48 protein-coding genes, 1 tRNA gene and 3 pseudogenes (1 of these 52 only partly in view) are annotated in these 57,671 nt (G+C 59.3%); 37 read left to right on the top strand and 15 right to left on the bottom strand.

The window, feature by feature from the left end:
* Nucleotides 1-35 precede the first annotated feature (35 nt).
* The 10 genes from AB4Z52_RS15890 to AB4Z52_RS15845 all read left to right on the top strand — a co-directional run bounded on the left by AB4Z52_RS15890 (nt 36) and on the right by AB4Z52_RS15845 (nt 6,113).
* Nucleotides 36-257, top strand: a complete 222-nt coding sequence (locus tag AB4Z52_RS15890; protein WP_442218906.1) for a hypothetical protein — start codon at nt 36-38, stop codon at nt 255-257.
* A gap of 117 nt (nt 258-374) precedes the next feature.
* Nucleotides 375-1,667 (top strand): UDP-N-acetylglucosamine 1-carboxyvinyltransferase, encoded by a 1,293-nt coding sequence (gene murA, locus AB4Z52_RS15885; RefSeq protein ID WP_442218886.1) that lies wholly within the window; start codon nt 375-377, stop codon nt 1,665-1,667.
* A gap of 114 nt (nt 1,668-1,781) precedes the next feature.
* Nucleotides 1,782-2,222: a DUF2948 family protein gene (locus AB4Z52_RS15880; protein WP_442218885.1), complete on the top strand. Its 441-nt coding sequence runs from the start codon at nt 1,782-1,784 to the stop codon at nt 2,220-2,222.
* A gap of 114 nt (nt 2,223-2,336) precedes the next feature.
* Nucleotides 2,337-3,635 carry a histidinol dehydrogenase gene (gene hisD / locus AB4Z52_RS15875; protein ID WP_442218884.1) on the top strand — a complete coding sequence of 433 codons (1,299 nt, stop codon included), beginning with the start codon at nt 2,337-2,339 and terminating at the stop codon, nt 3,633-3,635.
* Between the two features lie 3 nt (nt 3,636-3,638).
* A complete protein-coding gene (locus tag AB4Z52_RS15870) occupies nt 3,639-4,112 on the top strand; it encodes a UPF0262 family protein (protein WP_442218883.1) in 474 nt (157 codons plus the stop codon).
* A 5-nt stretch (nt 4,113-4,117) separates the two neighbouring features.
* On the top strand, nt 4,118-4,597 hold the full coding sequence (locus AB4Z52_RS15865; protein ID WP_442218882.1) for an arsenate-mycothiol transferase ArsC: 480 nt from the start codon (nt 4,118-4,120) through the stop codon (nt 4,595-4,597).
* Between the two features lie 119 nt (nt 4,598-4,716).
* Nucleotides 4,717-4,935 carry a translation initiation factor IF-1 gene (gene infA / locus AB4Z52_RS15860; protein ID WP_004117876.1) on the top strand — a complete coding sequence of 73 codons (219 nt, stop codon included), beginning with the start codon at nt 4,717-4,719 and terminating at the stop codon, nt 4,933-4,935.
* Nucleotides 4,936-5,004: 69 nt separating this feature from the next.
* Nucleotides 5,005-5,625: a Maf-like protein gene (locus AB4Z52_RS15855; RefSeq protein ID WP_442218881.1), complete on the top strand. Its 621-nt coding sequence runs from the start codon at nt 5,005-5,007 to the stop codon at nt 5,623-5,625.
* A 5-nt stretch (nt 5,626-5,630) separates the two neighbouring features.
* Entirely contained in the window at nt 5,631-5,843 is a 213-nt protein-coding gene (gene yacG / locus AB4Z52_RS15850) for a DNA gyrase inhibitor YacG (RefSeq protein ID WP_442218880.1), read from the top strand.
* 194 nt (nt 5,844-6,037) lie between these two features.
* Nucleotides 6,038-6,113: transfer RNA gene (locus AB4Z52_RS15845), tRNA-Phe, on the top strand.
* A 117-nt stretch (nt 6,114-6,230) separates the two neighbouring features.
* On the opposite strand, the pseudogene AB4Z52_RS15840 reads toward AB4Z52_RS15845, so the two are convergent.
* Nucleotides 6,231-6,530, bottom strand: a pseudogene (locus AB4Z52_RS15840) (DDE-type integrase/transposase/recombinase); the annotation flags it as partial.
* Between AB4Z52_RS15840 and AB4Z52_RS15835 the strand changes: the two are divergent.
* The 7 genes and pseudogenes from AB4Z52_RS15835 to AB4Z52_RS15805 form a co-directional block, all read left to right on the top strand.
* Nucleotides 6,530-6,850, top strand: coding sequence for a hypothetical protein (locus AB4Z52_RS15835; protein ID WP_442218879.1), 321 nt, complete (start codon nt 6,530-6,532; stop codon nt 6,848-6,850). The pseudogene AB4Z52_RS15840 and the gene AB4Z52_RS15835 sit on opposite strands and share 1 nt — an antisense overlap.
* A gap of 329 nt (nt 6,851-7,179) precedes the next feature.
* Nucleotides 7,180-9,054 carry a flagellin N-terminal helical domain-containing protein gene (locus tag AB4Z52_RS15830; protein WP_442218878.1) on the top strand — a complete coding sequence of 625 codons (1,875 nt, stop codon included), beginning with the start codon at nt 7,180-7,182 and terminating at the stop codon, nt 9,052-9,054.
* 192 nt (nt 9,055-9,246) lie between these two features.
* Nucleotides 9,247-10,350 carry a helix-turn-helix transcriptional regulator gene (locus tag AB4Z52_RS15825; RefSeq protein WP_442218877.1) on the top strand — a complete coding sequence of 368 codons (1,104 nt, stop codon included), beginning with the start codon at nt 9,247-9,249 and terminating at the stop codon, nt 10,348-10,350.
* Between the two features lie 94 nt (nt 10,351-10,444).
* Entirely contained in the window at nt 10,445-16,684 is a 6,240-nt protein-coding gene (locus tag AB4Z52_RS15820) for an Ig-like domain-containing protein (RefSeq protein ID WP_442218876.1), read from the top strand.
* Between the two features lie 90 nt (nt 16,685-16,774).
* Entirely contained in the window at nt 16,775-18,541 is a 1,767-nt protein-coding gene (locus AB4Z52_RS15815) for a type I secretion system permease/ATPase (protein WP_442218875.1), read from the top strand.
* The gene (locus AB4Z52_RS15810; protein ID WP_442218874.1) at nt 18,534-19,850 is read left to right on the top strand and encodes an HlyD family type I secretion periplasmic adaptor subunit; all 1,317 of its coding nucleotides are present in this window, start codon (nt 18,534-18,536) and stop codon (nt 19,848-19,850) included. The genes AB4Z52_RS15815 and AB4Z52_RS15810 overlap by 8 nt, the downstream gene beginning before the upstream one ends.
* Nucleotides 19,851-20,200: 350 nt before the next feature.
* Nucleotides 20,201-20,503, top strand: a pseudogene (locus AB4Z52_RS15805) (transposase); the annotation flags it as partial.
* Nucleotides 20,504-20,606: 103 nt separating this feature from the next.
* On the opposite strand, the gene AB4Z52_RS15800 reads toward AB4Z52_RS15805, so the two are convergent.
* Nucleotides 20,607-20,909: a hypothetical protein gene (locus AB4Z52_RS15800; protein ID WP_442218873.1), complete on the bottom strand. Its 303-nt coding sequence runs from the start codon at nt 20,907-20,909 to the stop codon at nt 20,607-20,609.
* 576 nt (nt 20,910-21,485) lie between these two features.
* On the opposite strand from AB4Z52_RS15800, the gene AB4Z52_RS15795 reads away from it, so the two are divergent.
* From AB4Z52_RS15795 to AB4Z52_RS15740, 12 genes are all read left to right on the top strand, one after another.
* The gene (locus AB4Z52_RS15795) at nt 21,486-21,686 is read left to right on the top strand and encodes a hypothetical protein (RefSeq protein ID WP_442218872.1); all 201 of its coding nucleotides are present in this window, start codon (nt 21,486-21,488) and stop codon (nt 21,684-21,686) included.
* Between the two features lie 458 nt (nt 21,687-22,144).
* On the top strand, nt 22,145-22,873 hold the full coding sequence (locus AB4Z52_RS15790) for a helix-turn-helix transcriptional regulator (protein WP_442218871.1): 729 nt from the start codon (nt 22,145-22,147) through the stop codon (nt 22,871-22,873).
* Nucleotides 22,874-23,464: 591 nt separating this feature from the next.
* The gene (locus AB4Z52_RS15785; RefSeq protein WP_442218870.1) at nt 23,465-23,890 is read left to right on the top strand and encodes a hypothetical protein; all 426 of its coding nucleotides are present in this window, start codon (nt 23,465-23,467) and stop codon (nt 23,888-23,890) included.
* Complete coding sequence (locus tag AB4Z52_RS15780; RefSeq protein WP_442218869.1) at nt 23,887-29,289, top strand: beta strand repeat-containing protein; 5,403 nt, start codon at nt 23,887-23,889, stop codon at nt 29,287-29,289. Before AB4Z52_RS15785 ends, AB4Z52_RS15780 begins: the two co-directional genes overlap by 4 nt.
* A gap of 7 nt (nt 29,290-29,296) precedes the next feature.
* Nucleotides 29,297-29,875, top strand: a complete 579-nt coding sequence (locus AB4Z52_RS15775; protein ID WP_442218868.1) for an invasion associated locus B family protein — start codon at nt 29,297-29,299, stop codon at nt 29,873-29,875.
* A 14-nt stretch (nt 29,876-29,889) separates the two neighbouring features.
* Nucleotides 29,890-30,585, top strand: a complete 696-nt coding sequence (locus AB4Z52_RS15770) for a hypothetical protein (RefSeq protein WP_442218867.1) — start codon at nt 29,890-29,892, stop codon at nt 30,583-30,585.
* Complete coding sequence (locus AB4Z52_RS15765) at nt 30,582-31,058, top strand: DUF4189 domain-containing protein (protein WP_442218866.1); 477 nt, start codon at nt 30,582-30,584, stop codon at nt 31,056-31,058. The genes AB4Z52_RS15770 and AB4Z52_RS15765 overlap by 4 nt, the downstream gene beginning before the upstream one ends.
* A gap of 295 nt (nt 31,059-31,353) precedes the next feature.
* Complete coding sequence (locus AB4Z52_RS15760; protein ID WP_442218905.1) at nt 31,354-31,842, top strand: invasion associated locus B family protein; 489 nt, start codon at nt 31,354-31,356, stop codon at nt 31,840-31,842.
* 253 nt (nt 31,843-32,095) lie between these two features.
* Nucleotides 32,096-32,830, top strand: a complete 735-nt coding sequence (locus AB4Z52_RS15755) for a Tll0287-like domain-containing protein (RefSeq protein ID WP_442218865.1) — start codon at nt 32,096-32,098, stop codon at nt 32,828-32,830.
* A gap of 101 nt (nt 32,831-32,931) precedes the next feature.
* Nucleotides 32,932-35,541 (top strand): response regulator, encoded by a 2,610-nt coding sequence (locus AB4Z52_RS15750; protein WP_442218864.1) that lies wholly within the window; start codon nt 32,932-32,934, stop codon nt 35,539-35,541.
* Between the two features lie 15 nt (nt 35,542-35,556).
* Complete coding sequence (locus AB4Z52_RS15745; protein ID WP_442218863.1) at nt 35,557-35,922, top strand: response regulator; 366 nt, start codon at nt 35,557-35,559, stop codon at nt 35,920-35,922.
* Between the two features lie 5 nt (nt 35,923-35,927).
* The gene (locus AB4Z52_RS15740; RefSeq protein ID WP_442218862.1) at nt 35,928-37,481 is read left to right on the top strand and encodes an adenylate/guanylate cyclase domain-containing protein; all 1,554 of its coding nucleotides are present in this window, start codon (nt 35,928-35,930) and stop codon (nt 37,479-37,481) included.
* Between the two features lie 204 nt (nt 37,482-37,685).
* Here AB4Z52_RS15740 and AB4Z52_RS15735 read toward each other — a convergent pair whose 3' ends face one another.
* Together AB4Z52_RS15735 and AB4Z52_RS15730 are read right to left on the bottom strand one after the other, a co-directional pair.
* Nucleotides 37,686-38,255: a type II toxin-antitoxin system VapC family toxin gene (locus AB4Z52_RS15735; protein WP_442218861.1), complete on the bottom strand. Its 570-nt coding sequence runs from the start codon at nt 38,253-38,255 to the stop codon at nt 37,686-37,688.
* Nucleotide 38,256: 1 nt separating this feature from the next.
* Complete coding sequence (locus tag AB4Z52_RS15730) at nt 38,257-38,598, bottom strand: hypothetical protein (RefSeq protein ID WP_442218860.1); 342 nt, start codon at nt 38,596-38,598, stop codon at nt 38,257-38,259.
* A 249-nt stretch (nt 38,599-38,847) separates the two neighbouring features.
* Between AB4Z52_RS15730 and AB4Z52_RS15725 the strand changes: the two genes are divergently transcribed.
* Nucleotides 38,848-39,099, top strand: a complete 252-nt coding sequence (locus AB4Z52_RS15725) for an AbrB/MazE/SpoVT family DNA-binding domain-containing protein (RefSeq protein ID WP_442218859.1) — start codon at nt 38,848-38,850, stop codon at nt 39,097-39,099.
* Nucleotides 39,096-39,495, top strand: a pseudogene (locus AB4Z52_RS15720) (type II toxin-antitoxin system VapC family toxin). The gene AB4Z52_RS15725 and the pseudogene AB4Z52_RS15720 overlap by 4 nt, the downstream one beginning before the upstream one ends.
* 10 nt (nt 39,496-39,505) lie before the next feature.
* Here the strand turns inward: AB4Z52_RS15720 and AB4Z52_RS15715 are convergent.
* Nucleotides 39,506-39,664, bottom strand: coding sequence for a hypothetical protein (locus AB4Z52_RS15715; RefSeq protein ID WP_442218858.1), 159 nt, complete (start codon nt 39,662-39,664; stop codon nt 39,506-39,508).
* Between the two features lie 750 nt (nt 39,665-40,414).
* Between AB4Z52_RS15715 and AB4Z52_RS15710 the strand changes: the two genes are divergently transcribed.
* The 3 genes from AB4Z52_RS15710 to AB4Z52_RS15700 are packed head-to-tail and all read left to right on the top strand — an operon-like array spanning nt 40,415 to nt 45,193.
* Nucleotides 40,415-42,361, top strand: coding sequence for a PrkA family serine protein kinase (locus AB4Z52_RS15710; RefSeq protein ID WP_442218857.1), 1,947 nt, complete (start codon nt 40,415-40,417; stop codon nt 42,359-42,361).
* Nucleotides 42,362-42,380: 19 nt separating this feature from the next.
* The gene (locus tag AB4Z52_RS15705) at nt 42,381-43,652 is read left to right on the top strand and encodes a YeaH/YhbH family protein (protein WP_442218856.1); all 1,272 of its coding nucleotides are present in this window, start codon (nt 42,381-42,383) and stop codon (nt 43,650-43,652) included.
* On the top strand, nt 43,652-45,193 hold the full coding sequence (locus tag AB4Z52_RS15700) for a SpoVR family protein (RefSeq protein ID WP_442218855.1): 1,542 nt from the start codon (nt 43,652-43,654) through the stop codon (nt 45,191-45,193). The genes AB4Z52_RS15705 and AB4Z52_RS15700 overlap by 1 nt, the downstream gene beginning before the upstream one ends.
* An 18-nt stretch (nt 45,194-45,211) precedes the next feature.
* Here AB4Z52_RS15700 and AB4Z52_RS15695 read toward each other — a convergent pair whose 3' ends face one another.
* The 10 genes from AB4Z52_RS15695 to AB4Z52_RS15650 form a co-directional block, all read right to left on the bottom strand.
* Entirely contained in the window at nt 45,212-46,438 is a 1,227-nt protein-coding gene (locus tag AB4Z52_RS15695; protein ID WP_442218854.1) for an MFS transporter, read from the bottom strand.
* A 445-nt stretch (nt 46,439-46,883) separates the two neighbouring features.
* Nucleotides 46,884-47,234: a hypothetical protein gene (locus AB4Z52_RS15690; protein ID WP_442218853.1), complete on the bottom strand. Its 351-nt coding sequence runs from the start codon at nt 47,232-47,234 to the stop codon at nt 46,884-46,886.
* Nucleotides 47,185-47,526, bottom strand: coding sequence for a helix-turn-helix transcriptional regulator (locus AB4Z52_RS15685; RefSeq protein ID WP_442218852.1), 342 nt, complete (start codon nt 47,524-47,526; stop codon nt 47,185-47,187). Before AB4Z52_RS15685 ends, AB4Z52_RS15690 begins: the two co-directional genes overlap by 50 nt.
* A 206-nt stretch (nt 47,527-47,732) precedes the next feature.
* Nucleotides 47,733-48,521, bottom strand: coding sequence for a DUF6030 family protein (locus tag AB4Z52_RS15680; protein WP_442218851.1), 789 nt, complete (start codon nt 48,519-48,521; stop codon nt 47,733-47,735).
* Between the two features lie 109 nt (nt 48,522-48,630).
* Complete coding sequence (locus tag AB4Z52_RS15675; protein WP_442218850.1) at nt 48,631-49,341, bottom strand: copper homeostasis protein CutC; 711 nt, start codon at nt 49,339-49,341, stop codon at nt 48,631-48,633.
* Nucleotides 49,331-50,257, bottom strand: a complete 927-nt coding sequence (locus AB4Z52_RS15670; protein WP_442218849.1) for an ROK family protein — start codon at nt 50,255-50,257, stop codon at nt 49,331-49,333. Before AB4Z52_RS15670 ends, AB4Z52_RS15675 begins: the two co-directional genes overlap by 11 nt.
* A gap of 90 nt (nt 50,258-50,347) precedes the next feature.
* Nucleotides 50,348-51,706: a sensor histidine kinase gene (locus tag AB4Z52_RS15665; RefSeq protein WP_442218848.1), complete on the bottom strand. Its 1,359-nt coding sequence runs from the start codon at nt 51,704-51,706 to the stop codon at nt 50,348-50,350.
* A complete protein-coding gene (locus AB4Z52_RS15660) occupies nt 51,703-52,362 on the bottom strand; it encodes a response regulator (protein ID WP_442218847.1) in 660 nt (219 codons plus the stop codon). Before AB4Z52_RS15660 ends, AB4Z52_RS15665 begins: the two co-directional genes overlap by 4 nt.
* Before the next feature lie 364 nt (nt 52,363-52,726).
* Nucleotides 52,727-53,821 (bottom strand): nucleotidyltransferase family protein, encoded by a 1,095-nt coding sequence (locus AB4Z52_RS15655; RefSeq protein WP_442218846.1) that lies wholly within the window; start codon nt 53,819-53,821, stop codon nt 52,727-52,729.
* 204 nt (nt 53,822-54,025) lie between these two features.
* Nucleotides 54,026-54,433 (bottom strand): hypothetical protein, encoded by a 408-nt coding sequence (locus AB4Z52_RS15650; protein ID WP_442218845.1) that lies wholly within the window; start codon nt 54,431-54,433, stop codon nt 54,026-54,028.
* A 364-nt stretch (nt 54,434-54,797) separates the two neighbouring features.
* Here AB4Z52_RS15650 and AB4Z52_RS15645 point away from each other — a divergent pair, with 364 nt between their 5' ends.
* The 3 genes from AB4Z52_RS15645 to AB4Z52_RS15635 form a co-directional block, all read left to right on the top strand.
* Entirely contained in the window at nt 54,798-55,253 is a 456-nt protein-coding gene (locus tag AB4Z52_RS15645) for an RbsD/FucU family protein (RefSeq protein WP_442218844.1), read from the top strand.
* A gap of 39 nt (nt 55,254-55,292) precedes the next feature.
* Complete coding sequence (locus tag AB4Z52_RS15640; RefSeq protein ID WP_442218904.1) at nt 55,293-56,246, top strand: sugar-binding transcriptional regulator; 954 nt, start codon at nt 55,293-55,295, stop codon at nt 56,244-56,246.
* A gap of 147 nt (nt 56,247-56,393) precedes the next feature.
* A protein-coding gene (locus AB4Z52_RS15635; protein WP_442218843.1) for an ABC transporter substrate-binding protein crosses the window boundary here: on the top strand, nt 56,394-57,671 show its 5' portion. The gene runs 33 nt beyond the window's last position; only the first 1,278 of its 1,311 coding nucleotides appear in the window; its start codon is at nt 56,394-56,396; its stop codon lies off the right edge, out of view.

The following is a 57,671-nucleotide window of genomic DNA, read 5'->3' as shown; positions in this document are numbered from 1 at the left end:
ACATCAAGAGCGATAAGGCGGCGTCCAAGGACGGAATGCCGCCGGATGCAGCTTCCCCGGACACAGTTCGTTTGAATGCCGAGGCCGGCCAGACGATCAAATCGAGGGCAGATATCGAGGCCGAGCGTCGACGGGATCGGGCGGCAGCGAAGCTTCGGGAAAACCTTTCGCGGCGAAAGCAGCAGGTCCGGGCGCGTCGGGCCGGCCAAGCGGATGAAACTGACGGGCTTCCTGCCGCAAAAATGGACGAATCGTAATGAAACGTCGCCGCTCACGCCAAACGAATTGAAGCCCTCCCTCATTTCGTCTAGACACCCACTTCCTTTTTAAGGCTTCGAACTTTCAGGAAAGGCGGGCTTTGCCCGTAATCGCACATGGATCGTATCAGGATTGTCGGCGGCAATGAGCTTAATGGGGTCATTCCGATTTCCGGCGCCAAGAATGCGGCTTTGCCATTGATGATCGCCTCGCTTTTGACGAGCGACACGCTGACGCTCGAAAACGTGCCGCATCTGGCCGATGTCGAATTGCTGATGCGCATCCTTGGCAATCACGGCGTCGACGTCGCCGTCAACGGCCGCCGCGAGCGCCAGGACGACGGCTATTCCCGCACCATTCACTTTACCTGCCGCACGATTGCCGACACGACGGCGCATTACGAGCTTGTCTCGAAGATGCGCGCGAGCTTCTGGGTCATCGGGCCTCTGCTTGCCCGCGAGGGCCATGCCCGCGTGTCGCTGCCTGGCGGCTGCACGATCGGTACGCGTCCTGTCGACCTCTTCATCGAGGGACTGACGGCGCTCGGCGCCAATATGGAAATCGATGGCGGCTATATTAGTGCAACCGCCCCGAAGGGCGGCCTCATCGGCGCGCGCTATACATTTCCGAAGGTTTCGGTCGGCGCGACACATGTGCTGATGATGGCAGCGACCCTTGCCCGCGGCACGACGGTGATCGGCAATGCCGCCCGCGAGCCTGAAGTCGCTGATCTTTCCAATTGCCTGAACGCAATGGGCGCAAAGATCACCGGCGCCGGCACCCCGACCATCACCATCGAAGGCGTGACCTCGCTTTCAGGCGCCCGCCACCGGGTTCTGCCGGACCGGATCGAGACTGGAACCTATGCCATGGCCGTAGCAATGGCCGGCGGCGACGTGCGGCTTGAAAATACCGACATGACGCTGCTCGATACAGCACTTGAAACGCTGCGTCGCGCCGGAGCAGAGATTACCGAGACGAACAACGGTATCCGCGTGGTGCGCAACGGCGGCGGCATCAAGCCGGTCGATATCGTCACCGACCCGTTCCCGGGCTTCCCGACCGACCTTCAGGCGCAGTTCATGGCGCTGATGACGCGCTCGTCCGGCACCTCGCACATCACCGAGACGATCTTCGAAAACCGCTTCATGCATGTGCAGGAGCTGGCCCGCCTCGGCGCGAAGATCTCGCTCTCGGGCCAGACGGCCAAGATCGAGGGTGTGCCTCGTCTTCGCGGTGCGCAGGTGATGGCGACGGATCTTCGTGCGTCGGTCTCGCTTGTCATCGCCGGCCTTGCGGCCGAAGGCGAGACAGTGGTCTCCCGCGTCTATCATCTCGACCGCGGCTTTGAACGGCTGGAAGAGAAGCTGACGCGCTGCGGCGCAAACGTCGAGCGGATCAGCGAATAGGAAAGACGGCAACCGGATGCGCTCAGTTCTCCGGTTGCGTCTTTGGCTTCTTCGCCTTATCTCCATGGTGGAGTTGCCGGACTGGCATCTCGCTGGCATTGGGGAGACAAGCGAATGACCGATCTCAAGCTTTTAGCGCTTGATGGCGAAGACCTGGCGATCGTGTCGGCGCATATGCAGGACAGCGTCTTCAAGGTCGGCGACATCGAATTCTCGCCACGCCTCAAGCAATTTTCGCTGGCGGCCAATCGCTTCGTCTGGGAACTCTCCGAGCGCAAGGACAAGTCGTTCGAGCGGCATCGCACGGCGCTGGTCTTCAAGCGGGTCCTGGCTGTCCGCTCCAGTGGCATCGATCGGCAAAAGCAGGATGCGGTGCTGTCGCTGCTTGCCATCCGGTTCGACCAGACGGGCGAGGGCCCCGAGGGCACCATCGAACTGACGCTTGCCGGCCATGCAACGGTTGCCCTCGAAGTCGAATGCATCGAAGTTCAGCTTGCAGATATCGGTGGAGCGTGGGAAACCGCATCCATGCCCAGTCACCCTGAAGGGGCCTGAATTCTGGCGCCCGTTGCGGCGGCTTGATTTTGGGTGGTCCTATCTGGAAACCGCTCGGCATTTTTCGCTTCGCGCTCCCTCGGTTCGGGACCGTGCTCTAAAGAGGACTATCGCGTGGCTATCTGGCTGGATCATGGATCGGAAGAATTCGAGCAACGCTTCGCAGCCTTCCTGACGACGAAGCGAGAAGTGTCGGAGGACGTCAATACCGTCGTCCGCACGCTGATCGATGACGTTCGCGCAAGGGGCGATGCGGCGCTCGCTGAATATTCACTGCATTTCGACGGGCTCGATTTCGCTGTGACGCCGATGCGGGTCGGCGCAGAAGAAATCGACGCGGCGATCGAGCAGGTTCCCTCCGAAGCCCTCGGTGCGCTCAAGGTTGCCTCGGTGCGCATTGAATCCCATCATCGACGACAGTTGCCGCGCGACGACAACTACGAGGATGAGCTCGGGGTCGTGCTCGGCTCGCGCTGGACCGCGATCGAGGCGGTTGGGCTCTATGTCCCCGGCGGTACGGCGAGCTATCCAAGCTCGGTGCTGATGAACGCCATTCCGGCCAAGGTTGCGGGCGTCGATCGCATCGTCATGGTCGTTCCGGCCAATGGCGGCGCGGTCAATCCCGCCGTACTTGCGGCTGCCCGCATGGCCGGCGTCGAGGAAATCTACCGTATCGGCGGCGCGCAGGCGATCGCAGCCCTTGCCTTCGGGACCGAGACGATCGCGCCGGTTGCGAAGATCATCGGCCCCGGCAATGCCTATGTGGCGGCGGCCAAGCGACAGGTCTTCGGGACTGTCGGCATCGACATGATCGCCGGGCCGTCCGAGGTGCTGATCATCGCCGATGGGGATAATGATCCCGAGTGGATCGCCGCCGACCTTCTTGCTCAGGCCGAACATGACAGAGGCGCGCAGTCGATCCTGATCACCGACAATGCCCTCTTTGCCAAGGCGGTCGAACTTGCCGTCGAGCGTCAGCTGAAGCTTTTGAGCCGCTCTGAAACGGCGGCAGCCAGCTGGCGGGATTTCGGCGCGATCATCCTCGTGTCGGTGCTTTCGGATGCGGTGCCGCTTGCCAATCGCATTGCGGCCGAACATCTGGAGCTGGCAGTCGATGACCCGGAAGCGTTGCTTCTCGGCATTCGCAATGCCGGTGCGATCTTCATCGGCCGGCACACGCCTGAAGTCATAGGCGACTATGTCGCCGGTTCGAACCACGTGTTGCCGACCGCGCGTTCTGCACGGTTTTCTTCCGGGCTTTCGGTACTCGACTATATGAAGCGGACGTCGGTCCTGCGCCTCGGCCCGGACCAGTTGCGGGTGCTCGGACCCGCTGCGATCGCCCTTGCAAATTCGGAAGGCCTCGATGCACACGCGCGTTCGGTTGCGATCCGCCTCAATCTCGAGGGGTAGGCAATGGCTGCGGGCGGCTACCGGCTGAGCGACATTGTCCTTGATGATACGATCGGCCGCTCGACGCCCGATGTCGAGCACGAGCGCGCGGTGGCGATCTTCGATCTCATCGAGGAAAACAGCTTCGAGCCCGTCGGTCATCCTGGCGGGCCCTACAAGCTCAACCTTTCGCTTGTCGACAGTAAGCTCGTCCTGACCATCCGAACGGAAGCCGGGGAGGATGTGGCCACGCATATCCTGTCGCTGACGCCTTTCCGGCGGATCGTGAAGGATTATTTCATGATCTGCGAAAGCTATTATGAAGCGATCCGCACGGCCACCCCCAGCAGGATCGAGGCGATAGACATGGGCCGCCGCGGCGTTCACAACGACGGGTCTCACACTCTGCAAGAGAGGCTGAAGGGCAAGATCAAAGTCGATTTCGACACTGCGCGCCGCCTGTTCACGCTTGTCTGCGTCCTCTACTGGCGGGGATAGGTGAGATGGAACCTATGGCGCCATCAGAACAGAGCGGCAAAAATCCGGGCGCCATCCTGTTCATGTGCGGCATGAACGTCATTCGTTCGCCGATGGCCGAAGCGATTGCCCGTAGCATTCTACCGTCCGGCACCTATATCATGTCGGCAGGCGTCAGAGCCGGCGAGCGCGACCCGTTCGTCGACATCGTGCTTGAGGAAATCGGCCTGAAGCTCAAGCGCAAGCAGCCGCAGACGCTCGATGAGCTCGAGGATGATTTTTTCGATCTCATCATCACCCTTTCTCCAGAGGCTCACCACACGGCGCTTGAACTGACCCGAACACATGCCGTCGATGTGGTCTATTGGCCGACCTTCGACCCGACCGTCGTGACCGGCACACGCGAGCAGATACTGGAGGCCTATCGCGAGGTTCGCGATCGTCTTTCCGACCTCATTGAAACCCGACTGGCCAGGCGAAATGGCATCGCGGCGCAGTCGGCGTGAAACAAATGCAGAAAGCCTGATCAACGAGGTTCACAAAACCGCGTTGATTGTGTAGTTTCCGCGCAAATTTTCCGGCGGCCCCAGCCCCGGCTTCAAACCGACAGGAAGAAAAGCATTCAATGCCGAAAGAAGAAGTTCTAGAGTTTCCCGGTGTCGTCACCGAATTGCTGCCGAATGCGACTTTTCGCGTCAAGCTCGAAAATGAGCACGAAATCATCGCCCATACGGCCGGCCGCATGCGCAAGAACCGTATCCGCGTTCTTGCCGGCGACAAGGTGCTTGTCGAAATGACACCCTACGACCTGACCAAAGGCCGTATCACCTATCGTTTCAAATAGGATTGAACTCCAAGCCGGCGGTTTCCAACAATCAGGCTCCGTCTTTCCGACTGCGATGCTCGAGGGTCCATGGCGCTGAAACACAAGCTGATATTGGCCTCCGGCTCGCCGCGGCGTGTCGATCTCCTGCATCAGGCCGGCATCGATCCGGCGCGCCTGATGCCGATGGATATCGACGAAAGCCCCAACAAATCGGAGCATCCGCGCTCACTTGCGCGGCGGCTTTCGGCTGAAAAGGGAGAGGCGGCATTTGCAGCACTCAAGGGTGACCCGGCCTGGCTTGGAAGCTATGTCCTGGCTGCCGACACGGTCGTGGCCGTCGGCCGGCGCATTCTGCCCAAGGCAGAATTCGTCGATGAGGCCTCCTCGGCGCTGCATCTTCTGTCCGGCCGCAGCCATTGGGTCTACACCGGCATCTGCCTTATTACACCGGACCGCAAGCTGCGACAGAAAGTCGTTGAAACAAAAGTTCGCTTCAAACGGCTATCCAGCGCGGATATAGAAGGCTATCTCGCCTCGGGCCAATGGCGCGGCAAGGCGGGTGCCTATGCGATACAGGGTCTCGCCGGCGGTTTCGTCCAGAAGCTTGTCGGCTCCTATACCAATGTCGTTGGGCTTCCCTTGTACGAGACCATGCTTCTCCTGACAGGGGAGGGCTTCGACGTCCATGCCCACTGGCAGGAAGGATGATCGTCATGACACATGATGGGATAAAACTCGGTGCGAAAGTCGAGCCGCTGCGCAAGACGCGCGCCTGTGCAGAATGCGGCAGACCGTCCGCTCGCGAGCATTATCCGTTCTGTTCGGACCGCTGCCGTGAGGCGGATCTCTCCCGCTGGCTGAACGGTTCCTACGCCATTCCTGTTGTCGACGATGAGAAGAAGGCAGATTACGACGACGAGGAATAGGCTCTTTCGCGGGCCGTTTTAGCAGCGAAGCTCTTCAATTCATTGCGCAATCATCGATCACTCATTTCCTGTCAAAAAACTATCATTTGACGCTGGACATGCTCCGACAAGATGCTATAACCCGCCTCGCTTCCGGGGGAAACCAACATCCCCAGGCCTCTCAAGGGGGCTTTCTTCAGGGACGAAGCAGAGATGCCCGGATAGCTCAGTTGGTAGAGCAGCGGATTGAAAATCCGCGTGTCGGTGGTTCAAATCCGCCTCCGGGCACCATTTTTCACTGGTCCATACCGAAGACATAGGTAACAGATCGTACCTAAGACATGGGTGACAACCTCGTGCCGAACGGGTTGTCGATGGTTTGCAAAGGCCTCTGCTCCAGGTCGATATGGTGGCCACTTTCTTGAGCGTCGGATGCATGCGCTCATGCCGGCCGTTCTGTTGGGGACGGCCAGGCCCGATGTGCTCGAGCGTGATGCCAAGCCTGAGCCACCACACCGACAGTTTTGACAGATTGTAGAGGCCGTTCGGACTGGCAAACGGCAAGCCGTTGTCGCTCTGATGGCAGCTGGCAAGCCGCGCTCGACAAACAGCCGGCGGAAAGCATCAAAGACGGTTTTCGCGGGTCGACTCGAAGGCTTCACAGGCGAGAATATAACGTGACGCCTGGTCGGTGACCGTCAGCGGGTATGGCGGCCGAGGAGGTTCTGCAAGGCAGCCGCTCGATAGGTGCTGGCGGGATCAAAGGTAGCGATCTCGACCGAGCTGCTCACCTCGCGACGCGAATGGTCGCCAGTTTTGGATTAGGCAAGATTCCTCGGTTTGACGCCGATCGCTCCCGCATCGGCGAATCCTACAGATCTCCGCCTGAAATCAGGGCCGAGATCGATGCGATCCTAGCGCGAGAGTGGAAGGCTGTGAAGCAGTTATTGACCCGAGAGAAGCACCGGCTGATGCGCTTGACCGCCGAATTGGTCGTCGATCGAAATATCGAGCTGCATTCCATTTGAGGGAGTGGATTGCGCGGATGTAGGATTCGCTGCCCATCGATGCCTAGCCAGGCGCGATCGATCACAGCTAGTGTGTGAACAACGGCGAATCCTCCGCTTAAGGGAAACTAATCGGCCCTACCCAAACGAAAGTTAGCAAGCGAAGGCAGCGGGATTCGCCTTTCCCTAAAGGAATGAGTTCTAAAATACAACTTTGTGTGTTCCTATTGTTCGATATATTCAGCCTAGATTTGCTTTTAACTCTATTTTAACCATGTTTGGGTTGTATGGCGGCATCAGTCGGCTCATGATGAGCATCCCCCACATCACGGATTCATTGAGCCGCCACCATGAGCAGCATCCTCACCAATTTGTCGGCGCTCGCCGCCTTGCAAACGCTGAAAGGCGTGAATTCGAATCTGGCGAAGACGCAGCAGCAAGTCAGTTCTGGGCTCCGAATTTCTTCGGCGAAGGACAACGCCGCCTACTGGGCCATCGCCACGACCATGAGATCGGACAAGTCGTCGATATCAGCTATTAAGGACGCGATTGGCCTTGGGCAGGCAACGGTGGATACGGCCTATGAAGGCATGCAATCCGTCATCGGCGTCCTTGATAAGTTCAACACGAAGCTCGTCGCCGCCAAGGAGGATGGCGTCGACAAAGGCAAGATCCAGGACGAGCTGAACCAGCTTAAACAACAGATGGTGAGCATCGCCGCGTCTTCCGGCTTCAATGGCGTCGACTGGTTGAATACCAGTCTATCGGACATCTACGACAGCGCGCAGGCCACGACTTCCCTTGTCTCGTCCTTCGTCAGGAATTCACAAGGCGGCGTGTCGGTAGATAAGATGGATGTAGACCTGTCGAGGCTGTCACTGTTCAACAGCACCGGGGGCGGCTTGCTTCAGGCGGATGCGCGAGACGTCGGCACCATCGGCGGAATGCGGATACTTGATCTCACCCAGCCCATCGGAGGTGATTTTACCTCCTATGATGGCGTCAACGGGTCGTCTGGCTGGATGGCGCCCAACGGGAATGGCGGTAGCGCGGGCATCTTCGCGCTCGACTCCTTCCCGGTCGGATCGCCTCTGGATTTCAACACTCCGGGGGCACAGATCAGCTTTGACATTACCCTAGACAAGGAAGCCTCCAACCCGCAAAACTACGGCAGCGGCGACACGCGAGCGGACTTCGAAAATCTCCCCGGCCCATACTACGGCGGGTATACCCCTCCATCCATAGTGATCACGAAAGCTGATGTCGATGCATACGATCCGACCCTCGGCGGGATCGTATCGACGAACACCCAGTTCGCGGGGGTCCTCAATCTAAAGCTCCAAGCGCAAGGTGCATCGGTCAACGCGTCCTACAATATGTACGATCCTCCCGGCTCCAATAACTGGGTCCATAGTCCCGAACTGATGACTATCACGACGCTCCAGCAGGCCCACGGTTTCGGCTCCTATGTCGAGATATCCAACCTCAACAGCGTTGGCGTGGGCACCGGCGGCCTGAAGGAGGATTCCGCTTTCGGTTCGCGAGGGTCGGGAATGGCGTTGGATTTTAAGACCTTCATCGACGCTACCGACGGGGGAAACAAGGACGGGATCGACATAAGTTTCGACTTTTCTGTCAATGGACCGCCCACAAAGTCCTATTCCTTCAACCGCACCTATATCAATAGCGTACTGAACAGGAACGATGGGAAAGTCGAGACTTCAGATGACATGGCTACTCTGATGCATTCTTTGCTCGATGCCGACTGGCCCGGTCTGGTTATCGATGCGACATCACCGACGACTGTCATCATCAAGTCAGACCCGGCGATCGATCGGCAATTTGGAAGCGGTACCAGTATCGCGTTCAACAACGTACGCGTCAGCAACGAGCCCCGCTCGGTCTTCAATATTCTCGATATCGACGTCGAGCAGAACCCGGACCTGATAGACAAATATATCGACTACATGAACATCACCATGTCGAAGGTTCGCGCTGGCGCGACCAGGTTGGGTTCGCTCCAGCAACGTCTCGACATGCAGTCGAATTTCGCAGACGTACTTCAGAATTCACTGGCAAGCGGCATTGGCAAACTTGTCGACGCCGACATGGAGCAGGAGTCCAGCAGGTTGACGGCGCTAGAGACACAGCAGCAGCTCGCTCTGCAGTCGCTTCAGGTTGCCAACCAAAACCCGCAGGCGATATTATCTTTGTTCAGCGCATGAAGGCCGGGTACGCTCCGACAACTGGCAACGTTTTGCACGACGACCGGCCGCCTACCGAATCGCTGATGGGAAAGCGCGCGGTACCGGCGTCAAGAGCATACCCATTTCGTATAAGTTGCATCGCTGTTGCCTTTCGACTAGCTTCCGCATGGGGGAATGCCGAGACAACCGGCCCTTGGAATCGGGGACATTATGGCCGCCGACTGGAATCTGAGTTCCGTCTGCATGGCGTTCTCAGAAGCCGCACAAGGGAGTGCGGAGTGGCAGCATGCGCTCGAGGTCGCAAGCGATCATCTCGGTGCCGTCGGCGCTGTCATCGTACCTCTGAAAGGCTCCTTCACCAAGCTTCAGACCACTCCGTCCTTCAAGGAAGCCATCGACGCCTATATCGGCGACGGGTGGGTCGATCGCGACATCCGGTTCAAGGGTGTCGGCACAATGCGCAAGAAACGGGTCGCGACGGACCTCGATTTTATAAGTCCCGACCTCATACGTCACCATCCTTACTATCAGGATTGGCTTCGGCCCTTCGGCCTGAAGTGGTTTGCGGGGGTTCATGTGGCTGGAGTTCACGACGAATGGGCGCTGTCGATCCAGCGCTCCGAAGATCAAGGGCCGTTCAATGAAGAGGAGGTCGCGCGGCTTCGGCTACTGTCGCAGGGTATTTCCTCCGTGGTAGCTGTCGGAAGCGCGCTCGGGTTTGCAAAGGCGGAAGCCGCGCTCGAGGCGTTCGAGATCTCCGGCAGAGCCGTCGTCATGCTGGACCGACAGGGCGACGTCGTCCTCATCAACCAGGCGGCGGAACGTCTTGTCTGCGGCGACCTGCAAATCTCCAGAAAACGCCTGGTGTGCCGTGACGCCACGGCGACACGCGCTCTTGGAGCCGCGATCCATGCCGTCTGCTCGCGGGAACCTGGCAGCGACCTCCTTCACCCGATATCCATCGCTCGCCCGAACAGCGCTCCGATCATCGCCTTCGTCACTCCGGCGAGGGGCGGCGCGATCGACCTCCTTTCTCCATGTCAGACACTGGTGGTGCTCTTCGACCCTATCGAACGAAAGGCGCCTCCTCCGGAACTACTTCAGAAGCTCTTCCACCTCACTCCCGCCGAGTCCCGGCTGGCCCATGCGCTCGCCAACGGACACAAGCTGCACGATCTCTCCATCGGAGCAGGTCTTTCCTACGAGACCGTACGCAACCAGCTAAAGAGCATCTTCGTGAAACTGGGAGTCAACAGCCAGACCGATATGGTTGCCGCACTGGTCAGCATCGTGGTGCCCCTTGGATTCCTCTGAACCTTGAGAAATGGGATGGCCCAATTGGGTCATTCGGATCTTCTGACATCGGCGTAGTGTTTCAGAACATCCACCGTCCAGCGGAGTAAAGCGAATGACAACCCAGTTTGGCTACACCCAAGGGGTCATCACCTATACCGTTCAATTCACAGGCGTCTATGACATCATGACCCTTGGCGCCCAAGGCGGGGCAGGCGCAACCTCTCTTAGCGCGGGAGGAGCCGGAGGCGAGACTGGCGGAGAATTTTTCCTGCAGGCGGGCGACGTCCTGCAAGTTCTCGTGGGTGGCGAGGGTGGCGACGGGCACCTGGACGTCGGCGTGGGTGACGGTGTGCAGATTATTTCGCCTTACGGCGGTGGCGGCGGCGGCGGCACGCTCGTGGTGCTGACCGGCGGTCCAGATGATCCCACCAATGTTCCAACCCCCTTGGTGGTTGCTGGTGGTGGTGGCGGGGGAGGTTACGTCGATGGCGATGGCCATTCGGCAATTGGACTGCCTGGTGGAGTAGCGGGAAGCGGAGCAAGCACTGAATACTTTTCAGGGACGATTGACGGCGCCGCCGCCGGCGCTGTCGGCTACGGCGGTTTCGGCCTGTCCAATAGCAACAGCAGTATCGGTGGAGGCGGCGGGGGCTTCTACGGTGACGGCGGCTCCAGTGGAGATCCCTCCAACCCCGCCGTCGGGGGGTCCAGTTTCATCGACGGCGGCACCGGCGGCGCTGGCGCAGGCGCTGGCGGACCCGGATTGGAGTCTTTTGCGGGGAACGGTGGTTTCGGTGGAGGCGGAGGTGGGAACGCTAGCTTGTTCGGACCTCCAGTCGGCGGCGGCGGGGGGGGTGGAGGCTACACCGGCGGCGGTGGGGGAGCCGGCGAGGGCGGCGGCGGCGGTTCCTATCTGAACCCACTGGCACTTGATATCGGCTCAATCGAAGTTGCAGGCGTAAACGACGGGAACGGCCTCGTGACCCTTGAGTTGATACCCCTGACCGTCACCGAGAACCTGGCGCATGACGCTGGTCCTTCCCAAACGGACAACATCACCTCGAACCCAGCGCTGTTAGGATCAGGCTACCCAAACGAGGTGGTTAGCTTCACTATTGATGGTACGGCGGTTCTCGACACGGTAACGGCGGACAGAAATGGCGCCTGGAATTACACTCCGACCGGACTTGCCGATGGCCCACACACGATCGTGGCAAGCGAGGTCGATGGATCCGGCAATATTCAGCGCAGCTCCCCACTAACCATCATGCTCGACACGGTCGCGCCTATAGTCACCGCCGATCTCGCTCATGACACCGGCTCTTCCAATACGGACCGGATCACTTCGAATGATACGATCCAAGGCGTCGGCGATCCGAACGCCGTAGTGCACTTTACGATCGACGGCGTCGCAGTCGCGGACACGGCAACGGCGAACAGCGTCGGCGACTGGACCTACGCACCGCTCGTGCTTCTCGGCCAAGCGGACGGCGAGCATACGATCGTCGCGACCGAGACCGACGCTGCCGGAAACGTCGGGAGCAGCAATCCACTGACCTTCAATCTGGTTACCGATTTTCCCGATGAGACTCCGAGCCAGATCAAGACACTGGCGACCTTTCCTAGCGACAATGTATCGGATCCGTTGGAGAACCTGGCTATCGACGCGGCGGGCAATCTCTTCGGGACGACAACAAGCCTCAACGGCGCGGTTTACGAAATCGTCAATAGCGGGACAGCGCTCAATCCGATCTACAACACGCCGCCCCAAACGGTGGCGGTCTTTCCGACACTTCCGTCAACCGGGTTCCTCGATGCTCCAAGCTCCGGCTTGATCATCGATAAGGCCGGCAACCTCTTCGGAGTGACGGCAGGAAATTCACCGGAGTACGGCACGGTGTTCGAGATTGCCAAGACCAGCACCGGCTATAGCAGCACGCCCACCACTCTCGTGAGCTTTACCGATGAGAAAGACAGCCACTTTCCTTACGGGGGACTGGTCCAGGACGCTGCTGGCAATCTTATCGGCGTCTCCAGTCAGGGAGGACTGTTCGACGAGGGAACCGTGTTCGAGGTTTCCAACGCCGGCACATCGTCGAACCCAAGCTATACATATAAGATCATCGTCAATTTCGCCGCTTCAACCAATGGACCCAGTTTCGTTCAGCCATTTGCCGGCGTCACGATCGACAAGGGCGGGAACCTCTTCGGGACGTTACAAGGCAGCTACGGCGCGGTTTACGAGATCCACAACACCGGATCGCCAATAGCCCCAAACTACGCACCGTCTTACGACCTTCTCGTCAATTTCTTTAATCTGGATCACCAGGCGTATGGGGCTGACCCGAACTCGACAATGACCACCGACGCCTCCGGCAACATCTTCGGAACAACGAATTCAGGAGGCGCCTACGGCTTCGGGACGGTGTTTGAAGTCGTCAAATCCGGCGGAGGCTACGGCAGCACTCCGGTCACGCTGATGTCCTTCCGCGGCTTTCACGACGGGGTGACGATGGACAGCGCCGGCGATCTGTTCGGCACGATGGATAGCCTCGGATCGGGACCCGCCGGTGACGCGCACCCATTCGGATCGGCGTTCGAGATCGTCAACACCGGCACGATATCAGCGCCCGTCTATGCCAGTACGCCAGTTACGCTGGGATATTTCGACGTGAACAGCAGCCATATTGCTGGCACCGGCATTCCAGAGACCGGAAGTTTGGTGTTTGACGCATCTGGAAACCTGTTCGGTACGGGTGCGGAGGGTGGCCTGCAATCTCAACATACAGGCGTCTTGTTCGAGATCACCAATCCGCTAGCCGCCTCGCCGCAAATAACTTCGCAGCTCAGCCATGACACCGGCTCCTCGTCCACTGATCAACTGACCTCCGACCCTTCCATTGCCGGGACCGGCGTCGCTCATGCTGTCGTTCGGTTCACGATCGATGGAGTCGCGAGTTCTGCAACAACGACAGTGGCGGCCGACGGAACCTGGTTATTCAATCCATCCAATCTGTCGGATGGGGACCATACCATCACCGCGTCGGAGACGAACCTGTATGGGCTGTCGAGCGACAGCAGCATTTCATTTACTCTTGATAGGGCGCCTCCGACCGCCCCGACGCAGCTAGCCTTAGAGACTGCTTCGGACAGTGGCCAGAAAGGCGATAGCATTACGGACGTCGCACAGCTTCAGATCGGTGGCGTGACAGAGGCCGGCGCAACGGTAACGCTCTACGAGGGCGGCACCCTGCTTGGCACCGGCACGTCCGACCCTGGTGGCGCCTTCTCAATCACAACCTCGATCCTCGGGGACGGCCAACACTTCATCACCTCGACCGCGACGGACGCCGCCGGCAACACTAGCCAGGCCTCGCCCGCGCTTATGGTCATGATAGACACTGCACCGCCGGCCGCCCCTTCCACCCTGTCGCTCGACGCCACGACCGATAGTGGCACCGTTGGCGATGGCCTCACCAACTTCACCCAGGTGAGAATTGATGGCACGTCCGAGGCGGGCTCGACGGTAACGCTCTATGCGGGCAGCGCCGTTCTTGGTACAGGCACTGCAGATGTCAGTGGCGCCTTCTCCATCACCACCGCGACCCTCATCGACGGCCTCCACTCAATTACCGCCACCGCGACGGACGTTGCGAACAACACCAGCCAGGCCTCGATCCCGCTCGACGTGACGGTCGCGCAACCGGTCGACGCCGCGCCGACGATAGTCGGCGGCGGGGCGGTCGCGATCGATCTCGCTGAAAACATTAATGCCGTGACCACCGTCGTTTCGACTGATCCGGATGCCGGCGACGTTGTCACCTATTCGATTTCCGGGGGCTTCGACGGCAATCTCTTCAGCATCGACAGCCAGTCGGGCGCGCTCGCCTTCATCAAGGCGCCCGACTTCGAAAATCCCGATGTAAACGGCGGTGTCCCCGACCAGTTCTACAGCGTGCTGGTTCGTGCAACGGATAGCGTGGGTCTTTTTGCCGAACAGTTGCTGACGGTGACCGTTACGAACGTCAATGACAACTCCCCCATCTTCACCTCCGACACCACCGCGACCGTCGTGGAAAACGTTGCCGGAACGGCATATCAGGCGGTGGCCGGCGATGCTGACAACCTCAGTGCGTTGGCTTATTCGGTGGGCGGCGCGGACGCGGCGTTGTTCAACATCGACGCGGCGAGCGGCGCTGTCAGCTTCAAATCCGCGCCGGACTTCGAAGCGCCTGCCGACACCGGGAGCAACAATGTCTACAACATCGTCGTGAGCGCTTCCGACGGCCTGCATTCGACCGACGAGGCGGTGGCGATCACCGTGACCAACGTCAACGACAACGCACCCGCCTTTACTTCGGGCGCGACCGCGACCTTCGCCGAGAACGGCACCGGCACGGCCTATGACGCCAACGCTAACGACGCCGACAATCTCGGGGCGATCGCCTATACGCTGGGCGGGGTCGACGCGTCCCTGTTCAACATCGACCGCGCGACGGGGATCGTGACCTTCAAGGCCGCGCCGGACTTCGAAGCGCCGAGCGACGCCGGCGGGAACAACGTCTACGACGTCGTGGTCACCGCGTCCGACGGTACCTTCTCAACCGGCCAGGCGGTCGCGATCACCGTGACAGACGTCGCCGAAGGCGGCGCCGTCATCACTGGTACTTCGGGTGCCAACACCTTGAACGGTACGGCAGGGGACGACACGATCAGTGGCCTCGCGGGCGACGACACGCTGAATGGATTGGGCGGCAACGACCATCTGATAGGTGGAACTGGGGCCGACGTTCTTAACGGCGGCCTTGGGGCGGACGTCATGCAGGGGGGTGCCGGAGCGGACACCTACTTGGTCGACAACGTCGGCGACGTCGTCGATGAATCGGTCGCCGGTTCTGGCGGCGTCGACACCGTGCAGTCCTCGATCACCTTCAGCCTCGTCGCATCGGCGACGGTTCTCGGGGCTATCGAAAATCTCACGCTCTCCGGTTCGGGCAATATAGACGGCACAGGCAACGATCTCGCCAACGTCTTGACCGGCAACAGCGGCGACAACCATCTCGTCGGCGGCGCCGGCAACGACACGCTTTTTGGAAACGGCGGCAACGACTTGCTTGACGGCGGGACCGGCAACGACACCATGCACGGCGGTGCGGGCGACGACACCTATGTCGTCGATAGCACCGGCGACCGGGTGGACGAGGCCGGATCGGGAGGCGTCGACACGGTACAGTCGTCCATCTCCTTCAGCCTGGCCTCCTCGCATGTGACCGGCAACGTCGAGAACCTGGTCCTGACAGGTAGCGCGTCTATCGACGCGACTGGTAACGCGCTGGACAACCATCTCGTCGGCAACAGCGGCGACAATGTCCTCGACGGTGGCGGCGGCCAGGACGTCATGCAGGGTGGGGCAGGCAACGACACCTATGTCGTCGACAACCTCAACGACACGGTCGACGAAAGCACCGCAGGGGCAGGCGGAATCGACACCGTCAGGACCTCGCTGAGCTTCAGTTTGGCGACGTCGGCCCACGTTCTGGGTCAGATCGAAAACCTGGTGCTGACCGGGAACGGCAACGTCGACGGCACCGGCAACGAGCTTGACAACGCCATCACCGGGAACAACGGCGACAACGTTCTCACCGGCGGCGCAGGGAACGACGTTCTCGACGGGGGTCGGGGGAACGACCATCTCGATGGCGGAACAGGGGCCGACGTCATGATCGGCGGGAAAGGCAACGACGTCTTCTTCGTCGACAACGTGGGAGACAAGGTGATCGAAAACGCCGGCGAAGGCACGGACGAGATCCATACGACCCTTGCGACCTTCACGTTGTCCGACAACGTCGAGAATCTGGTCTACACCGGGGCCGCGAACTTCACCGGGACGGGCAATGCGTTGAACAATACCATCACCGGCGGGGTCGGTAGCGACCACCTGTCGGGAGGAGCCGGCAACGACGTTCTCGCGGGCGGGGCCGGAAGCGACTTCCTCACTGGCGGAACTGGCAACGACCAGTTCTTGTTCAATGTCGCCCTCACCCAGACGGGGGTCGACACGATCACCGATTTCCACAGCCGGGCCGCGCCCGGAACCGAACACGACCACGTCGTCCTCAGCAGCGCGGCGGGCATGTTCAGCCAGCTCGCGGTCGGCGCGCTGTCCAATGCGGCGTTCGTCTCCTCCGCAGGGGGGCAGGCTCAGGATGCTAGCGACCGGATCATCTACGATCCGACCAACGGCTGGCTCACCTACGACGCCAATGGGAGCGCAGCCGGCGGTAACCCGGTGCACTTCGCGACGCTGCAGCCGGGACTCAGCCTTCAGGCCGCGGATTTCCTGGTGATCTGAAAAGGGGAGGCGGACCAGGCGTCCCGCCATTCCAGTCGGTGCAAGCGCAGTCGGTGTAAACAGTGCGTACAGGTCCGTCGGGAGTAGCAGATGAGACAGCGAAAAGCCGCCAACGCCAACCATCACGTCGAACGGGGCGCTTCGAAGGATCAGCCGGCGCGCGTCGCCCTGCGCGCCCGCATGCGCGACTTCCGTCAGGTCGCCGTCTTCTCGGCGGCGATCAACATCCTGACGCTGACGGGCTCATTCTACATGCTGCAGATCTACGACCGCGTCCTCGTCAGCCGCAGCATAGAGACGCTGGTCGCCCTGTCGCTCGTGGCCCTCGTCGCCTTCGCCCTGCAGGGGGCGCTCGACTCGATCCGTCTGAGAATGCTGAGCCGCATCGGCGCGCAGTTTGACGAGGATCTCTCCAGCCTCAGCTTCCGGGCGGCAAATCTGATCCCGCTCCGCGGCGGTCCGGCGGAACAGGCGATGCAGCCGATCCGCGACCTCGACCTTGTGCGCGGCTTTCTGGCGGGGCCGGGTCCGGCGGCGATCTTCGATCTTCCATTCATGCCGCTCTTCGTGGTCGGCTGCTTCATCCTTCATCCATGGCTCGGATGGCTCGCGGTCGGCGGAGGTGCAGTCATCACCCTGCTGGCCATTGCGACGGACCACCATCTGCGGGATCCGGTACGCCGCGTGGGCGGAACGGCCTCCGCCCGGCAGGTCCTTGCCGACACCGCGCGGCGCAACTGCGAGACGCTGGAGGCGATGGGCATGCACGACGCCCTCGACCGTCGATGGCGCAGGCTCTGCCGGGAGCACATCGGCGTGAGCCTGCAGACCAGCGACGTTCATGCCACTCTCGGATCGTCGGCGAAAATATTCCGCACCATCCTGCAGTCGGCAATTCTTGCCACCGGCGCCTATCTCGTCATCAATCAGGAAGTCTCGGGCGGCGCGATGATCGCAGCGTCCATCATGACTTCTCGGGCGTTGGCGCCCATCGAGACGGCGCTCGCGAATTGGAAGGGCCTCGTCGCCGCCCGGTCCGCCTATGCGCGCCTCAAGGTTTCGCTGGCGGTCGCGGTCGAGCACGAGGTCGTCGAGCTAAGGCGGCCCAGGTCGAGCCTGATGGTGCAGGGGCTGACGATCATAAGGAGCGACGGCGATCCGATCCTGATCAATGTCAGTTTCGAGCTCAAGGCGGGAGACGCGTTGGGAATCGTCGGTCCGAGCGGCTGTGGAAAGTCATCGCTTGCGCGAGCCATCGTCGGCGCACTCGCTCCCATGAAAGGCGTCGTCCGTCTGGACCGAGCCGCCCTCGGGCAGTGGGACCGGGGCCGTCTCGGGCGGCACATCGGCTACCTGCCACAGGATCTCGGACTGATCGACGGCACGATCGCGGAGGCCATCTCCAGGTTTCAGGTCGACGACGACGCCGACAGGATCATCGATGCGGCGACCACGGCCGGCGCGCACGACATGATCCTCGCGCTGCCGCACGGATATGACACCCGGCTCGGAGAAGGCGGCATCCTTCTGTCAGGAGGACAGAGGCAGCGCATCGGCCTTGCCCGCGCCCTATACGGCGACCCCTTCCTTGTCGTCCTCGACGAGCCGAATTCGAATCTCGACGCGACAGGCGACATGGCCCTTACAGAGGCGATCGAGAGCGTTCGCGGCCGCGGTGGAATAGCGGTCGTCGTCACCCATCGTCCGTCCGGTCTTGCCGCGGTCAACAAGGTCGCATTCCTTCAGGACGCGGCAATCAAGCTCTTCGGCCCAAAGGACGAAGTCATGGCTTCGCTGTCGAGACCTGTGGAAGTGACGCCGTTGCGGGCGGTCGGAGGCACGTCGGAGAATGCGTAGCGACAGGTGGGGATATGTCGACCATCGCGCGTCGCTACGCCGCTACCGACTGGCTGGACTGACGCTCATCGCCATCTTCGCTTCGTCCTTTGGCGCATGGTCGGCCTTCGTGCCGCTGTCCGGTGCGGTCGTTGCATCGGGACACTTCGAAGTCGACGGCAGCGTCAAGAAGGTGCAGCACAAGACAGGGGGCGTGGTCTCCGACATTCTCGTCCACGACGGGGAGCGCGTGACGGAGGGGCAGGTGGTCTTGCGGCTCGACCCGACGACGGCCCGCTCCGACCTTCAGATCATCGCCCACCAGCTGGCCGACCTGAAGACGACGGCGGCGCGGCTCCGGGCGGAACGGGACGGGATGGATCACTTCATGCCGCCGCCGCACATCCTGAAGAGCGACGAGTCCGAGTTCGAGGACGCCCTACTTCAGCGCGAGGACCGGATGCTGAAGGCGCGCCGGGCGGCCCGTCTCGGACAGGAAGACGGACTTACGGAGCGCATCAACCAGCTTGAAAAGCAGATCGACGGACTGGGCGTCCAGGCCGCGGCAAAAACGCACCAGAAGGAGATCGCGGACCGCGAACTTAAGAGCCTTCACGATCTGCTCGACCAGAAGCTCGTGCTTGTCTCACAGGTCAACGTGCTGGAGCGAAGCGCCAGCGAACTCGACGGCGACATAGGCGAGATCCAGGCGAGCACCGCGGAGGTCAGGGCGAAGATCGCCGAGACGAAGCTGCAGATCCTCAATATCGATCAGGTGGCGGTCGCCGATGCGAGCAAGGAACTCGCCGAGGCGGAGGCGAAGATCAGCGAACTGGAGGGGAAACGGATACAGGCGGCCGACGCACTAGACCACGTCGACATTAGGGCGCCGAGGGACGGCTTCGTGCACGAGCTTTCGGCCCACACGGTCGGCGGCGTCGTTGGGGCGGGCGAAGTCTTGATGATGATCGTGCCCGAGCACGTGCCTCTCAAGGCCGAGGTTCGCATCAGTCCTCAGGAAATCGACTCTATCCACTTCGCCGACAAGGGCTTCGTGCGCGTCGTCGGGCTGAGCCATTCGACCACGCCGGACCTTCCCGCGGCCGTCTCGATGGTTGGGGCCGATCTCGCACAGGATCCCGCGACGCATGTGTCGTACTACCCGGTCGAGCTCCGTCTGGATCCTGGCGCGGTCGGTGCGCTTGGCAATGTCCAGCTCGTCCCTGGGATGCCCGTCGAAGTCTTCATCACGACGTCGAGCAGGACATTCGCGCAGTATCTCTGGAAGCCGATACGCGACCGAATTTCGCGCGCAGTACGAGAGAAATGAACAAGAGATTCGCACGAAGGGCAAGGTGACCGCCGTCACCTTAAGGGTTCAAACTCGAAACGCGCTTCGTAGAAGAAGCATGGTTCCATCCTTATTCACAAGCCGACTGGGGTTTGTGAGGTTCTCTTTCGGAGAAACTTGCAAACTGCGCCGCGGGAAAAAACGTGATTCTCTCTGTTGGACGGTGTTTTTGATGGAGCGTTGAAATGCTTCCGAAGGAGCGACGAGACAGCGGGCAGAATGATCTTTTCCGGGCACGGCTCGATCAGATCGTCGATTTGAATCATGCACTGGCGCGGCTTGGTCGGGCGATCGATTGGCGGTTTTTGGAAGAGCGCTGCGGGGCGGTCAAGGTTTATACTGCAGGCCAAAAACGCGGGATGACCGAACAAATCAAACGCGAGATGCGCAGACGTTCCGCCATCGAACCCGTCATCGGACATTTAAAAGAAGACCACCGCATGGGTCGCAATCGTCTCGCCGGAATCACCGGCGACGCCGTCAATGCCGTCCTCGCAGCCGTGGGCTACAACTTCCGCCGTATCCTCGCTTGGGTCAGGTTTTGCGTGGCTATCGTCTGTGCAGCCCTGGCGCTATCCAAAGCGCAAAATCCAATATTCAAAGCATCAAACCCGATGCCGGCAATCGTCTAATCGTCGTTCTTCACGAACGACATGCCAGCGTCTTAACGAACAGTCGCCGCCTGAGCAGACGGTGATAAGAAGCGTTTTCTTTCTCGACCGGGTCATCGCCGTCCTAGGTGCGAGAATTGCTTTCCAGCGTGGACTTGAGCAGGCCTTGGACGTCCGAGAAGGAATACACTCTGGAGATGTTGGCCTCCTTGAAGCTCGCGGCCAGCCCGGTGTCTCCCTTATGGCTGCTGCCGCGGAAAGTCGTCTCCCTTCCATCCGCATAGCGAACCTGGTAGTTGGGCGCTACGCCCTCGCCAAGCATCCCAACGCGGACCGAAGAATGTCGGGTCGGACCTTTCATGTTCTTCAGTACCGAGCGGTAGTAGTCGGAAGAGCGTACGTTCTCCCAGATAAGATTGTCGCTCATGACATCCCCTCTCTCCATCATCCAAGTTTTTTGCGGACTTCTAATAAGGCTGCTGCCCATGTCGTCGTAGGTGAAGTCGGAGCTGCCCCGGCGGATGCTGAACGTAACCCGCCATCTTCAATGCGAATTCGAAGCGAGCGAAAATCCGAAAGAATTCGTCCGCTCCGTGAGGCAAGATATTCGCCGCTGTCAGGTCGAAGCCCATTTTCTCTCCTCTCGAACTGAAATCACAAGTCGCCTCGGCCAGTATACGGCAAGGGAAACAAGTTCCGATCATGGCGTTGCGGCAGCCACTGCAACGTTGAAGGATACCGCTTGCCTGCCTGAATGATGGACGTGCTCTTGCCCCCTCAGTGATCCGCGCACCAACGCCGGGGGAAACTCCTTTACGTATCAAGTCACACTGTGAGGCTATCGTGATCCATGTTGGCGTGGTGAAGCATAGAGCCGGTGTAATCTCGCATTGTCCTGCAAAGGTCCTATGTTTCATCTCGGATTTATTGTACATCGGCCGGATTTATTGTATATCAGCAGGAAAAGATTAACTAATATGTATTTTGGCGTGGGGGGCGCCTAGTGGTGAAGTTCAACTTTGATGGGCCTCCGGTGGGGGAGGCCGCTGCCTGCACATCGACCGACTGCCAGCGCCAATTGCTGCCTCTTATCCATGAAATCGTCCGGTCGGCGGTTGCGTCTGGATGGAACGAGGAGGATGTTCTTCTGGCCTTGGTGGAACTCGCCTGGGATCTGCACGAGAAGCGCCGTGGTGATTTGTAACAATCAGCCGCGAACTATATAGCTGTAACTGCGTGCTTGCGCCGCCGATCTCGACGGCAAAACAAGCCGTTGACCCGGCGGAGGTCAAATGATGCGTGCATCGCGCGTAACCTAAATTGCGCGACATGTTTCTTTTTTGCGCCGCGCAAAATTTTTTCTTCACATACGAATCTTATACCCTATTTTCTGTGGGCGCGTTACGCTGACTAAAGGCGGGACTGCAGCCTGCTCTGCTTGCGCGCACAGGATTTCGATCGAGTGGGGCGCGACGGAATGAAACAGGCGGACGAGGCTCGGAAAAAAGACGAATACCGGGGCGTCGATCGAGGACGGGCGGAGCGATACGTCTTCGACATTATTCCTGAAAGTGCAGGTCCGAGAAGGGCCACCATGCGGGGGAGCGCACTACATTCCATCCGCACCCTGGGTCGCAGAAGTTTTTAGCCAAGGAGCATTCTGTGGGAATTGTGCTGGCGCCAGTGCGCAAGTTGAGAGCCTCGCTCGGCAGTGACAGGATTACGGAGTATGACGCACCAGTCGGGTGTCTCGTCGTTAATCCCGCCGGCGTCGACAGTAGCCTTGCTTGGTCGGCGATCAGGGAAAATGCCGTCATAGCTATATCTCCCGAAGCGCTATCGGAGTTGGCTGCTCATGAGTTTGATCTTGCCAATGTAGAGCTTGAGCCGCCTGTGTTCGGCTTAGTCGACCTCTGGGCCCTCAACATAGCCGAGAGGATTGCTGCCGAGCTGACTGGGAAAGCAGCTCCGAATGAGCTCTATTTGGACTCATTGGTCACGGTGTTCGGCGTTCATCTGCTTCGCACCTACACAAGCCGCAAGAGACCGCCTGCGCAGCCCAAGGGCGGACTTTCTCCCGATAGCGCTCGACGGGTGCGAGAGTATCTCAATGAAAATTTTACGCAAAAAGTACATATCGCTGAGCTCGCGTCGGTCGCAGGAATTTCACCGAATCATTTTATAGTGGGGTTCGCCAAGACCTTTGGAATGCCGCCGCATCGCTATCTGATTAACCTGCGCCTGGACTTTGCGGAAAAGCTATTGGTCGACGGCAAGATCGCGATTGCCGAAATCGCCTATCTGTCTGGATTTTCGGACCAAAGCCATTTGGCCGCCACCATGAAGAGATACAGGGGAAAAACGCCCACAGAGCTACGGTTTGCGAGGTAGTCGTTACGAGCTTCGGTGGTCGTGGCGTGCCAAAGGAAGGTCCTGCAAGGGCCTCGCCGGCTGCGGGCAACGCAGACACCGACTTTTTGGACAATGACTCCAGCAATCCTGTCTCGCGGAAGGCAGATACCCATTACCCTCAAAGTCATTCCCGAAAGCTCTAGCCCAAGGAAAGCGTCGCGTGGAACTCGCGCGATCCATTCCGTCCTCGGATCGAACGCAGGTGCTAAACGCGCAAAGTCATTTCGCCGCAGTAATCCTCGCGCCAGCGGCGAAGAAACCGGCGTGGCTTTAAAGCGACAGGTTGCGAGGTTCTGGGCTACCGGTCGATGCGCCTGTCATCATCCGGCGACCATCGATCGCCGTCTACAATGGTCAAACGGAAAAAGCAGAATGGCCTAGAGCTAGCGTGGCAAAGCGGCAACACCGGTCGTTCAGCGAGCAAAGATCGTAATTTCCTACAAATATTCCGAAACATTCAGAAATACATCGTCACAAATGTGACCATGCTTAGTGTGGGTTGTCATTCGGTGGGCCATCGAGCGGTGCGCCATCGAACTTTCTGGCGATCATTTGTTGAGGTGTGTTGGATTGTCCACGGATATTCAGTTTCCGGAATTTGGAATATTCGCTCCAAAAGCCGAGGTTGCCTGGACTGCGTTACAACGCGAATACGCCAGTCGTATAACCGGCGCGGAACTCGATCATCTTTTTGCCTGCCTCGTGTTTGGATTGACCTCTCCGGCATACGCTGAGCGGGAACCGGCCCTTCATTTCGATGTCTGCCGCGCGTTGGTAGCGATGAAGCTCCCCTCAGATCGGGCCGATGCTGCATTGCATGCCGTTCCGGAACCTACGCAGCCATGGGTCGTGAGTGCCCGCGAACTGATTGAAAGCCAAGGCGCCAAGATGGGACGCAGGCTTCAAGAAATGCACATTTTCAACGACGACCCAGTCGCCGATGCGGATCCAAGCGCACCAGGTCGTTCGGCCAACAGCGAGGGTAAAGCAGCATGATTGGGTGCAGCGAGGGGCATCTGCAGTTCAAATCTCGTCGCGTATTTGTCGGAAATTGGATTTCAGGAAGGACCGACTGTCGCTCGCTTCGTCGGCGACTGATGGCGACCTTGCGCTTGGCGAATCGGGTACTCGGCATGCGCCGTAAAGGTCTGGCGCTGGGCTCGCTCGGGGTCGAGAATGCATCCCGTGACGCAAAGTCTTCAGGAGTTCCCGCTGGTCAGGCAGGCAGGAAAGGCCTTGCGGGTATGGCGCTGCTGGCGCTGTCGGCGCTTCAGGTTACTCCGGCACAGGCACAATTTGTAGGCGGCGGCGGCTCCGCGACAGGCGTCCGTGCCATTTCGATCGGCACCGGCTCCGTCGCGGCCGGATTGGATGCCATTGCCGAAGGCACAAGCACCAGCGCTGGCGCCCAGAACGCCGTCGCTATCGGCTTCCAGGCGATCGCGACACAGCTAAACACCGTCTATCTTGGCTCGCGGACGGTCGCTGGAACGGGTGCCACCGCTCCAAGCGCGATCGGCATCGGCACGGACGTTACAGCGTCGTTGAACGACGCCATTGCGATAGGACGTTCGTCCGTTTCGTCCGCACAATACGCGGTGGCTCTCGGCCTGAGCGCGAAAGCCACAGGCGCTGGCGGGGCGATGGCGTTGGGCCAAGGCACGATATCAAGCGGCGTCAATTCAGTAGCGCTCGGCGTGAACTCCAATGCCACTGCAGCCGGCGCTAGCGCTTTGGGCACCTTCGCCAGTGCCACGGGAGGCAACTCCACTGCGGTCGGTGTCAGCTCCACGGCCAGCGCCAACTTTGCGTTAGCGGCTGGCTGGGGCTCCACGGCCAGCGGTGCCAATTCGTTTGCCGGTGGCTTTCAGGCGACCGCGTCGGGCGCGAGTTCGACTGCACTTGGCCCTTCAGCCACTGCGTCGGGGAATTTCGGGACCGCTTTGGGCAATCAGGCGCAGGTGCTGGCTATCGGCGGCGGGGTTGCGCTTGGATCGGGTGCAATCGTCGGCGGCGCGGCGATCTCCGGCATCGCGGTCGGCAATAACGCGAACTCAAGCGGCGCATACTCTTCCGCGGTCGGCATTGGGGCAATCGCCAGCGCGACGGGCGCCCTGGCGCTCGGCGGCAACGCGACCGCAGGCGCCAATGCCTCGGGCACCAACGCCATCGCCGTCGGCGGACAATCAGCGGCCAGCGCCGCCAGCGCCATCGCCATGGGCACGAACGCGACGGCCAATTCCGCTGAGGCGGTCGCCATGGGCACCAACGTGGTAGCGACAGGCGGTAAGGCGGTGTCGATCGGTTCGGGCAATACCGCCTACGGCAACGGCGCTGTCGCCATCGGCGATCCAAGCTATGCGAGCGGCACGGGCGCCTTCGTCGGCGGTGCCAACAACATCGCCAACAGCGACGGCACGGCGAGCGCCACCGCCGCCAACCAGGCAGCCGGCGCCGTCGCGATCGGTAACAACAACAAGGCGATCGGGCAAGGCTCCGTGGCGCTGGGCAACAGTTCTACCGCGGGTGCTGCCGGTTTCGCCGGCAATGTCGCCTTTGGCAATGGCGCGACGGCGGCGGCCAACTCCGGCGACGTAGCACTGGGCTCGGGTTCAGTGACTGCGGCAGCGGCCGCGACGCCGAGTGCGGTGATCGGCGGCACCACCCATAGTTTCGCCGGTACGACGCCGACCTCGACGGTGAGTGTGGGCGCGGTGGGCGCCGAGCGCACCATCACCAATGTGGCGGCGGGGCGCATCAGCGGCAGCTCGACCGACGCGATCAATGGATCGCAGCTCTTCGCGACCAATCAGGCGGTCGACAGTGTCACCACCACCGTCAACAACATCAACAGCGGCGCTGGCATTAAGTACTTCCACGCCAATTCCGCGCTGCCGGATTCCCAGGCTCTTGGAACGAATGCTGTTGCGGTCGGCCCGAATGCGGTGGCGAATAACACTGGCGACGTGGCGATCGGTCTGAACGCCGCTTCGAGCGCGACGACGGCAGTGTCCGGCGCGACGATCGGAGGCACGAGCTATACCTTCGCAGGCGCCACTCCGACGGGTGCATTTTCAGTCGGTGCGGCGGGAGCAGACCGCCAGATCCAGAATGTCGCAGCCGGCCAACTCTCATCCAGCTCGACCGACGCCGTCAATGGATCGCAGCTCTTCGCGGCCAATCAGGCGGTTGATAGTGTCACCACCACCGTTAACAACATCAACAACGGCGCTGGGATCAAGTACTTCCACGCCAACTCCGCGCTGCCGGATTCCCAGGCTCTTGGAACGAATGCTGTTGCGGTCGGCCCGAATGCGGTGGCGAATAACGCTGGCGACGTGGCGATCGGTCTGAACGCCGTGTCGAGCGCGACGACCGCGGTGTCGGGCGCGACGATCGGAGGCACAAACTATACCTTCGCAGGCGCCACTCCGGCCGGTGCATTTTCAGTCGGTGCGGCGGGAGCCGATCGCCAGATCCAGAACGTTGCAGCCGGTCAACTCTCGTCCAGCTCGACCGACGCCGTCAACGGGTCGCAACTCTTCGCAACTAACCAGCAGGTTACCCAGAACACCACCGACATTACAAATCTGGATAACACCATCACGAACATCAGTGACGGCGCCGGCATCAAGTATTTCCACGCGAACTCGACATTGCCGGACTCACAGGCCCTCGGGACCGACTCCGTTGCTGTTGGCCCGAATGCGGTGGCCCATAATGCCGGCGACGTGGCAATCGGTTTGAACGCGGCGTCGAGCGCGACAACGGCGGTAGCGAGCGCAACAGTCGGAGGCACGACCTACAGCTTTGCGGGTACGACGCCAGCAGGCGCCTTTTCGGTCGGCTCGGCGGGTGCCGAACGCCAGATCCAGAATGTTGCAGCGGGACAGTTGTCGTCCGCCTCGACCGATGCGATCAACGGCTCGCAGCTTTTTGCCACCAACCAGGCAGTCGATAGCCTGTCCACCACGATCAACAACATCAATACCGGCGGCGGCATCAAGTATTTTCATGCGAACTCGACCTTGCCGGATTCGCAGGCAATTGGGGCAAACTCCGTCGCCGTCGGCCCGAATGCTATCGCCAACAATGCCGGCGACGTGGCAATCGGCCTGAATTCGGTCTCCGGTCCGACAACCGCCGTCGGCAGTGCGATCATTGGCGGCGTGACCTACAGCTTTGCCGGAGCAACGCCGAGCGGCGCCTTCTCGGTCGGCGCGGGAGGTGCGGAGCGTCAAATTCAGAACGTCGCCGCCGGACAGCTGAGTTCCGGCTCCACCGACGCCGTCAACGGCTCGCAGCTCAACGCAACCAATCAGCAGGTCACCTCGAACACCACCGACATCGCCAATCTCGGCAACACGGTCAATAATATCGCCGGTGACACATCTACGAGCTATACCGACGCCAACGGCGTCGGTATCCGATATGTTCGCACCAACGACAGCACCTTGGCCGTCACCGATTCCTCTGCGCAGGGCGTTGGCTCCACCGCCGTCGGCTATCAGGCGACGGCTGCGGCCGCCGATTCACTGGCACTCGGCCGTGACAGCCAAGCAAACATCGCAGGGGGCGTTGCTCTCGGCTCCGGATCGGTTTCCGATCGTCCCCTGGCACCGACCACCGGCCAGATCGCTGCCGGATCCGCGATCATCCAGTACAACACGACCGACAAGACCCTTCTCGGCGCGGTATCGGTCGGTACGTCCACTTCGTATCGGCAGATCACCAACGTCGCGGATGGCACTCAGGCCCAGGATGCCGTAACCGTGCGGCAGCTACAGGGCGCCATTGCGTCGGTCTCGGTGACGTCGACCAAGTACTTCCATGCCAATTCGATCGCCGGCGATTCCCTCGCCGTCGGCGGCGAGTCGGTGGCAGTCGGCCCGACGACGGTCGTCAACGGTGACAATGGCATCGGTATCGGCAATGGCGCCATCGTCGATCTGACCGCGCCGGGTGGCACGGCGATTGGCCAGAATGCTCACGTTATGCTGGCTGACGGCCTGGCGCTCGGCACGAACTCGACGGCCGCGGGTATCCAGGCAATCGCCATCGGCGCCGGCGCCCAAAGCACCTTTGCCAATAGCGTGGCATTGGGCGGCAATTCCACGACGACGGTCGGCGCCCAGACGAATTATACGGCTTATGCCCTTGCGAGCCCGCAGACCTCGGTCGGCGAGGTTTCGATCGGCTCTGTGGGCGCGGAGCGCAAGCTGACGAATGTTGCCGCCGGTTCAGCCAATACGGACGCGGTCAACGTCTCGCAGTTGCGCGGCGTTTCTCAGAATGTCGCCAATCTCTTCGGCGGCACCACCGTGGTAAATCCCGACGGCTCGATCACCGGTCCGACCTACAACGTCCAGGGCAACAGCTACACGACCGTCTCCGACGCCTTCAGCGCGGTCGACAGCACGCTGACCAACATCACCAGTGGCGGCGGCATCAAGTATTTCCACGCCAATTCGACGCTGGCGGACTCTCAGGCCTCAGGCACTGATAGCGTGTCGATTGGTCCGGAAAGCGTCGCCAGCGGAACGGACAGCCTGGCGGCCGGACATGGAGCCACGGCCGTGGGACAGGGGGCTGTTGCTCTCGGCCAGGGCGCGCAGGCCAACAATGCCAGTGATGTGGCATTGGGCTCCGGTTCCGTAACGCAGGCGGCTGTCGGCACGTCCGGGACCACCATTCAAGGACAGCACTATGATTTTGCCGGGACCACGCCTGTCGGTACCGTCAGCGTTGGTGCTCAAGGCGCGGAGCGGACCATAACCAATGTCGCAGCAGGCCGCATTTCGGCTGACAGTACGGACGCCATCAACGGATCGCAGCTTTATGCCACCAATTCGGCGATCGACAGCCTGCAAACTGGTGTCGGAACGATCACCAAGAACGCCGTCACGTATGACCTCAATCCAGATGGCAGCAAGAAGAACAGCATCACGCTGCAGGGTGGTGACGTCAATGCGCCGGTGGTTATCTCCAACGTCGGCAAGGGCGTTGCCCCTACCGATGCCGTCAATGTCGCTCAGTTGAGTGATGGGATCACCGAGGTCAAATCCTACACGGACACCTCTGCCGCAAACACGCTGTCCGCGGCTAACAACTATACTGACCAGAAATTCGGTCAGTTGAACCAGGAGATTGGCGACGTACGCTCGGAGGCGAGACAGGCGGCCGCAATAGGGCTTGCTGCAGCATCGCTTCGTTATGACGATCGTCCTGGCAAGCTGAGTGTTGCGGCCGGCGGCGGTTTGTGGCGGGGTGAAGGTGCGCTGGCCTTCGGCGCTGGCTACACCAGCGAAGACGGGCGAATTCGAGGGAATCTGTCTGGTACGGCAGCCGGCGGGCAAGTGGGTGTCGGCGCTGGTCTCAGCTATACTTTGAATTGAGTCCCTCATGTTCAAAGGAGCGCTCTCTGGTGTCCCAGCTTTCATAGCTTGCCTGCTCCTGTCCGGCCCGCACGCGGCCGCACAGGAGCAGGCAAGCTCTTCCGATTACCGAATAAAGCCTTCTGAAGTGGTGGTGCCTCCGGACCTGAAGCTTGGCGACTATCAGAGGACCATTCGTCCGTTCGAAAACTGGACACTGATTTGTGACGAAAACCTAAAGGTCCGCCAGAGAGTTTGCAACGTTACCCAGATCATCGAGAACCAGGCAGGTCAGGTCGCATTCAGTTGGTCGCTTGCGGCCACCAAGGCAGGCAATCCATATATGATTTTGCGTACCGCGCCGGTTGCCAGGAGCGATAGCCCCATCTCGCTGACGTTCGAGGGACGTAAGGAACCGCTACAAATCCAACTCGACGGATGCAGCAACGCAGTTTGCATCGGCATGCTGCCGGTCGGGGCCATAATGCGTGAACAGATTTCGAAAAACGCGACACCAACAATCTCCTATCCGACGACGGACGGCAAGACGGTTAGCGTGACCGCGACCCTCAAGGGCCTTTCTACCGCCGTGAAGGCGATAAAGTGACGGATGCATCTCCCATGGATCAGCAATCAATCTACGATCGAATAATGTCCCGGAATAAGGGCAGCGCTTCGCTTCAGAGCGTAGTCAAGGACCCAGAGGGGCCGAAGCGGAACTGGTGGAAAACGGCAGTCTTCTCACTGCTCGCAATTGCCGTTGTCAGTGCTGCCGGCTACGCCGTCATACGATACGACCTGGTCGGGAATTTCATATCGAAGTCCGCGGTTGCGGAGACAAATGAAGCCAATCAAGCCCTGGCCGACACGCCATTTCGCCAGCACGCCAAACAGGCTGGCTTGCAATCCTGCTCCACTGTCTTTCCGGTTCTTGGAGAGTTGCTGACAAACGGTACCCAATACAACGTCCAGTCGGTCTGGAACGGGGGGGCCGCCGACAAGCATGCCGTGCAGGCACTGGTCGGCATGAACTATGCGACCCAAGGCTACAGTGGTCCGGCTGCGGGCGTCGTATTCGCTGCGCCGATCGCATCCGGTTGCGAAGGTGCGATGGTCCGCGTGGCGCCGTTTACGGCCTCTTGCGCAGATATTCCGGTCAAGTTTCCAAGCGGAAGCAAGCTCACCAACAATCTTGGACAGATCAGCGTCTACGAACTTGGCAATGACGGCGGGAACGCGATGCTTCTGCCCACCGGAAACGGCTGCGTCGTCATTTCCGTGGCCTCGGCAGCGGGAAAACAAGGAAGCACAAGATGAGAATCAGTCCTGCCATTGGGGCGATCGGCATGCTGTTTCTCTATGCAGGCCGGCTGGGCGCGGCGGATCTTACCACGGCTGCGGAGGTACCGGTTCCACCGCCCCAAGAGGAGCGCGGCATCTGGGCAGCAATCGCTTACTCCACGCCTGACGAAAAGCAGGGCTTCTTTTGGGGCGCCGACAAGCGGCAAGATGCCGTGGATATCGCGCTCAAGCATTGCGAACGGGACGGGGGCAGGGAGTGCGTCGTAGTCACCATATTCCGCAATCACCGGCATTGGGATGACGATGATAACACCGGCTTTCCATATTATCACTGCGGCGCGCTCGCCATTGGCAAAGAGGAAAACAATCGCATCGCGCCGTGGGGCGCAAGATCGGCACCGACGCGCCGAGAAGCCGAAGACCTTGCGCTCAAAACATGCGAGCTCTCAGGGTCACACTGTAAGGTTCGCGAGTGGGCATGTACATGACCCAACCGTCAGAGATAACCGCGTACGACTACCAGGATGGAAGCCATGGAGGTCACGCTTCTGGTGGCAATTGCGGAGCTGGACCCCTCGCCCACTAGCACCTCGCGGAACCAACCGAGGACGTACCATCCTCCAAATAGAAAGATGTGACCTTTTGCCAATCTTGACATCGACTTCACCTCACAAGAAAAGCGAACGGCAAGCTGGACGACCCAGTCAGCCGTCACTGTGTGGGCTGACACCCAAGCATGCCTTCGGCGCTTCTCGTGCGAGGCTAGCCGTTCTTTGTTCGAGCATCATTTTTACGCTTGCTCCGGCAGCCTTTGCCCAGTCGGCTCTACCAAACGGAGCATCGGCCCTGCAGGAGACCTACCAGGACTGGCGGGTTGCGTGTAACCTGCGCGACAAGGCGCCGGCTTGTTCGGTTTCTCAAGATCAGACCCAGCAGAACGGTCAGAGGCTTCTTGCCGTCGAGATGCAAATGCGTTCCGATGGCGGCGCGATTGCAACGCTCCTCCTCCCGTTCGGCATCGTCCTCGACTCCGGCGTGACGCCGAATGTCGATGATCAGCCGCCTTTAAAGCCGGTGCGTTTCCGCACGTGTTTGCCGACAGGATGTATTGCCTTGTTTCCGCTCGATCCGGCGACACTTGCAAAGTTGCGGGCGGCATCACGCCTAAACCTCAAGGTTATTGCTGATGCGGGCAATGAATTGAGCTTCCAAGTGTCCCTACGTGGCTTCTCGGCTGCTCTCGATCGCATTGCAGCCTTGAGCCCTAAATAGGAACTGCCGGAGAAGCTAAAGTTGAGTTTGGCAATCATCCGGGGAGGGGAGTTTCGCGCAATTCCTAAGAAGGGTAAAAACACAATGATTTTTTTGAGGGCTTCCCAACTGCGTTAGCGGATAAGTTGCAACCCGACCGCCAAGAATCTTTGGGCGAATACTGTATCCCGCATACCAGCGCCCGTATTAATGACTTTTGAATATTAGCTTGAGCTGATACTATTCCGCCGCGTGTACGACATATAGGCTTAGCATGCGGCGTGGCCTGATATTTGCTGTCTTTTTTGCATGGGCCGCGTTCTGCGCTCTGGCAGGTTTTGTTGTTGCCGAAGAAGATGACATCACCACAGGTGAACGGCTCGCTGCGTTGTTGCGTGCTGGCCGGACCGTGATCTCAAGTCATCAAAAGCTTATCAACGACGAATCCCTGGGAAACAAAGACCTCACAGGTCAACGCGTCGTCAACGAGGCACTGCAGATATTCGCGCAGCGCAAAGGCGATCAGAATCTCAGCCCCTTAGATCGGCAATTGTTCGATGCCCAGGTCGCCGCGATCAAGGAAGTTGTCGATGAGCATCAAGGCATGATCGATATGAAGGGTGTCGGCTTCAAGGGGTTCATTCCTGCGACTTTTGCCAGACTGGTTAATGAACGTTTCGAGGAAAAGGTTGGTGATAAGGCAAAGATAAAGGTGACGGCGCCGGAGGACCTCATCCGTAATCGCAAGGCGCGCCCGGATGAATGGGAGCAGCACGTCATAGAGCGCAATTTTCTGTCTCCCGATTGGCCAAAAGGCAAATCCTTTACCGAGGAGGTGGAAGTGAATGGCCGCCAGTCTTTTCGCATGCTTATTCCTGAATATTACTCGGCATCCTGCCTGACGTGTCACGGTGGGCCCAAAGGGGAGGTCGACGTGACGGGCTATCCGAAGGAGGGTAAGGCTGAGGGCGATTTGGGCGGTGCGATCAGCATTACGCTATTCAAATGAGCGCCTTTGCCACTATCCCGGCGCGTTTAGGGCGTCTTACGGATAGAAAGATCCCGTTGCGGCTTGTCTGCCTTTCTGCTGTCCTCCTGGGTGCGCTGTTAGTGAGCGTTGCCTTCATGGTGCGTGATTTGCGGGAAAACCAGCGTCGCGTCGAGGAGGCCAATGCTCGCTTTCATATGTTCGATGACGCTGCCAAGGCGCATCGGCATTTTGGCGAGGTCCGCTATTGGCTGACGGACCTGTCGGTTAGCCTGTTGACGCTCTCCGAGCGACGCGCCGACGAAGCCCGCAAGGCGCTGGAGCAGGATTTGGCCCGGATTAAGGTCTTCGCGCCCGATGAAGCCAATACGATCCTGCAGGGATCGAACGCCTACTACGAAAAGGCGATGCAGGCCGTTGACGCCTATACCAATGACAACAGGGTCATCGGCAACACTCAACTGGCGGCCGCCAGGAGCTATAGCGACCAAATCGATCAAGTGCTCATGTCGCTTGAACAGCGCCTCGAGAATGAGGCTGACCTGGCACGGGACGCAGCCGATGTGACGGCAAAAAACGCCTATGTGCGTGCTCTGATCGCAGCCGGCGTGACCACGGTGGCCTGCATTCTGATGACCTGGCTGGTGCTACGCTCGATCTTGGTGCCGCTCGGCCGGGTCGACAAAGCGATGGTCCAATTGACCAGTGGAGACGAGAATGTCGAGTTGCCGCCGGAAGGCAGCGACGAGTTCGGGAGGCTTTCCAAGACGCTGAGATTGCTGCGTGACAGCCAATCCGAGCGTCGCGAGCTTGAAGCCGCCGCCGAGCGTCAGCGCAACACTGTAATGACGGCAATGGAGACCATTCCTGACGGCTTCGCATTCTTTGACGCGGAAGACCGCCTCGTATTGGTCAACCAGCGCTATCTCGAATTGTTTCCAGAGATTGCGGATATCATGACGCCTGGACGCGCCTTCGAAGATATCGTTCGGGCACAGGCCGAACGTGGCACGACCGATACCGGAAGCGGCGGCATAGAGAACTGGGTCGATGAGGCCATGCGCCGTCACCGGGAGCCGCATGGCATGATCGAGCGGCAATTCGCCAATGGAACATGGCTGCGCATCGCCAAACGGAAGACGCCGGAGGGCGGCACTGTCGCGGTATATACTGACATATCCGACTTGAAGAATCGGCAGGCGGCGCTGGAGGAGGCAAGGCGCGGCGCTGAGGTCGCCAGCGAAGAAAAAAGCCGCTTCCTCGCTTCCATGAGCCATGAGCTGCGCACCCCCTTGAACGCGATCATCGGCTATAGCGAGATGCTGATCGAGGATGCAAGCGATCTCGGACAGACCGAATTCATTGCTGATCTCAATAAGATAATGGGATCGGGGCGCCATCTCCTGGCGCTCATCAACGACGTTCTCGACCTCTCCAAGATCGAGGCGGGCAAGATGGAGCTCTACGTTGAGCGCCTCAGTCTGAAGCAACTTCTTGTCGACGTTCAAAATACCGTTGCACCGCTGATTGCCAAGAAGGGCAATCGTCTGACGGTGACGACCTCGATCGAACGGGACGACATCGAAACAGATAAGACTAAGTTGCGGCAGAATCTGTTCAATCTTCTCTCCAATGCCGCCAAATTCACGGAGAATGGTGAGATCGGGCTTTCGGTGCGGCGTTACACCGACGACGTTGGCGAATGGCTTGAATTTGCCGTGAGTGATAATGGAATCGGCATGACGAAGGAGCAGCAGCAAAAGTTGTTTCAAGCATTCGTTCAGGTGGATTCGTCGACGACGCGTAATTACGGCGGGACCGGTCTCGGCCTGACGATCACCCAGCATTTCGTCAAGATGATGGGTGGCGCCATTAGCGTTGAAAGCGAGTTCGCAAAGGGCTCAACCTTCCGCTTCATCATCCCTGCAATAACCAACATGGACGCTGTCCAAAATACAGGTCCAGAAAGCAATACGTCGGAAGGTCCAAGTGCGCGTCGAACAGTGCTGGTGATTGATGATGAAGCGCGCGCTCGCAAGTTCGTCTCCGACGCTGTTCGCGGCGCCGGTTTTGCGGTGATCGAGGCAGCGGGTGGGGAGGAAGGGTTAGCGAAGGTTCGTAAATTGCATCCGGACGCGATCATCCTCGACGTGATTATGCCGGGTCAGGACGGTTGGTCCGTCTTGCGTGAAATCAAGTCAGACAAGTCGCTCTGCAGTATTCCCGTCATCCTCGCGACTGTCGTGGCGGATCGAGAGATGGGCCTGGCCTTCGGTGCCGCTGACCATCTGATAAAGCCGATCGATCCTCAACAGCTCATCGATACGCTGAACGCGGTCGCCGGCGCAGATCGTCGTGACGTGCTTGTCATTGACGACGATGCGGCAACCCGCGAGCTGTTTCGCAGGGTGCTCATCCGCGAGGGTTGGCGGGTTCGGGAAGCCTCAGATGGTTGTCGCGGTCTTGAACAGCTCGAAGCCGGGCGGCCGACGATCATAGTCCTCGACCTGATGATGCCGAACATGGATGGCTTCGCACTGCTTCAGGCAATCAGAGACAGGCAGGACTTTGCAGATATCCCGGTCGTTGTCGTTACGTCGAAAGATCTGACGCGAGAAGAGCTGGATTGGTTGGGCGTTCGCGCGAAAGAGGTAGTTAGAAAAGGAACCAAAGGTCGCATCGATCTGATCGCCGCGTTGAAGCGGCATTTTCCGGTGGCTGAAGAGGCGTGAGGAGAGGGAGGTAGGATGGTCAAGATTCTTCTTGTCGAGGACAATGAGATGAACCGCGATATGCTTTCCCGCCGGTTGGAGAAACGCGGATATGAAGTTGTCAGCGCCACTGACGGGTTGGCCGGGGTCGAGGCGGCCGTAACCACCAAGCCGGATCTGGTCCTGATGGATATGAGCCTTCCTGTCATAGATGGCTGGGAAGCGACGAAGCGGATCAAAGGCAACCCCATCACTGCCGCCATACCGGTAATAGCACTGACTGCGCATGCCATGGCCGGTGATCGGGAAAAGGCAATCGAGGCCGGTTGTGACGACTACGACACCAAACCGATCGAACTACCGGGATTGCTCGACAAGATCGCCCGTTTGACCGGAGGATGACGATCGTGGCTCAATCTCGGGACATCGGCCATCGCATGTATATCGCCAGGATCGCGCAGAACATTGTCGATCCGGCGCAAGCCATTCTGGGTTATCAGGAACTGATAACCGAGGAGGTGCGCGAAGCCGGACCCAGCGATGCGCTGCCGGACCTTGAGAAGATATTAAGCGCTGCCCGGGAGCTGAATGCATTGATCAAGCGGCTTCTCGACGTCGAGACGCCCGATAGCAGCAATGCCCCCTCGCTCGATAGGCTTTTGCGACATGATCTGAGAACGCCGATGAATGCCATTCTCGGCTATTCCGAGATGTTGATCGAGGACTTCGCCGATACCTTGCCGGCGCGTCTGCTTGAGGATGTGTTCAAGGTCATTCGTGAAAGCCGCAATTTGCTCGCGCAAATTGACGAAACGCTCGATAGCTCGGCCATCGAGGCGGGTCCGGAATTTCTGCCCCAATTCGACGGAACGATCGCCGCCGATCTTGCAAAAACAATGTCCGTTCGTTCGTCGCCTATCACTGAATTTGCAGGGCGTATCCTTATCGTCGACGACACAGCGGCAAATCGCGATCTCTTGTCCAGACGCCTCTGCGGCGACGGCCACGTCGTCGTTGCGGCAAGCTCCGGCGAGGAGGCGCTTGGTATCTTGGACCGGCAAGAATTCGACCTCATATTGGCCGATGTTCTGATGCCGGCCATGAACGGTATCGAGCTTCTTGGCCAGCTTAAATCGGACCCGCGCTTTCGCGACATCCCGGTCGTCATGGTTTCGGGCCTGAAGGATGACGACGCCGTCGCCCGTTGTATAAAAGCGGGGGCCGAGGACTACCTCCGCAAACCGATCAATCCCGTGCTGCTGCGAGCGCGTATTGCCGCATGTCTCGAACGTCGCCGTTGGAGAACGCGCGAAAATCAATATCTGGCGCAGATAGAGTTCGAAAAGGAGCGGGCAAACACCCTACTTCATGCGGTTCTTCCGAAGCAGGTGGTGAAGCGACTTGCCGACGGAGAGGAAGTGATCGCCGATCGCATCGACATGGTAACGATCATTTTCGCCGATATCGTCAATTTCACGGAATTTGCAGCTCGAACGCCGCCCGCAGCACTGGTTCGCAGGCTGGGGGATCTGTTTACCCGTTTCGACGAACTTGCCGATCGACATGGCATCGAAAAGATCAAAACGATCGGTGATGCCTACATGGCGGCGGCGGGACTGCCCGATCCCCGCGCGGACCACGCCGTCGCGGGAGTGGCGTTCGCCAAGGCACTGCTGGCCGAAACGCTCGGAGGCGCCGACTACGGACCACCGTTCACCTTGCGAATCGGCATCCATAGCGGGCCGGTCGTTGCCGGCCTGATCGGTCGGAAACGCTTTACCTATGATGTATGGGGACACACGGTAAACGTTGCCAGTCGTATGGAGTCTTGCGGAATACCGGGTCGAATTCAGATATCGCAGACCACATTCGATGCACTTGGTGAAGGGCGTGTAACCGCCCGCCGGGAAATCATCGATATTCGTGGAATCGGAAAATACACGACCTACCTTTTGGAATGATCGGTCATATTGCGGGGTTCTGCGCCAGCCTGCTGTCGTTTGGCTGTTGAGTTCCCTTATAATTTCACCCATCTTCCGTTTGGCATGCACCCGGTCTAAAGTCCGGTTTATGCCGGCCGCCCGAAGATTACTTACAATTCAGTGGGTCAAGCAGAGATGGAAATGCGGGGCATTTCCTGGTGGAATTCAACAAGCGGGTATTCGTCAAGCAGCCACCCGATAGAGCAAAACCCTAGAACCCGGCATCAATTGCAGCAAGTAGTCAAAATCGCTCACATTCGCGGTAAGGACGGTCAAGCCGAGCTTTTGTGCCTGGAGGAAAAGGACGCAATCGTGAAGCGCTCTTAAGCGGGCGTCCTGGTGATAACCCTGAATTCGGCATAAGATGCCTGACAGCATTGCGCCGCGGCCGAGAACATCGGCATCCGGCGTGAAGGTGCGGTGGGCTGGCATTGCGGCAATGGTCTCTTTGATCTGTCCAATGGCCGTTTTTGTACCCAAATGTCGTGGATCCAGGACACCAATGGTATGCATCAACTCCTGGATCGCGATGGTGGAGTGATTGACCTGGCGCACGTCAAGGACATCCGCGACCACGTCCGGCGACCGTCCCTGCATTCCATCAATATAGACGCAGGTATCTAAAAGAAGCTCGTGGCCAGCTTCTGCTGCATCAGAAAGGAAGGGGAGCTGCTCATCTGGCCGTCGGGCAAGCGTCTTACCCGGATCCAGACGCGCCCATCGCAATGCGGCGTCGATATTGAAAGCCTGCAAGTCAGAACCCGAGCTTCAGTGTAGGATCGACGGTACCCCGCGTCTTACGAAATGTTTCGGCAAACTTGTCTTCAAGAGCAACACTTGCAAGAGCAAATTCGATCAGGTCAGTATCGGTCTCGATCCCGGTGTGCTTCTTAGCCTGCTCAACCAGAGCCGAGCTAATGCGACCACCAATCCGTTTGCTCTTTTCACCCATTAACCCGGAATGCTCAGCAGCTTGCATAACGGCACGAACGCGTGTTCTTACTGTCACGAATTCGCCCGTCTCAGCCTTTCGTGCCACCTTTGTGATGACATGCGGTGCTGCCGGTATGATCTTTTCTTTTGAAGTTTTCTTCATGGTTCCGAAGGCTGCCCTTGTCTAACAAAATGCGGTTTCGTCTAACATAGCATCAGTCTACTAGTTTTCAAAGTGGTGGCGCTCGCTGAAGCTTTCCAAGCGGTTCTGTCGAGTTCCCTTATAATTTCGCCCATTTTTTCGTTTGGCATATACCCGGTTTAAAGTCCGGCTTATGCCGGCCGGCCGAAGAATACTTACAATTCAGTGGATCAAGCAGCGATGGGCGGGTTTAGCGAAAAGGAACTTCCCATGACTTCACTGGCAGTAACGATGAAAGGGCAGGTCACACTAAAGCGCGACCTATTGCGACATCTCGGCATCAAGCCGGGAGAGCGGATCGACATTGACAAGCTACCGGGCGGCGAGCTTCGGGTGAAGGCGGCAAAGCCGACGGGCACCATCGATAGCTTTATCGGATTGCTCTCAGGCACTGTGAAAAAACCTCTGACGATTGAGGAGATGAACGAGATAGCTGCCTCCGGTTGGGCGGGTGAAGAATGAATATTTCGGTCGATACGAACGTGCTGGTGCGGGCGGTCCTGCAAGACGATACGAAACAGGCTCTTGTCGCAAGCAAACTCTTGGAAGATGCTTCGCTGATCGCTATTTCCCTGCCCTGCCTGTGCGAACTGTTTTGGATACTTCGCCGGGGCGCGAAGCGGCCGAAAGAAGCTGTAGCCAGAGCGATCCGGGAACTACTGAATTCTGGAAATGTTGTAGTGAACCGGCCCGCGATTGAAGCCGGGCTTGCGATCCTTGAAGCCGGCGGCGATTTTGCGGATGGCATTATGGCCTACGAGGGCAATTGGCTAGGCGGCGAACCATTTTTTCTCATTCGATAAACAGGCGGTCGAGCTACTGGCGCAGCAAGGACAGGCCGCGCAACTCCTTTCCTGATGTGGTCGCCTTAACCTGCCTTCGCTAGGCGGAGGACGTCGATACCCGGCTGATTGCCGCCTGGCCGTGCGACACCCGTATAGGCCGACGCTGCTTCGAACTTCTGTCGCGCGCCTACTTCGAGGCGCGCTATTCCCGCGGAGATCGTCGTACCTATCTCGACGCCCATCAGTCCCTCCTAACGTGTAAAAAGGGGGACCAGTTTTAGGTGTCGCTACCGGACCAGTTTTACATGTCGCCTGACAAGCGGCGAGAGAGCGTAGGATTTCTCTTACATTTCGAAAGATTGTTCGCTTATTTTGGGTGAGTGCATGATGCGGTTCGATCAGGAGCCACATCACCGTTTCTAAATCTTGCGCTTTTGGAAGGGATGAACCAGTTGTTGAAATGATTTCCTTGGTTCGGCCGCGCACCATTTTTCAGCAGAAGTCGGCTTTGATCGATTCGTGGGCAATTGTGTCTTAATCGCCACAGTTTTTCGGGCCATTTTGGCCTTCCGAAGGCGCGAAAACTCGTTATCCACAGAGTGCGACCGGTCGCATCACGGTCTTTTTCAGCGCGTAAGCGAGTGTTGAACGACCGGCGGCGAGCGGTCGTCAGGGGCGCTTTTGCCTAGAGTGAATTGTTAGCCAATCAAGTGTTTAGCACCCGATGGCGGCGCGCCGGTTCCTCTTGCGGCCGTTCTGCTTTTCACACCCATAAATTTATTTGGTTGAAAAGATGGCAATTAGAGGTAGGTCTATCATTAAATTCCATGGCCCGGATGTGCAATCATATTGCTGCAATGCCGAATCAAGCGTACGAATCTATGTCAGGTTCGGTATTGATTTCAGACGAAGTTTACCGCACCATTGACGACAGCAGATAGTTATCTGGCTGAATATAGGCGTTTTTGCAATAGCAACCTCATAGAGGCGCCATGTACAACAACGATGTGCTCTTCAACACCTTCGCCCGTTCTTTCGAAGCACGGCGCGAAGTCGAGATGTCATTCTCTGAATACCTCGAAGCATGCCGGGATAACCCACTCATGTATGCAAACGCCTCCGAGCGCTTGCTGGCTGCAATGGGCGAACCGCAATTCGTAGATACGGCCAAGGACTCCCGACTTGGGCGTATCTTCCTTAATCGAACCATCCGAACCTATCCTGCCTTTGCGGGCTTTTACGGAATGGAAGAGACGATTGAACGGATCGTCGCCTTCTTCCGTCACGCAGCCCAGGGGTTGGAGGAGCGAAAGCAGATCCTTTATCTGCTTGGACCGGTGGGCGGCGGTAAGTCGTCGCTTGCCGAACGTCTCAAGGCGCTGATGGAAGTCCATCCGATCTATGTGCTGAAAGCCGGTGACGACCTCAGTCCGGTTTTCGAAAGTCCTCTCAGCCTGTTTGATCCCGTCGCGATGGGAAGTCTCATCGAGGAACGCTACGGCATTCCGAGACGGCGGCTGACCGGGCTGATGAGCCCCTGGTGCCTGAAACGGCTCGAGGAGTTCGAGGGCGATATTTCGCGCTTCAAGGTGGTCAAGATGCAGCCGTCACGATTGCGGCAGATCGGTATCGCCAAGACTGAGCCAGGCGACGAAAACAACCAGGATATCTCCTCGCTGGTCGGCAAGGTCGATATCCGCAAGCTGGAAAGCCTCGCCCAGAACGATGCCGATGCCTACAGCTATTCCGGCGGCCTCAATCGTGCCAACCAGGGCGTGCTTGAATTCGTCGAAATGTTCAAGGCCCCAATCAAGATGCTGCATCCGTTGCTGACTGCAACGCAGGAAGGCAACTATATCGGTACGGAAAATATCGGCGCCATTCCGTTCTCGGGCGTGGTCCTTGCCCATTCCAACGAGGCGGAGTGGCAGACTTTCAAGGCCAACAAGAACAATGAGGCGTTCATCGACCGCATTTGCGTGGTCAAGGTGCCTTATTGCCTGAGGGTTACGGAAGAGCAGAAGATCTACGAGAAGCTCATCGAAGAGTCCGAGTTGAGCGAAGCGCCCTGCGCTCCGTCGACGCTCGAAACCCTCGCGCGCTTCACCGTGCTCTCGAGGTTGACGCGGCATGAGAATTCCACGCCGTTTTCGAAGCTCAGGGTCTATGATGGCGAAAGCCTAAAAGAGACGGATCCGAGAGCCAGAAGCGTCCAGGAATATCGCGATACCGCCGGTGTCGACGAGGGAATGGACGGGGTCTCGACCCGTTTTGCCTTCAAGGTGCTGGCTGCCACCTTCAACCACGATACGACGGAAGTCGCAGCCGATCCCGTGCATCTGATGTACGTGATCGAACAATCGGTCCGTCGGGAACAGCTCCCGGCAGAAACAGAGAAGGCCTATATTGAATTCATCAAGGGCGAGCTTGCCCCGCGCTATGCTGAATTCATCGGCCATGAAATCCAGAAGGCCTATCTCGAATCCTACGGGGATTATGGCCAGAACCTCTTTGATCGCTACGTCGACTATGCCGACGCCTGGATCGAGGATGTCGATTTCAAGGATCCGGATACCGGCCAGATGCTCGATCGCGACCTGCTCAATCAGGAGCTGACCAAGATCGAGAAGCCGGCAGGCATCGCCAACCCGAAGGACTTCCGCAACGAGGTGGTCAAGTTCTGCCTCAGGTCGCGGGCGAGCAATTCGGGCAAGAACCCGTCCTGGACAAGCTATGAGAAGATCCGTGAAGTCATCGAAAAGCGGATGTTCTCGCAGGTCGAGGATTTGTTGCCGGTCATATCCTTCGGCTCGAAGAAGGATGGCGATACGGAAAAGAAACACGGGCAATTCGTCGAGCGGATGACGGCGCGCGGCTACACCGAGCGCCAGGTTCGGCGCCTGGTAGAATGGTACATGCGTGTGAAGCAGGCAGGCTAAGCCTAGCAAGGAAGAAGGAATGCACATTGTCGACCGGCGCCTGAATCCAGGCGGCAAGAGTCTCGAAAATCGGCAACGTTTCTTGCGACGAGCCAAGGCGTTGGTGCAAAAAGCGGTCTATGAATCCACCCAGGGCCGCGACATTCAAGACATTCTAAAGGGCGGCGAGATCAGCATTCCCATTGGCGGAACGGAAGAGCCGCACTTCCGCCGAGGACCTGCCGGGAAACACGAGCATGTGCTTCCCGGCAACAAGACCTTCGTCGAGGGAGACATCCTCCCTCGACCCGATGGTGGCAGCGGCAGGCCGCGCGAGGGCGGCGAAGGAAGCGGCGAAGATGCCTTCCGCTTCGTTCTTACCCGCGACGAATTCCTCGACATGTTTCTCGACGATCTCGAGCTTCCGGACCTTGCCAAAAAGCGGCTGGCAACCTCCGAGCAACCAAACCCGGTGCGGGCCGGATATTCCGTCAACGGTTCGCCGTCTAATCTCGCCATTAACCGAACGATGCGCCGTGCGATGATGCGCCGCGTGGCGCTGCATCGCCCGAAGCCGGAGACCATCGCCCACCTTCTTGAGGAGATTGCCGAAAGCACCGACGACGAGCGTCGTTCAGCGCTCGAGGCCGAGGTCGAGGCACTGGAATCCAAGGTGCGGCGCATTCCCTATATCGATCCGATCGACATTCGCTACCGGCGTTTCGAAAACGAGCCGAAGCCTGTCGCCCAGGCCGTCATGTTCTGCCTGATGGACGTTTCCGGATCGATGTCGGAGCATATGAAAGACCTCGCCAAGCGATTTTACATGCTGCTCTACATCTTCCTGACGCGCCAATACCGCCGGGTGGAGATCGTCTTCATCCGTCATACCGACACCGCCGAGGAAGTGGACGAGGAGACGTTCTTCCGCAGCCCCGCCACCGGCGGCACGCAGGTCTCCAGCGCATTGGAAGCGATGCGGCGTATCGTTGCCGCGCGCTATCCGCCGTCGGACTGGAATATATATGCCGCGCAGGCATCCGACGGCGACAATGCCTATTCGGACAATGCGGCGACATCCACGCTGCTGACAGAATCCATTCTGCCGGTCTGCCAATATTTCGCCTATCTGGAAGTCGGGGAGGGTCGAAGCTCGGCAATCTCCTCCGGAACGGCGCTGTGGTCGCTCTATGAGCGGGTGCAGAGCGGATGGCCTGTGCTGTCGATGCGCAAGGTCAGCGACCGCAGCCAGATTTACCCGGTGTTCCACGATCTCTTTCAGCGCCGCTCAGCGGAGGGAAAGGTTGGCTAATGGCAAAGGCGATGAAGCGGCTCTATGAAGGAGCCGATTGGGATTTCTCGACGCTGCAGCGTATCCATGATGCCTGCCAGGAAATCGCGCTGGAGATGGGGCTTGACGTCTATCCCAACCAGATCGAGATCATCACCGCCGAACAGATGCTTGACGTCTATTCCTCGATCGGCATGCCGCTGTTTTACAAACACTGGTCGTTCGGCAAGCACTTTGCCAGTCATGAAGCTTTCTACCGCAAGGGCCTAAGAGGGCTTGCCTACGAGATCGTCATCAACAGCTCGCCCTGCATTTCCTACTTGATGGAGGAAAATACCGCGACCATGCAGGCGCTGGTCATTGCCCACGCCGCCTTTGGGCACAATCATTTCTTCAAGAACAACTACCTCTTCAAGCTGTGGACCGATGCGAAGGGGATCCTCGACTACCTGAACTTCGCCAAGGGCTATATTGCCCACTGCGAGGAGCGCTATGGCCACACCGCAGTCGAGCGGACGCTCGATTCCGCCCACGCGCTGATGTCCCATGGTGTTCATCGCTATGCCGGCAAGAAGCAGCTCGATCTGCGTCAGGAGGAATTGCGCGAACAGGAGCGGCGGGAAAACGAGCAGCGGATCTTCAACGATCTGTGGCGCACAGTCCCCACCAAGGCTGGCAAGAGCACGCCCGACATGAATCTCGAGCGCCGACAGGCGATCACCGGATTGCCGCAGGAAAACATCCTCTATTTCCTCGAAAAGACGGCGCCGCGGCTAAAGCCGTGGCAGCGCGAGATCCTCAGGATCGTTCGCCACGTGGCCCAGTATTTCTATCCGCAGGGCCAGACCAAAGTGATGAACGAGGGCACAGCCACCTATGTGCACTATCAGATCATGACCAAGCTGCACGAGCGCGGCGGCATCGGCGACGGCGACTTCCTCGAATTTCTGAAATCCCACACGAATGTGGTGTTCCAGCCGGGTTTCGACGACCAGCGCTATTCCGGCCTCAATCCTTACGCCGTCGGTTTTGCGATGATGCAGGACATCGAGCGGATCGTGACCAAGCCGCAGGAGGAGGACCGTCAGTGGTTCCCCGAGATTGCCGGAACCGGCGATGCGATGGCAGTCCTTCGCGATCTGTGGGCAAACTACCGCGACGAGAGTTTCATTGCCCAGTTCCTCAGCCCCAACCTGATGCGGCAGATGCGTCTTTTCCACCTGACCGACGATCCGGAGGAGGAAGAGGGGCTGCGCGTTGCGGCAATCCATGACGAGCGTGGCTACAAGCGTGTGCGGCGCGAATTGTCGAGGCAGTACGATATTGGCTGGATCGATCCGCATATCGAGGTGGTCGATGTCGATCTTGCCGGTGATCGACGCCTGATCGTTCGCCACACCGTCATGAACGGCAGCCTGCTCGACGAACATGACGCCAAGCGGGTGTTGCAGCATCTGGCTGATCTGTGGAGCTATGACGTGGTGATGCAGGAATGCGATCGCTCGGGCATCATGCTGAAGGAACATCTGGTCAGCCCGCGCAAATCGGCAATCGCAGCCTAGTTTCCCGCGACTGGTCGCTCAGATCGGCTTCTGGCGGCGGATGTGCCCGCTGACCTGTTGCCCGTCTTCCGGGCGCAGCCGCACGAACCCCGGCAGGCCAAGAAGCGGTATGAAGGCCATGATCAGGAAGGTGATGTGAAATTTCTCGGGCGTCAGCGGCGACCCGTCGAGGGTCACCACGCCGAGCAGCATCGCCGCGATCGATATGCCGAAACTGACGCTCAATTGCTGCAGCACGCCGCCAAGGCTGGTGGCGCGGCTCAGCTGCGCTGCCGGCGTGTCTGAATAAGATAGCGTGTTGGACGTCATGAATTGGGTGGCACGGGCGATCCCGAAGACGAAGACATAGGCCATGATGACCCAGCGCGGCGTGTCCGGTCCGATCAAGGCGAAACCGGCAACAATGACGGCGCCGCCGATAGCACTCCAGGAAAGCACGCGATCAAAGCCGAAGACGCGCAGAAGGCGCGATGCGATCGGACGGACGGCAAGCGCGCTCAGCGCGCTGACAAAGGTGAGCGAGCCCGAGACGATCGGGCTCATGCCGAAGCCGACCTGGAGCATCAGCGGCAGGAGAAAGGGTACGCCGTTAAGCCCGACGCGACAGATGCCGCCGGCAAGCGTGCCAATGCGGAAGGTGCGCAGCCGAAACAGCGTCAGGTCGACGGCCGGAGATTTGACGGTTCGGGCATAGCGAATGAAGCCGCTCAAAAGCAGCGCGGCGGCAAAGAGAACGATGACGATGGCAAAGGCGGGAATGGTCGGGCGTCCGACATTCTCGATGCCGTATTGCAGGAGCACGCAACCGAAACCGACCATCAAGAAGCCGGGGAAATCGAATTTCACCGTGCGATCGCGATCAGTATCCTCGATATAGCGCAGTGCCATGAAGATGCCGATGAGCCCGAACGGCAAGTTGACCCAGAAAATCCATCGCCATGACAGGTAGGTCGTGAGGAAGCCGCCGAGAACCGGGCCGATCACAGGGCCGACGATCGCAGGCAGCGTCATGTAGGTCATGGCGGTGACCAGTTGGCTGCGCGGAAAGCTTCTGATCAGAATAAGCCGGCCAACAGGCGTCATCATCGCGCCGCCGAACCCCTGGAGCGCGCGGGTGGCGATCAGCATTGGAAAACTCGTCGCCATGCCGCAGAGAATGGAGCCCACGGTAAAGATCAGCAAGGACAGCGTAAAGATGCGGCGCGCGCCATAGCGATCGGCAAACCAGCCGCTGACTGGTCGCAAGGGTGCGGGCGATATCGGGAACGGCGGTGACGATGATCGTCGAATCGAGCTGCTCCATGAGGAAGGCAACCGCGACGACGGCTGGGATGATGAAACGCAGGCGCGGATCGCGCTCGATGGCGTAAGCCCTGATGTCTGGAGCGTTTTCTCTTAAGGTCATGCGGTAGGATTGGCTTTCCGTGGCCGCGCGCAGGAGAGGGCGACGCGTCTTTGACCGGGCGACACCGATCCCTCGAGATTCATCCATTCCAGCATTATGGGCGCCGCAAGGCAACAGGAAGGCAGTCGAGACGGATCATTGTTCGCAGGTTTCTCGAAAATTCAGAAAACTCGGTCGCAGTTGCGATCGACTTGCGCTCGAGCTGAAGGGTTGATCCCTGTCGCAACCATCGAAGCGGTCTGGCGGATCGCGTAGCCAAAGCTCACCGCCAGACTGGTCCGTAATTTACGCGATCTCGGGCTGGCCGAGGAGATTGCGCAAGATGCCTTCGTGCTGGCGCTGGAGCGCTGGCTGGCCTCGAGAAGGCATTCCGCGCATTGCCGCTGTTTCGTAAGTTCGAGCGGCGATTTGCAGTTCCGCCGGGTCGATCTCTGCAGCGTCGGGATTGTCGCGATAATTACGGCCGTAGACAAATTGCCCTACGTTTGTGCCTCGCCGATCCTGCTTTAGCGAAAAACGTCCAGCGGTTATCGGTTTGGTCTTTTCTGGAAGCGTTATATAAACAAAGCAATCCGTTGGACTGTCTTTAGAAATTGTCATCCAATGCGCTTGCCCGTCGTGATCGCTGAGGTGCACGTGCCCTTTCGAGGGCCTTCCCTTCTTGGTCAGTTTCGGGATCGGCAACCTGCGAAAGTTGTTCCGTAAGTCCGTATGCCCAAAGCAGTGCGGCGTATACGGCGATAGTGGTGGAAGGCTTCCCCTTCTCGGCATCTGAAACCACGCGCCTGTTTACGCCTATTTTGTCACCAACCTCTTCACACGTCAGGTTTCTACGAAGGCGCGCTGCCTTGAGGTTTGCCCCCAAGACTTGCAAGGATCGCTCCACGGGATAAGGAGGTGCTAAAAGTAGTGCGCTTTTGGCTACCATGTTACCTTAAGGTCTCCTTATCCAGGTTAATGTTACCTTAAATGTACATTTGTAAATGCAGCCCTATTTGTCAACCTAATGTTACCTTGAGATCTCATTAACCCGGATAATGAGATCTTAAGGTAACAAATGCTACTCAATGGATGAAAATCGGAAGATTGCAACCCCTCCTCCATGCTCCATAATCCCCGAGAAAGTGACACTGGCTAGCGGCTAAGCTCAGCCGGAGGCAGGGGAAACCATTTCGCCTTTTCGAAATAGGCCGATGCCAGCCGCTCTTGCGGTGTTTGGCTTTGCAGATCGAGCAGCAATGTACAACGCCTGATGTTATTGTATTCGTGGAAGAAGGTCAGCTTGGCGCCAAATGCGGGCTGCGCGACATTCTCAAGCCGCGATATGGATGCGACGCTGGCCTTTAGATCAAGCCATCGGGTTTGCTCGATCAGCATAGCGACCACGCTCAGGAACCTGTCCCTCACGGCCATGCCGGCGGGCGTAAAGGGAACCACGATCTTGATGCGAACGTCCGTTACCTGCGAAAAGGTACCGCGCGCTGCCACCACGAGGGATGGGGCGTCTGATGCCTCGGCAGCGCCTACCGGTGCGTTGGTGCATTCGAAGGTCGTAGCGCCCGGCGCGCTTTGTTCCCAGCGCCCGACGGCCACCCCGGATTGCTCAAGCTTGGCGCATAGGCTCTCGCCCGTTTGCCGAAAGGTCCGAACAAATGCTCCCGGCGCGCTAGGCGCCGCCTTGAAGAAGTTGCTCGGGACGCGGGCTTCCAGCCGATTGAGCTTCGCCATCGGCTTTGACGCAACGAATTTTGGCACAACCTTTTCTTGATGGTCGAACCAAGTCAAATGGTAGCGTTGCGCCACCGACTGCAGGTTGCGCATGTTGTTGGCAAGGAGAACGGTTGCGGCGACGGCGGAGACGATGAGGATCGTGCTGATCCAAAACAGGGTCTTGTTTTTCCGGCGAGGCGGCGTGACCGTCATTCCGTTGTCCCGGCTGAATCACCCATCCCTAATTTATGCCCGGTTTACCGGTTGCTGACAATTGCAACCGCAGCCTCCTGAGAAGGATTTCGGGCGGAACGGTTGGATTTCAGCCAAGTCGGGCCTTGAGCAGGCGGACGGTTGCCGCGTCCGTGCGGCGGGCACCCTCAACGGCAAAGCCGAGTGCCAATGCGCGGTCGTCTGGCTGGCTCGCGGCCACAGAACAGGAGGCGTGTATTTCGGCAATGTTCAGCCGCGGCAGCAAGCGGTCGATCGTCTGCAGGTTGACGCCAGCGCCCGGCATGATGGAAATGCGACCCGCGGCAATGGCAATCGCCCGCTCCAGATCGTCTGCGCCTTCCCAGGCGGTCGTGGCACGGCCGGAGGTCAGGATACGTTCGAAGTCGAGCAAAACGGCAAGCTCGATGGCTTCGCTCAGGTCAGGAACGAGGTCGAATGCGCGATGCAGCGTCCGGCCCAGGCCATCGGCATGTTCGCTAAGGGTCGCGAGCATCTCCGCGTCAAGTCTGCCGTCCCTAAGCGAGGCACCGAGGACCACACCGGCAAGGCCCGCATGCCCGGCAGCATCGATGTCGGCCTTCATGACCTCGAGCTCGTCAGCGCTATATTGGAAGCTGCCAGCGCGTGGCCGGATCATCGCGTAAGCCGGGACCGGCTGGCGCGCGGCTGCAGCCATCAGGCCGGCACTCGGTGTAAGCCCGCCGACTGTAAGCGCGCTGCAGAGCTCGATGCGATCGGCGCCGCCGGCAACGGCTTCAACAAGTCCCTCGACGTCCTCGACGCAGACTTCAAGCAGCATCGGTAAGCTCTCTGGCAAAGTTCAGTCCCAGCAGGGCCGCGCCTATCAAGCCGGGCTCGACCCTGCATTGGCTCGCAACTACCAGCGGGCGATCGAATTTTCGCAAGATGCGCTGCCGCACTTCGGCGTCCAGCCTGGCTAGCAGAGGTGCGGAATTCGACAGGCCGCCGCCGACCGGGACGATCGTCGCCCCTGTTATATTGACGGTGAGTGCCAATGGCGGGCTGACGAGATCCATGTAGACATCGAGCGTGCGCGCTGCTGGCTCGTCGCCCTTGACCCAAAGATCGATGATTTCCTCACTGCGAAGATCGATGTCGTGGACCAGTTTGTGCAGGCGCTCCAGGCCACGGGCGCCGCCGATGGTATCGACGCAGCCTTTCTGGCCACAAGCGCAGGAGTAGGCTGGGATAGCTGTGGGTGGAGTGCCGGCAGTTGCGGCAATAATCGGGCCATGGCCCCACTCACCGGCAAAACCGCCAGCCGCATTGACCAGCCGACCGTTGGCAACGAGACCGCCGCCGACGCCGGTGCCAAGGATAGCGCCGAAAACGATACGATGACCGCGGCCGGCGCCTGACATGGCTTCAGCCATGGCAAAGCAGTCCGCGTCATTGGCGATCAGGCACGGATAGCCGAGCTCCGTCTCGAGATCGGCTGCGAGCTTGCGACCGTGGGCGCAGGGGATATTCGCCGCAGTCAGCACCTGCGTATCCGGGTCGACGACGCCGGCGATCGAAAAGGAAAGGCAATCCGGCCGTTCGCCCGCCTCATTGATCAATGTGCGAAGAGTAGCAACAAACTGAGTAAAATCGTTGCCGGGGGTCGGGCGCCGAGCGAGCGGGACGATGTCCGTTTCGGAACGAGCGATGCCGCCCTTGATAGCGGAGCCGCCGATGTCGAAGGAAACGATCATTCAATTAGCCTATGGAAATCCTGCCTGCTTGCTCGCACCCTTTTGGTAATGTTGCAAGATCAATCGGCCAGGGCCAGGCGACTTGTCACTCTATTCCGGTAGGGTAATGCGAGCCTCAAAGCCGTCCTTGTGCGCCGTCGCCGGCGATAAGAGGTCGAGCCTTGCGGCCATTTGCGCAAGGATCCTGTCGGCGATCGCAAGGCCGAGGCCAGAGCCCGCCGCCTTGGTCTTGCCGCGCCGGAAGCGCCGCTTGAGGCCGGCAAGTTCTTCCGCAGGCACGATCTCGCCGCCGTTGACAATGGAGATAGTACTGCCGGGGCCGATCCTGACGATAACGGGCTCTTCCTTGGGTCCGTGAGTAAGGGCGTTCTCGATAAGGTTGCGCACGACGATGGCAAAGGCGTCTATGTCGATGTTGCGCACAAGGGGAGCATTCGTCTCGTCTTCCAGAAGAACCCGCCCGGCGGTCTCACTGTCGCGGTCGTAGTCGCCAACGACGGTCGCAATGATCGTGACGAGATCGGTCGGCTTGTCGCCCGCGCCGATGCCCGCCTCGGCGCGGGCAAGTTGCAGCAGCTTTTCGGCCAGGCGGCCGAGGTTGGAAAGCGACGTCTCGATACGGCCAGCCCGCTCGCTCAAAGCTCCAGGCGGCAACTCAGCGATCAGGCGTTGGGTCTGTGCCAGGGCGCCTGCGATCGGTGTTCTGAGCTCGTGCGCGCTGTTTGCCGTGAATTCCCGCTCCGCTTCGAGCGCCGCGCGCAGCCGGCCGAGAAGGAGATTGACGGAGCGCGCGATCGGTCTGAGCTCGCGCGGCAGCGTGTCGCTTTCGACCGGCACCATGTTGCCGCTGTCCTTGGTGGCAATGTCGTTGCGCAGCCTTTCGATTGGAGCAAGCGACCGGCTGACGATAAGGCGGATGACAAGCAGGCTTGCCGGGATCAGCAGTAGGAGCGGCCAGAGCAGCGCAACGGTGCCCTCGCGCAACGCCTCGCGGCGATTCTTGAACGCATCCGCCACGTGAAGGAACAACGTGCCGTTCAGCGCGGATTGCGTATAGATCTTGTATTTTCGCGTGTTGTGAAAACCGACCGTCAGCGGCACCTCGTAGGGGACTGTTGCCGCCTCCTCGGAATGCATGATCACCTTGCCAGTTTGATCAAGCACTTGAAAGGTCAGGTATTCCTTCTTCAGTCCCCGCTCCATCGCCTGCAGGTTCTGGGGATCCGTCGAGACCGCACGTTGGGCTAGGTCGTCGAGGATCAGCGGCATCAGGCGTTCGGCCGTCTCCTGCAGCGTCCCGTCAAAGATCTCGGCGAATTCGCGGTTCATGACATAGGCGCCGAGCCCGACCGCAATAAGCCAGAAAAGCACAACGAGACCGGTCAGCGCCGCGACCAGGCGGCGGGTGATGCTGATACGGCTGAGGCCGCTGGCTCTGCGGGGTGTCATCGTTCGCCCAGGCAATAGCCGATGCCGCGCGCGGTGCGGATGCGTTCCTTGCCGATCTTCTTGCGCAGGCGGCTGACATAGACCTCGACCGTGTTGCTCTCTATCTCGGAGCCGAAGGCGTAAAGGGCCTCCTCGATTTGATCCTTGGAGACATTGGCGCCGGGCCGCGCGACCAAGAGGTCAAGCACCGCCCATTCCCGGCGCGTCAGGACCACATCCTTGCCGGAAACGTTTACCCGCCTTTGCGGCTGGTCGATTTCGAGATCGTCGATGCGGATAGTCGGCTGCGGGCTGCCGGCATAGCGGCGTGCCACCGCCATGATGCGCGCCGAGAGCTCACCGAGATTGAACGGTTTGACGAGGTAGTCGTCGGCGCCGCTATTGAGGCCTTCGATCCGATCGGAAATCTGATCGCGCGCAGTGAGGATTATGACCGGTGTGGTATCGGGCCGGCGACGCAGCTTCTGCAGGAATTCGATGCCCCCGCCGTCGGGAAGCTGCAGGTCGAGAAGGATCAGGCCGTAGTTGACCGAGCTTGTGACCTCCTGTGCATCAGCAATGCTTTTCACCCAGTCGATCGCATGGGTTGTCGCGGCGATGTGGTCACGAACGGCCCCGCCGATCAACTCGTCATCTTCGATCAGGAGAATTCTCAACGGCCCCTCGCCATCTTTGCCTCACTTCAGTAATAGCGCGGCACCTATCAGGTCAATAAGGGCTTAAATATGCGCAACTGCCACCAACTCCAGTTTCCGATCGGCTCCCGCCGGACACCCTGGCATCGTCGGCGCATGTTCATGATCATACGAAGACGACGAGGCTGACGTTTGATCGCCGACCCTGGCGGTGTCCCGTCGTATCGCCTATTTCCAGGGAACTGAACATAGTCTCCGACAACCTGCCCGCTATCATTCCGCAGCCTCGCAAGCCCGCCCCCGATCTGGAGGTTCTCCGGAGGTGGAAATATTGGGGCAACCAGCATTTCCTGCTCTCGCCCTACTGCCGAGACAGTCCCTACCCCTATTCCCCGAAAGGAAGCTCGATCTCTTCCCGGTTTCTCTTCGCGCCCTCGATCAGAACGGCGGTGAACCGCTCGGCATCTTCAGCGGGCAACATCCCTGCTCCTGTTCGAATGCCTTCCTGCCACGCTGGGCCGCGTTCCCACGCCTCGTTGTAGACGAGAGCCAGGTCGGAAGCCCTCCTCGTCTGCTGCAGGGCTTCGAATAGCAACGCAGCTTGCCGAACGTCCTTATCGCGTTTTGCCGGTCCCTGGCCGTCAGTGTGTCGGCGGCTGGCGACGATCAGCTCGTGGATCGCGTACCGGGACGGATCCGGGACAACGACCGGGACACCGCTCCGATGGAGCAGCATTGTTCTGACGGGCTCCTTGATGAGAAAGTTGAGGAAGCGCAGCGGATCGGCGCTGGCGCCCCCGAGGGCCGGCATCTTCGACGGGTGGTCGATGTAATCGTCCGATCCACGGTTCGACGTCAGGAATTCGACCCGATAGCCGCCGTCATTCTGGAACGCCGATGATGCCGCGCCGCCCGATCGATGAGGCACCGCGCGGAAGCTGGGATCCACGCCCTGCAGCAGCTCGACGATCGGAGGAAGGCTATCCTCGACCTCGTGGCTGATGGCGTAGTCCAGTGCAATGTCCGCATCGCCCGTCAGGATCGCAGCCGTGGGCAGGCGAACGCCGAGCAGGCCGCTGTAACACTGAAAGGCCACCGTGCCGATCAGGACGCCCCGGAGCCGGAAGAGGCCGCCGTCTGCCAGTGCCTCGACGATGTCGCCGGAGATAGTATCGGGTGCGATCATTCCGCCCTCGCGGGTCAGGCTGTTGACCATTCGCCTGCGGCCGCGGAGGTCATCCTTGTCTCGCTTATGGTTGGCGACCCGTTGCGCGATGGCCGGATCGTCCGCGGGACCGACGTAGCGACGGGTCGTACCCCCGTGTCCGTCAGGGATATCGAAGTACCAGTACTTACGGCCTTTGATGTTGGCGGGCGTGAACCGACCCTCCGGAGGGAAGTCGGCCGTCCATGCGGCGTCGAGCGAGCGCTGGCCCAGCTCAGCGAGCATCGTCTGATACATCAAGTCAACGGACTTCATCCGCATGGCTCCGGCGTTATACTGTTTTTCAAAAACAGTATAACCGGCGAGGGGGTAGGGAACAAGGTGGGATGTCGTAGGGACCGTCCGGAGACAGATCGAGCCGGGCCGGCCTCTGTTCTAACCTTTTTGCAGAGACGTTACAACGCGACAGGGCAGGGGTAGTTATAGGTGATTTGCAGATCGCTTATAACTAGGACCGTCTTATGGACTGTCCTTAGTCGTTGTCTGCACGGTGCTGGTCTTCTGAGGCTCTGGTTTCGGCCACCATGCGTCATACGCTGCGGCGCCCGCCTGGACGCCACCAACGCAGATCAGGACCAAAGTCAGCCAGAAAATTGCTCGCTGATTACTGTAGTTGTCGTGGTGACGTCGATCCTCGAGTTCGAAGTCAGCGATGGTGTTCAACGCCTTCGGATTGAGCTTCATGCCATGTCGACCTGCGTTGAGATCGCCAGATGCCTTCAAGGACTCGAGGAGCAGCCGATAGTAGGTCATCAGCTCCGTCTTGTTCGGTCGATGCACCCATCTGGCAGTGTAGAACCGCGTCAGCAGATCCGTCTCGCTGGTCTCGTAGTCCCGCGTCTCGATCGTCGCCGCGAGGACCTTCATCCGATCCCGTCGAGTTAGCTCCTTGCGATTGAATCGAGGTTGAAGGTCGTCGTCGATCGCGACCTTCCAGAACGGGTGGCATGCGATCCGATTTCGGGCGAACGGCCAGATGCCCTTCGTTAGAAGGTCCAGCCTCGGAAGTAGTGCTGGATGTAGAGCCGATAGTGGCAGTTGCGTAAATATGCCTCGATCGGGATTGCAAAATGGTGCATCAAGTAGCGCCAACGGTGTGCGCTTCTTAGCGATGACGGACATGCATTGCGGCTATGGACAGCGGTCGGACACGCGGCTACTTCTTTGACGCATCAAAAGCCGCGTGCGCCACCTTGCAACCGCGCGTCAGCTCAGCTTAGGAGGCTCGTTTATGCTTAAGGGAATTTCGCCACTGCTCAATGCAGATGTGCTTTATGCTTTGAAGTCGATGGGACATGGCGACATGCTGGTTCTCGTCGACACCAATTTTCCGGCCGACTCGATCGCCAGGGAAACGCCGTTCGGAACGCTGCTGCGGATCGACAACGTGACGTCGGCGGAGGCTGCCAAGGCGATCCTGTCGCTGATGCCGCTCGACAGCTTCATCGACGACGCAGCCGCTTGCATGGAAGTCGTCGGCGCCCCCGACGAAGTGCCTGCCGTTCGCAAGGAAGTCCAGGCCGTCATCGACGAAGCCGAAGGCAAGCACTGGCCGCTGGTGCCGGTCGAGCGCTTTGCATTTTATGAGCGTGCGAAGAATGCCTATTGCGTGATCCAAACCGGCGAGCGGCGCTTTTATGGCTGCTTTACCCTGACCAAGGGTGTCATCCCGCCGGAAAAGGCATAGGGCTTCGAACATTCAGGCTGATTGCGCTTAAGGAAAATGATGGTCAGGAAGTCGGAAACGCAGGGACGGCTCGACGATGCGGCGCGCGCCGGCTGGCTGTACTACGTTGCCGGCAGGACGCAAGACGAGATCGCATCGTCGATGAGCATTTCCCGGCAGTCGGCGCAGCGTCTCGTGTCGCTGGCCGTTGCCGAGAGGCTGATCAAGGTGCGGCTTGACCACCCGATCGCAGCCTGTCTCGAACTGGCCGAGGCGCTGCGCAAGAAGTACGACCTCAAGCATATCGAGGTCGTGCCGAGCGACCCCGGTTCCACATCGACCACGGTCGGTATCGCCGAAGCGGGCGCTGCCGAGATCGAGCGTTGGTTGAAGCGCAGTGATCCAATCGTATTGGCGATCGGCACGGGCCGGACTCTGAAGGCCGCCGTCGATCAATTGCCTGTCATCGAATGCCCGCAGCATCGCATCGTGTCGCTGACCGGCAATATTGGGCCTGATGGGTCGGCTGCCTACTATAACGTGATCTTCAGCATGGCCGACGCCGTCAAGGCGCGGCACTACCCGATGCCGCTGCCGGTTCTCGTGACCGCTGCAGAGGAGCGTGAATTGCTGCACGCCCAGGCACTGGTGCGCTCGACGCTTGATATCAGCGCTCAGGCAGACGTTACCTTTGTCGGGATAGGCGAGATGGGCATTGACGCGCCGCTTTGTCTCGACGGCTTTCTCGGCAAGGAAGAGATGCTGGGCCTGATGAAGCTGGGTGCCAGCGGCGAGATCTGCGGCTGGATCTTCGGCGGCGACGGCAAGCTTCTCGACAATGCCATCAACGAACGGGTTGCCAGCGCTCCCATCCCTTCGCGTGAAACCTCTACCGTCATCGGGATTGCCAAGGGAAAACGCAAGTTCGAAGCGATCAAGGCGGCTGTCGAAGGGCGGCAAGTCAACGGTTTGATCACCGATGAGGCGACTGCCGAATTTCTGCTCAGGGACTGAGCAAAAAATAACACGTTTTATTTCAATGCTTTAGGCTCGTTGTTCGGCATCGCAGCAACGAATGTCCATTGACAATTTTTGTCGACTGGTGAGTAATTGCCCGTGAGCTAAGCGAATGCTCAATATTTTCTCTTCTGGGAGGAAGACATGAAATTGAAGACTTTACTGCTGGGCGCCTGCTCAGCGATGATGCTTGCCGGAATGGCGTCTGCAGAGACGCTGACCATTGCCACCGTCAACAACGGTGACATGATCCGCATGCAGAAGCTAACGGATGATTTCAAGACGAAGAATCCGGGTATTGATCTCCAGTGGGTTACACTGGAAGAGAACGTGCTGCGCCAGAAGGTTACGACTGACATCGCAACCAAGGGCGGCCAGTACGACGTTTTGACGATCGGCACCTATGAAGTTCCGATCTGGGCCAAGCAGGGCTGGCTCCTGCCGCTCGACAATCTCGGCAAAGACTATGATGTGGATGACCTTCTCCCGGCTATCCGCAGCGGCCTGACCGCCGACGGCAAGCTTTATGCTGCTCCGTTCTACGGCGAAAGCTCGATGGTCATGTACCGCAAGGACCTGTTTGACAAGGCCGGCCTGAAAATGCCGGACGCGCCGACCTGGACCTTCATTGCCGATGCAGCCAAGAAGCTCACCGACAAGGACAAGGAAGTCTACGGCATCTGCCTTCGCGGCAAGGCCGGCTGGGGTGAAAACATGGCCTTCCTGACGGCGATGTCGAATTCGTTCGGCGCTCGCTGGTTCGACGAAAAATGGAAGCCGCAGTTCGATCAGCCCGAGTGGAAGAAGACACTTGAGACCTACGTCAAGATGCTGAAGGAAGACGGACCTCCGGGTGCTTCTTCAAACGGCTTCAACGAAAACCTCGCGCTGTTCCAGACCGGCAAGTGCGGCATGTGGATCGACGCAACGGTTGCTGCTTCCTTCGTTTCCGATCCGAAGCAGTCCAAGGTCGCCGACAAGGTTGGTTTCGCCCTTGCTCCCGACAATGGTCTTGGCAAGCGCAGCAACTGGCTCTGGGCATGGAGCCTGGCCATCCCGTCATCGTCAAAGAAGACTGAAGCGGCCGAGAAGTTCGTCGCCTGGGCAACGAGCAAGGATTACACCAACCTCGTCGCGCAGAAAGAAGGCTGGATCAATGCCCCTCCGGGAACTCGGACTTCGCTCTATGCGAATGCCGACTACCAGAAGGCTGCGCCTTTCGCCAAGATGACGCTTGACAGCATCACCTCTGCCGACCCCACGAAGCCGACTGTAAAGCCGGTTCCCTATGTCGGTGTGCAGTTCGTGGCTATCCCTGAATTCCAGGGTATGGGCACAGCGGTTGGCCAGCAGTTCTCTGCGGCTCTGGCAGGTCAGGTCACCGTCGATGCGGCACTGAAGAGTGCACAACAGCTGACGACG

This window comes from Rhizobium sp. 2YAF20, from assembly GCF_052114685.1.
Lineage (GTDB): Bacteria > Pseudomonadota > Alphaproteobacteria > Rhizobiales > Rhizobiaceae > Rhizobium.
The sequence above is the reverse complement of the archived record's forward strand: the minus strand, read 5'-3'. Positions and strand labels throughout refer to the sequence as shown.

What these genes read in the sequence shown, in the direction of transcription:
- AB4Z52_RS15890 (WP_442218906.1), top strand. Translation starts at nt 36, where the DNA reads ATGCCGCCGGATGCAGCTTCCCCGGACACAGTTCGTTTGAATGCCGAG.
- murA (WP_442218886.1), top strand. Translation starts at nt 375, where the DNA reads ATGGATCGTATCAGGATTGTCGGCGGCAATGAGCTTAATGGGGTCATT.
- AB4Z52_RS15880 (WP_442218885.1), top strand. Translation starts at nt 1,782, where the DNA reads ATGACCGATCTCAAGCTTTTAGCGCTTGATGGCGAAGACCTGGCGATC.
- AB4Z52_RS15870 (WP_442218883.1), top strand. Translation starts at nt 3,639, where the DNA reads ATGGCTGCGGGCGGCTACCGGCTGAGCGACATTGTCCTTGATGATACG.
- AB4Z52_RS15865 (WP_442218882.1), top strand. Translation starts at nt 4,118, where the DNA reads ATGGAACCTATGGCGCCATCAGAACAGAGCGGCAAAAATCCGGGCGCC.
- infA (WP_004117876.1), top strand. Translation starts at nt 4,717, where the DNA reads ATGCCGAAAGAAGAAGTTCTAGAGTTTCCCGGTGTCGTCACCGAATTG.
- AB4Z52_RS15855 (WP_442218881.1), top strand. Translation starts at nt 5,005, where the DNA reads ATGGCGCTGAAACACAAGCTGATATTGGCCTCCGGCTCGCCGCGGCGT.
- yacG (WP_442218880.1), top strand. Translation starts at nt 5,631, where the DNA reads ATGACACATGATGGGATAAAACTCGGTGCGAAAGTCGAGCCGCTGCGC.
- AB4Z52_RS15835 (WP_442218879.1), top strand. Translation starts at nt 6,530, where the DNA reads ATGGCGGCCGAGGAGGTTCTGCAAGGCAGCCGCTCGATAGGTGCTGGC.
- AB4Z52_RS15830 (WP_442218878.1), top strand. Translation starts at nt 7,180, where the DNA reads ATGAGCAGCATCCTCACCAATTTGTCGGCGCTCGCCGCCTTGCAAACG.
- AB4Z52_RS15825 (WP_442218877.1), top strand. Translation starts at nt 9,247, where the DNA reads ATGGCCGCCGACTGGAATCTGAGTTCCGTCTGCATGGCGTTCTCAGAA.
- AB4Z52_RS15820 (WP_442218876.1), top strand. Translation starts at nt 10,445, where the DNA reads ATGACAACCCAGTTTGGCTACACCCAAGGGGTCATCACCTATACCGTT.
- AB4Z52_RS15815 (WP_442218875.1), top strand. Translation starts at nt 16,775, where the DNA reads ATGAGACAGCGAAAAGCCGCCAACGCCAACCATCACGTCGAACGGGGC.
- AB4Z52_RS15810 (WP_442218874.1), top strand. Translation starts at nt 18,534, where the DNA reads ATGCGTAGCGACAGGTGGGGATATGTCGACCATCGCGCGTCGCTACGC.
- AB4Z52_RS15800 (WP_442218873.1), bottom strand. Translation starts at nt 20,909, where the DNA reads ATGAGCGACAATCTTATCTGGGAGAACGTACGCTCTTCCGACTACTAC.
- AB4Z52_RS15780 (WP_442218869.1), top strand. Translation starts at nt 23,887, where the DNA reads ATGATTGGGTGCAGCGAGGGGCATCTGCAGTTCAAATCTCGTCGCGTA.
- AB4Z52_RS15775 (WP_442218868.1), top strand. Translation starts at nt 29,297, where the DNA reads ATGTTCAAAGGAGCGCTCTCTGGTGTCCCAGCTTTCATAGCTTGCCTG.
- AB4Z52_RS15770 (WP_442218867.1), top strand. Translation starts at nt 29,890, where the DNA reads ATGGATCAGCAATCAATCTACGATCGAATAATGTCCCGGAATAAGGGC.
- AB4Z52_RS15765 (WP_442218866.1), top strand. Translation starts at nt 30,582, where the DNA reads ATGAGAATCAGTCCTGCCATTGGGGCGATCGGCATGCTGTTTCTCTAT.
- AB4Z52_RS15755 (WP_442218865.1), top strand. Translation starts at nt 32,096, where the DNA reads ATGCGGCGTGGCCTGATATTTGCTGTCTTTTTTGCATGGGCCGCGTTC.
- AB4Z52_RS15745 (WP_442218863.1), top strand. Translation starts at nt 35,557, where the DNA reads ATGGTCAAGATTCTTCTTGTCGAGGACAATGAGATGAACCGCGATATG.
- AB4Z52_RS15730 (WP_442218860.1), bottom strand. Translation starts at nt 38,598, where the DNA reads ATGAAGAAAACTTCAAAAGAAAAGATCATACCGGCAGCACCGCATGTC.
- AB4Z52_RS15725 (WP_442218859.1), top strand. Translation starts at nt 38,848, where the DNA reads ATGACTTCACTGGCAGTAACGATGAAAGGGCAGGTCACACTAAAGCGC.
- AB4Z52_RS15715 (WP_442218858.1), bottom strand. Translation starts at nt 39,664, where the DNA reads ATGGGCGTCGAGATAGGTACGACGATCTCCGCGGGAATAGCGCGCCTC.
- AB4Z52_RS15710 (WP_442218857.1), top strand. Translation starts at nt 40,415, where the DNA reads ATGTACAACAACGATGTGCTCTTCAACACCTTCGCCCGTTCTTTCGAA.
- AB4Z52_RS15705 (WP_442218856.1), top strand. Translation starts at nt 42,381, where the DNA reads ATGCACATTGTCGACCGGCGCCTGAATCCAGGCGGCAAGAGTCTCGAA.
- AB4Z52_RS15700 (WP_442218855.1), top strand. Translation starts at nt 43,652, where the DNA reads ATGGCAAAGGCGATGAAGCGGCTCTATGAAGGAGCCGATTGGGATTTC.
- AB4Z52_RS15685 (WP_442218852.1), bottom strand. Translation starts at nt 47,526, where the DNA reads ATGGTAGCCAAAAGCGCACTACTTTTAGCACCTCCTTATCCCGTGGAG.
- AB4Z52_RS15680 (WP_442218851.1), bottom strand. Translation starts at nt 48,521, where the DNA reads ATGACGGTCACGCCGCCTCGCCGGAAAAACAAGACCCTGTTTTGGATC.
- AB4Z52_RS15675 (WP_442218850.1), bottom strand. Translation starts at nt 49,341, where the DNA reads ATGCTGCTTGAAGTCTGCGTCGAGGACGTCGAGGGACTTGTTGAAGCC.
- AB4Z52_RS15670 (WP_442218849.1), bottom strand. Translation starts at nt 50,257, where the DNA reads ATGATCGTTTCCTTCGACATCGGCGGCTCCGCTATCAAGGGCGGCATC.
- AB4Z52_RS15665 (WP_442218848.1), bottom strand. Translation starts at nt 51,706, where the DNA reads ATGACACCCCGCAGAGCCAGCGGCCTCAGCCGTATCAGCATCACCCGC.
- AB4Z52_RS15655 (WP_442218846.1), bottom strand. Translation starts at nt 53,821, where the DNA reads ATGAAGTCCGTTGACTTGATGTATCAGACGATGCTCGCTGAGCTGGGC.
- AB4Z52_RS15650 (WP_442218845.1), bottom strand. Translation starts at nt 54,433, where the DNA reads ATGAAGGTCCTCGCGGCGACGATCGAGACGCGGGACTACGAGACCAGC.
- AB4Z52_RS15645 (WP_442218844.1), top strand. Translation starts at nt 54,798, where the DNA reads ATGCTTAAGGGAATTTCGCCACTGCTCAATGCAGATGTGCTTTATGCT.
- AB4Z52_RS15640 (WP_442218904.1), top strand. Translation starts at nt 55,293, where the DNA reads ATGGTCAGGAAGTCGGAAACGCAGGGACGGCTCGACGATGCGGCGCGC.